We start from the raw sequence: 57,671 nt of genomic DNA on the forward strand, positions 1-57,671 counted from the left end.
GCGTTGGACTGACGCCGAACCTTGCCGCGCTGCTCGCGCTGGCTACGACCGCCCTTATCACCGGCGCGCTGCATGAAGACGGTCTCGCCGACACCGCCGACGGGCTCGGCGGCGGCCGCACGCGCGAGCGCAAGCTCGAGATCATGCGCGATAGTCGGGTCGGGACATACGGTGCCTGCGCGCTGATCCTGTCGTTCGGCCTGCGTTGGGGCGCCCTTGCGACCATCGCTAATCCCGTCGCCGTCGCGCTCGCACTGTGCGCTGCGCACGCGGCTGCCCGCGCCGGCGTGCCGGCCTTCATGGCCCTGGTCCCGCCAGCACGGCCGGACGGGCTTTCGGCGAGTGCCGGAGCACCACCGGGCCGCAGCATCGCCGTCGCGTTCGCACTGGGAACGCTCGTGCTCGCCCTGGCGTTGGGGCCGGGCAGGGCGCTGGTCGGCCTGATCCTGCTGTCGCTCGCAGGCCTGGTGCTGGCGCGGCTCGCCATCCGCCAGATCGGCGGACAGACCGGCGACATCCTCGGGGCGTTCGAGCAGCTCGGTGAGATTCTCATCCTGCTCGTTGCGGCCGCCTTCCAGATGGAAGGCTAGTTCATGGTCGCGTTCGACGACACGTTCCGCCGGCAATTGCACGAGCTGTTCGTGTGGCGCCGCGACGTGCGCCGCTTCCGCAGCGACCCGCTGCCGGAACGCGCCATCGACAGACTGATCGAAACCGCCTGCCTCTCTCCCTCGGTCGGCCTCAGCCAACCCTGGCGCTTCGTCATTGTCGACGATGCTGCGCGACGCCGCGCGGTGATCGACGATTTCAGAGCGTGCAATGCCGATGCCTTGAGCTGCTATTCCGGCGAGCGCGCCGCGCGCTATGCCACGCTGAAACTGTCGGGCCTCGAACAGGCGCCCGGCCACCTCGCCGTGTTCGCCGACAAGGCCAGCGACATCGGCCACGGCCTCGGCCGCGCCACCATGCCGGAGACGACGGAATATTCGGTTGTCGCCGCCATCACCGCGATGTGGCTCGCCGCGCGCGCGGAAGGCATCGGCCTCGGCTGGGTGTCGATCCTGAGCCCGGATCGCATGCACGCCATTCTCGACGTGCCCGAGACCTGGAAGTTCATTGCCTATCTCTGCATCGGCTACCCGGAAGTCGAGTGCGCCCAGCCGGAGCTGCAGCAGGCGAAATGGGAACACCGGCGTGGGACGGATGAGTTCACGCTGCGGCGTTAGAACACCGCACCATCCTCCGTCATTGCGAGAAGCCCTTGCGACGAAGCAATCCAGAACCCCTCCGCGGAAAGATTCTGGATTGCTTCGCTGCGCTCGCAATGACGGGGAGAGAGCGTCAGGTCGCCGCTACGACCTGTTCCTGCCCGCAACCGGCGCGGCGCTTTCCTGCTTCTGGAACATCAGGAGCGGCCGGAAGATGACGCGGCCGTAGGCCTCGTAATGGTTCTGGGTGGACACCGCCATCTTCACCGGCGTCGCGTAATTCGCCTCGAAGGTCATGAACTGCGCATAGGTCCAGGAGAAGCCGACGCCGACAGAGGCCATTTCGGTGACACCAGGGAAGGTCGAATACACCGCGCCCCAGTCGGTGAAGACGTAGGTGTCGAAACCTTTCAGCCATTGCGACCAGTTGTAGTGCAGCTCGGCGTTGAAATAATAGCCGCTGTCGCCGGAGGCGGCGTTGGAGGGATAGCCGCGCACGGTGGTGGGGCCGCCGATCGAGAAGATCTGGTCGCCAGGTAGCAGCTTCTCCTGCGTGTACTGCCAGCTCGCCAGCACATTGGCGCTGAAATTCGCGGGCCCTGCGGCGCTGGTCGCAAGCATGGAGCCGGTATAGGTGGTGAACGCACGGTTGTTGCCGAGCACGTGGTCGTGCCAGGCAACGTAGTTGACCGCCGGCGAGACCGTGATCGAATAGGTGTTGCCGGACTTGGTGACCGAGACGCCCGCCGTGGACTTGTCGTAGTGATCGTCGGTGACCGCGACGGTGGCGAAGCGGCTGACGGTCTTGCCCTCGGTCAGGGCGGCGTTGAGCAGCACCAGCCAGTCCTGCGTCACCCAGACCGGCTGGCTGAAATTGACCGCAGCCTGGCTCGATCGGCCGGTGACGTCGAGCGCGACGAACGGGCCCTGGACGATCTTGATCTTGCCTTCGGTATAGCTGACGCCGGCGCGGCCGCCCCAGGGATTGACCGGGATGTTGTAGGCGACATTGCCGTTGAGGTTGCCGTCGGAGCGAACGCCGTAGAAAGTCAGGCGGTCGTCGACGCCGAACAGGCCGTGGCGCTTGTAGAAGGCCCCGCCCTCCCAGCGTCCGGTGTTCTCCGAGCCCTGGTTGTCGGTGAAGAGCTGCAACGTGTCGACCGGCGGCTCGATCACGGCGAATTGGAGATCGGTCAGGCCGAAGCTCGTGCCGGGCTGCAGCAGCGCCTTGATCTGCACGTCGTTGGTCCGGTTGAACCAGATCACGTCGCGGTTGAGCTTGGGAACGTCGAGGACCTCGCCTTCGGGCTCCTTCACGCGATCGAGGATGTAATCGGTGCGGGTCTGCTTGTTGCCCTCGACGGACGTCTTCTGGAGCCGGCCTTCGGTGAGCTTAACGCGAACAATGCCGCCCTTGGCGTCCTGCTCGGGTAGCGTCGCGATGCCCGTGACGATGCCGCGCGCGGCATAGACGGCATTGATGTCGGCGACGAGCTGCAGGAGCGCTGCGATGTCGACGTCCTTGCCGACATACTTCTTCGCGATCTCGTCCAGCTCCGCCGGTGTGATGAATTTGGACTCGTCGAACGTGACCTTGCGCAAGCGGAATTTCGGCCCGCCCGGCTTCAAAAGCTGGGACTTTTCCCGCTCGCCGCCGATCACCGCAGGCCCCGTTATCTTGGGCGGCGCGCTCTGCTGTTCGAGCTGGCGCCTCTGCCGGTCGACGTCGTTCTGGATCACGCCGGGATTGATCGACTGCGCACGTGCGGAGGCAATGCAGGACGCTGCCAGCCCGATCGCCAATGCTGCCCCCAGAATCCGCATCCCGAATCCAATTACCATGCCTCGGCGAGACGACCAATCGCCGGCTTCGCCGTTTCAACCGCCGCGTCCTTCCAGCCCGGACGTCCCGCACGCTGCCCCTTCTGGCGCAGCTTGCGCATGTCGCTGAGCCCTTCGATGTTGACGGCGGGGCCGGAGCCGACGGCCTCGACCGGCCGCGGCGCGAGCAGCGCGTCGAGCCGCGCCTGGCCGGAAAGGCCGAGCAGGTAGAACGTCCCCCCGTCCTTCTTCGCGAGCCAGCTCTCGATGTTCTCCTTGCCCTCGCCGTCGACCGCAATGTTGCGCATCATGCTGGCACCGGTGAAGTCGTTGCAGCAGGTGTGGTTCGGCCCGTAATTGGTGACGGTCGCGGAGACGCCGCCGGTATAGAACACCACATAGGCGTTGCTGACGTTCGCGTTGCCGGCCTGGCTCATCGTGAACACGCCGCCGGGCTGGTAGAGCTGAAGCGTCGGCCAGTTGGACGGCGCCGGCGTGCGGTTGTTGAGCAGCACCTGCTGGGTCGCCGTGGTGAGCATCAGTTGGCCCGGCACGTAGCCGTTCAGGATCGAGACGGTGTGCGCGTCGGTCCAGAAATTCGCATCCACCGCCCTGAACTGATTGACGATGATGCTGTCAGGGTCGATCGACACGTTGGCATATTTGGCGACGCCGCCATTATAGCCGGTGATGTTCATGACCAGCGGGATTGCCGGATTCGACCGGACCTGCTCACCCCTGACGTTGATCGTGTCGGCCGCGAGATCGAGTTCGCTCACGACGCTGACCCAGTTGATCGTCAGATCACCCGACGACCGCATCTTGACGACATTGCCGCTGATCCGGTCGAACGAGACCGATCCGGCGACCTCGAAATGGGTGTCGCCGTGGGCGGAGATCGACCCGCCGCGCAGCGAGCCGGTGTCAGAGGTGGCGTTGAGGTCGCCGGCGTCGCCGGGGATGCCCGTCGTGGTGAGCTGGCTGAAAACGATGTCGTTCACGGCGTGCAGGGTCTGCGTGCCGCCGCTGATGGCGGTGCCGACGGTGATCCCTCCCGTCGTCGCGGTGACGTCGAGCGTGCCGCCGGCGTTGAGATTATCCCAATGAACGACCGTGCCGCTGAGGACCGCGTTGCCGGTCGAGGCCGTGAGGTTATGGCCGGTGTTGGTGACCGCAGCGATCAGCCTCGCCGAGCCGTTGGCCGAGACCGAGCCGAGCGTGGTCGCGCCGCCTGACGTGACCGTCTGCGCCAGGATGAAGCCGGTATCCGCGGTGACGTTGACGCTGCCGGCATCGCCATTAAGGCCCGTCGTGGTCAGCGCGTTGAAGGTGACGTTGTCGCGGGCGTGGATGGTCTGCGTGCCCCCGCTCTGCGCGGTCTGGAACGTGATGCTGCCTTGCCCCGCGGTCGCGCCCAGCGTCGTCCCGGCATTGAGGACGTTCCAGTTGATCGGGCCGCCGTTGGCCGTCAGCAATCCGGAACCGGTCGTGGCGGCGAAAATGTTGCCGGTGATGGTCGTCGCAGCCAGCAGGCTCGCCGAGCCATGGGCCGAGACCGAGCCCAGCGTCGTCGTCCCGCCCGAGGTCACCGTCTGCGCCAGGATGAAGCCGCTGTCGGCGGTGACACTGATGTTGCCGGCATCGCCGCCATTGCCGCTGGTCGCGAGCGACTTGAACGTCACGTTCTGGCTGGCATGGACCGTCTGCGAGCCGCTGCTATCTGCCGTGCCGATGACGATGCTGCCGTTGTTGGCGACGGCACGGAAGGAGCCGCTCGCGCCGGTCGCGGTACCCGCCAGCACCTGGGCAAGCGTCAGCCCGCCCGTGCCGATGATGTCCACGCTGCCATTCACTGCGGACAGCAGGCTGACCTCGGTGTCGGTCAGCGCCTTCAGGTAGATGTCGCCACCACTCGCACTGGCCGACAGCCGCGTGGCGTTGGTGGTGAACCGGCTCGTCGCGCCACCGATGCCGTTCGATGCACTCAGCGACACTTCGGCGCCGGCGCCGGATACGACGAACTTGGTCTGTCCGTCGCCATTGTCGATGATCGCACCGAGCGAGGCGACGCCTCCGGCGGTGACGATGATCGACGGCGCGTTGGAGGCGGCCGCATAGGACAGCGACGAATTCAGCTGACCGATGGTCGCATCGCCGGTCGTCGTCACGGAGATCAATCCGGGCGCGTTGATGGCGGAATAGGCGCCCATCGACAGTGTCGCGGCAACCAGCGTCACGCCGCTCGTGCTGCTGCTCGCGACCACCGGCGCCGCGCTGGTGCTGCCTGCGAAGGTCATGCCGCGGTTGGCGAGCAGCTGCATCAGGCCGGCGCTGGTGATGCCGGTGTTGAGCGTGAGTGCGCCGCGCGCCACGTTGAGCGTCAGGGCGCCGCCGGCGGTCAGCGTCCCATAGGGGCCGCTGGTGCCGACCGCGAGATCGCCGGTCACCGCGAGAAGGCTGAGATCGCCGACCGACGAGCCGGTCACGGCGCCCGAGATGTTCACCTGCAGCGGCTGGAAGGCCCCGCCGTTGAAGCCGATGCTGCCGCCGGCGCGCAGGTCGAGATCGGTGCCCAGGATGTGGATCGCGCTGCGATCCGTGAAGTCGGCTTCGGCATAGATGCTGCCGGTCGCCGAGAGCTGGATCGCATTGCCGGCGGAGATGTTGCCGAGGATGAGATCGCCGGTGGTCTGCTTCACGTAGATGCCCTGCGCCGATGAGACGTGATCGAGCTGGTCGTTGGCGGGATCGGCAAAGGCGATCTGGATCGCGTTCGCATTGGTCGCGGGATTGCTCCCGGTGGTTCCCGAGGGGGCACCGACATTGCCGCGCTCGGCGATCAGGGTCAGGTTGGCGATGTCGCCCGAGATCACGGCACCGCCGACATTGGCGGAGATGCTGCTGACGGCGTCGAGCTTGACGTCGCCGCGGCCGGTCACCTGGATGCCATTGGCTTGCGCAGCCGTGATCGGGCCGTAATTCGCGGTGACGCCGCCAAGCGAGAGGCTGTTCTTGCTGCCGAGATAGATGTTGGTCAGCGCCTTCGCGGAGATCGCGATCGGGTTGTCGACGACGACGAGATTCTGCTGCGACAGGCTGACCGTGTAGGTCGTGACATGGCTCGTCGGGTCCGTGACTGCGCCGACGGTGAGCTGGCCCGGACCGGCGGTGGCCAGCAATCCCCGCTGCTCCGGCGTCAGCGAGGAGGCATCGACGCTGGTGAAGGTGAAGGTCTGGGGCGCCGCCGAATTGCCGACCGAGCCGCGCGGCGCGTAGAGCATGATCTGGTTGGCGCTGACATTGGCGATGACGTTGTCGTCGATCGGCGGCGGCGCCGCGCCGACGGCCGAGGACGACACGGTGTAGGCAAGCTGGCTTTGCGTCCACTGCGAACCCGCGGTGATGATGCCGTAGACCCGCTCGGTCGAGGCCAGCGTATAGCTGTATCTCGCATCATAGGTGTTCAGCGCCGCTTGCAGCGCCGTGTTGGTGGGCATGCGCTGATTGGCCGTCGAGACGCCGTCGAACAGCTTGGTGAACAGGGTCGACGACAGCGAGCTGCCGAACAGCGTTCCGAGCGGATCCGAAGGCGCGCTGCCGAGCAGGCTGGTCAGCGAAGTCTTGAGCTCGTCGGTGGTGATCTTGCCGAGCAGGAACTGATCCCGCAGGAACCGCGTGGTGGCCTCGACCTTCATGTCCGTCGTCGAGACGTTCGCGGGATCGATGCCGAGCTTGGCAGCCACCTGCGCCCGCAGCACCGTCAGGCCGACCGAAGTCGGCGCATAGGTGCTGCCGTTCGGGAAGGCGATGTTACTGAGCTGGAAGTAGTCGTTATAGGCCGACGTCACCATCGACTGGTAGCTGTTGACGGCGTTGGTGGCGGCGTTGCCGCTGAGCAGGTCGAGGCTGGTCCAGACGTCCTGCAGATGCTGGCTCTGCGCCTGGGTGAGGCCGACCGCCGCCCGGCCGTTCAGGATGCTGGCCTGGTTGCCGTCGGAGCCGGCAGCCTCCAGGAACACCGGACCGCCGGTGGACTGGATCGTGCCGAGGCGAAGGTCGCCCTTGGACTGGATGATGTAGGTGCCCGTGGCCGAGGCACTGTCGAGCACGCCGCCATCGACGGCGCCGCTCGCCTGAACCGTCCCCGTCGCCTGGATCACCAGCGGATTGATATTGGTCAGGGTCGAGGCGTTGTTGACGACGGCGCTCGTCGCGCCGATCGCACCGGACGTCGAGTTGATCTCGATGTTCTTGCCGATCACGACCGGGCTCGCGACGTTGTAGGCGGAAGCCGAGTTGATGTCGCCGGTCGCCGACAGGAAGACGTTGCCCTGCGGCGTGGCGCCCGCGGAGTTCACCTTCACCTGGTTGATCGAGAGCGCGCCGATGGCCGAGATCGCGATGTCGCGGTCGATCGAGCTCGCGGTCAGGCTGCCGCCATAGAGCTGCACCTGGACGGGCGCCTTGGTGGTGCCGAGCGTGCCGATGCCGCCGTCACCCCGAAGCGTCACGCTCGTCCCTGATATCACCGGGTTGTTGGCGTTGGCGCCGACGGTGATCGACGAGTTGGTGCCGGTGGCGGCAAGCGTCGTCGTGCCCTGCTGGTTGTTGATCGACCCGTTGATGACGATGCCGGAAGTCGAATTGACCACGACGTCGCTGCTGCTGCCGCCGGTGAACTTGATGTTGATCGGGTTCGACGCCTTGACCGTGTTGGTCAGCGTGAGCGTCAGGTGATCGTAGATCTGCTGGTACCAGTTGAATTGAGCGTCCGCACCGCAGCACTTGTCGGGGTGCGTGCCGAGCGGATTGGGGTTGCCTTGCGCGTCCACGCCGTCCGCCCAGTGATAGCTGCCGGTGGCGGTGGTGACCTTCTGGTAGTTGCTCGTCTGCGTTCCCGAAACCAGGCTGATCGAGCGGGTCCAGTTCTCCCCGGTGGTCTGATTGGGCGTGAAGTGCCAGCCGTAGTCGAACTGCGTGCTGTTCGTCGGTCGATCCACCGTGGCGGTGTCGACCCACTGGTAGAGCATGTTCGCCTGGGTCGCGTACTGGATACCTGCCGTGCCAGTCCGGGCTGTAATCATCGACGGGTCGACCGCGGCCGCAGTGACGCTGTTGGTCTCGTATTTCGTTACCTGCTGGTTGCTCGCGGCCTTGGGATCGTAGACGTACCACGTCGTCTTCCCCTGGAGCTGGTCGACGATCTCGACCACGCTTTGGGCGGTGGCGGTGGTATTGATGGCGTTGGTGACGAGCGCAAGCCCGCTCGTGTTGTTGACCGTCACCGTGCCGGCGCCGCCTTTGATCTCGATGTTGCCCTGGGTCTGGGTATTGTCGGTCGAGGTCGAGATGATCTTGCCGTTCAGATAGACGTAGCCGCCGGCGCCCTGCGCCACGCCGTTCAAGATGAGCTGGTCGGTGAGAGCGTTGTACCTCACCCCGATCTTGGCGTCGCCGCTCGCCGACGCCGTCACGGAGCCCGAGATGTCGTAATAGACGCCGTTCCGCGCATTGGCCTGGGCCGCGGCAAAGTCCGCGCCGCCGTTGCGGTTCTTGAGGCCGTTGCTGCCATAGATGGCATCGTACGCAGCGGCGCCGATGTTGACCGAGTAATTGCTGCTCGAGCCGGCCTGGATGGTGCCGTTGATGTTGATCACCGACGCCGAGATGATGACCGCCTGGCCGCTGATCGTCCGAGTGGCTGTCGCGGTGGCCGGCGCATCCGCGGTCTTGGGCGTGATCGCATCCGGCTGGATGTTGATGACCTGGAAGAAGGCCGAGCAGCCCGCGCAGTTGAACGGCGTCTTGTACGGACCGCTATCGGCATAGACATTCCGCCCGTCATAGGTCGTTTTCTCCCACGGTGCAGTCGAGATGACCTGACTGGTCGGCCCCTCGATCTGCTGGAGCGTGCTGACGCTCGGCACGCTGCCGGCGTTCGGATTTCCGTTGCCGGGCGTACCCTGTCCCATCGGCAGGAAGATCGCCGAATAGAGTGAGGTGCCGTCGTAGAACGTCATCAGCATGCGCGCGGTGAAGATCGTGCTGGCGTCGGCGTTGCCGACCGGTTGATAGATGCCGTGGCTGCCGTCGGCGCAGCAATAATAGAAATAGGGGTGATCGGCTCCCGAAGCGATATGCGGAGCGGTATAGTAGTCGCCGTAGGCGCCGAGATAGGTCGCCGCCGTCATCACCGCCGTCAGCGCGTCTTCCGGCCTGTTTTCGGTGCTGGCCCATTGCGAGGTCACGGCGCTGCTGCTGTCGTAGAAGCTCCCGATGCCGCCGAGGAAGGTGAAGGTGCCCTTGGGCACCACGATCTGGACGGTCGCGGCGCTGAGTGACTGCGATGCGACGACGCTGCCGAGATTGTTGATGATCTTGAGCAAGCCGTTGGCGTTGTTGACGGCGCCATTGAAATAGATGTCGGGCGTGCGGGTCAGCACGTTGCCGTTCTGGTCGATGCCTTGACCTGAGTCGGGATCCAGGCGGTTGTAGGTGGCCGAAACGTCGATGACCGGCGTCGCGCTCGGCATCGCGGTGAAGGTCACGTTGGAATGCGAATCCGGGTCGACATGGTCGGTCTGGCGATAAGTGATGTTGCCTCCGGTCACATCGGTGACCGTGAGGTTGCCGAGGCTCATGAAGTCGAGGCCCTTGTTCTCGATCTTGATCAAGGGCGAGCTGCGCGCGATGACCGTCGGCGCGGCCGGGTTCGTGCCGCTGTTGCCGGTCAGCTTCTGCGCAAGAATGGAGACGTTGCCGGCGGATACCAGGATGTCGCCGAATGCGAAGGCGTTGCCGGGCGCGTCGGAGGTGAACGGCGCCTGCTTGATCAGCGTGTCGATCTGGCGCTGGATGTCGCCGGTCGGATCGGTGCCGGACGGCGACATCGTGGCCGGCGCTGTCGGCGTCGCCGCCGCAAGTTGCGCCCGGACCTGCGCCGCGGTCAGGCCGGTCAGCGTCGCCAGCTGGCTGACGACCAGATCGTAAGGATTGAAGTTGCCGACGATGGTGTACTGGACCGTCTGGTGGTTCCAGCTCATCACCGGACTGAAGTGGTTGACGTCGGAAACCTGCTCGAGGACCGACGAGGAGCCGTTGGTCAGCGTCGAGTCCGGACTGGTCGTGCTCAATGTCGGCGTGGATGCGCCCAGATTGATCGTGATCGTCAAATCGTTGTTGACGCCCGCAACCACCCGGCCGTTGAGCGCGACATCGCCGGTTCCGCTGGTGTGGCTGTGGTTGTCGCTGTTCTTGGCGCTGAAGATGTCCAGATACGGGTTGTAATTGCTGCCGTTGCCGGTCGCAGTGACCTGCCCCTGCGTTGCGCCGAGATAGATGTCGCGCGCGCCGAGCACGCTCGAGGTGGGCGCCAGCGTCAGGTTCGTGGTGTCGTCGGCATTGGCCGTGCCGCGATAGAGCGTCGAGATCGGAATGGCGGTGTTGTTGTAGACCACCGTCGTCGCCGTCGCCTGGACGCTGCTGAAGACGAGGCCATCGCCGGACAGGCCTGCATACATGGTGATGTCACGCCAGGCCACGATCTTCGCGTTGTCGCCGACATTGACGGACTGGTTGGCGTGGACCCAGCTGTTGGTGCTGGCGCCGACGCCCGCGATCGCGCCGTAGAGACTGGCATTGGCGTTGTTGGCCGCCGCCATCTTCGCGGCGGTGCCGACATAGATCTTGCCGGCGCTGAACAGCTCGCGGGCGTTGATGTTGACCGCGAGCGTGGCATTCGCCGTCATGTTGGATTCGGCGCCGCCGCCGGCGAAGAAGCTGGCGGTGGCGAGGCTCGCGGTATCGTTGGTGTTCAGCGTGTTGTAGGCCTCGATGTTGATCACCGCGGTCGAGGTCCTGGGATCGTCGTTGAGGCTCAGCACCGTGCCGGCGCCGATATTGGTGGTGACGTTCTGCGTCACATAGGATTCGCTGAGTGCGGCAGCTCCCGAGAACGAGCCGCCGGAGCCCGATCGCGCGCCGCCGCCGGCCTGGTTGACGATGTCGTTGGCGATGACGACCATGTCGCCGGCCGCCGAATTGATGATCAGGTGCGTCCCGACGTCCGCCGTGGTGGTGGAATCGACGTCATTCCTTGTCTTTCCGGCGGACACGCCGGCCGTAGACGCCTGATAGGCGTCGCCGCTCGCCATGTAATTCGTGGTGTGCTTGGCGTCGATGCGGAAGCCGCCGAAATAGAGCGTGTCGTCCGTCGAGCCGCCGTCGAACCGCGCATTGGTGACAGCGGTCGAGCTGGTGGTGGCGACCGCCGCCGCGCCGGCATAAGTGCCGCCCGCGCCGACCAACGCGCTGGAGAAATTGGTATCCGTGCCGGTGGCCTTGATCCAGAGGGTGCCCGTGTAATTGCCGTGGTTGGCGGCATCCATATCCGCGGGCGCGCCGAGATAGGCATAGGTGTGCGCGCTGGACGAGGTCTGCGCGACCGTGGCGCCGAGCGCCAGGAAGCCGCTCGAAAGGCCGGTGGCCTCCGCGTATTGAGCGCTGTCGTTCTCGGCCTCGATGGTGACGTTGGCGTTGGGCAGCCTGATCCCCGTTCCGCCATAGGCGTTGACGGTCGTATTCTGCGACGCCTTGGCGTAGCTGCCCTGCGCGCCAATCAGCGAGCCGCCGCCGCCGGCGAGCGCCTTGGCCCAGGTCGTCGTGCCGACCGTCGGAACCAGCGCCTTGGCGCTGACGTCGAGCGCGCCGCCCGAGAAGCTGACGTTGTCGCCGACATCGGCGGTCACCGTGGCCCCGACCGTCGACTGGGCGATCGCGACGCCGACGGCACCGCCGCCGACCGAAACGCCGATCGCCTCGCTCGACAAATTGGGCGCAATCGCCGCCGCCACCAGCGTGCCGATCCCGCTCGCGGACGTCGTGATCGAGGCGCTGGCACCGATCTCGGCCAGCACCGAGGAGTTCTCGGTGGCCTCCGCATCCGCACCGCTCCCGGAGACGATGCCGCCACCGAGCGCAGTTGCCGTCGTGCTCAGGGTGCCTGCACCCGCCGCGCCGATCAGCAATTGCGAGGTGTTGATGGTGGCGCCGTTCAGGACTCGCGCAGCGACCGAGCTGTGCCGGCTTGCCGTCGCGACCGAAGCGCCGACGGCCACAGCACCGGCCGAGACGCCACCGGTGAAAACCACCTGGGTCGTCGAGTCCTGCGCCATGACGGCAGCGCCGGTCCCGCCCGTGCCGGTGATATTGCCGCCGAGCAGCGCCGTCACGGTGTTGGTGACATTGCCGACCGCCACGGCAGCCTGGGCGCCGAAGTAAAGCGCCGCACCACCGGCGATTGCCTCGGTGTCGATGGTCTTGCCGCCATAGGGGCCGGTGCTGGCGTCCTGGACGACCGCAGCAACGGAGATTGACGGCGCCGTGACGGCCAAAGGCGTATCCGCGGCCACCAGCACGCCGGAACCATCGCGTCCGTAGTCGCTCAAATTGGCGACCACGGTGCTGTTGACGCTGGTGTAGCCGATGCCGGCACCGATCCCGACATTCTTGGCGAAGCCCGCGCCGAGCAGGTACATCTTGGCCGCGTTGGCGCTGGTGGCGGCGACGTTGACTTGCGTGCCCACGACGTTGCCGCCCGCGATCTGCGCGACCACGACGTCGTTGCCGCCGCTCAACACGTTGCTGACGTCGTAGGTCGAGCTGACATTGGCACTGTTCGGATTGCCGGCCGTGCCGTTCGCGACGGCGCCACTGCCATGCGTGGTGCTGGTGCCGCTGTTGACGGATGCGATGGTGCCGCTGCCGCCCTGGTTGAGCTGGCCGGTCTGCTGGCCCTGGGTGTCGGCATCCGCAGTATTGGTGCCGATAATGATGACGCCGACGGTCGCGCCGATGCCGACGCTGCCGCCGATGCCGGCGGTGACCGCGTAGGAGAGCACCTCCTTGGTGCTGAGCGCCGTGACGTTGATCGCGCCGGACGAATTCAGATTGCTGTTCCAGCTCTCGGCGACGGTCTGGCTCTTGAACACGATGACGTTGGCCGCAGCGCCGACGCCGACCCCTCCTCCGCTGGCGCCGACCGCGAGCGCGCCCGCGATCTCCTTGATCGCCACGTCCTCGTTGGCGTTGATCGTGACCGCGCCGGCCGTGCCGCCCGTCACCCCCTGCAGCGTGGTGTCGTAGACGCCGGCGATGGTGGTGTTGTTGGCGATCTCGATGTTGGCCATGCCGGCGATCGCAGCGGTGCCGGTCGAGAGCGCGCCGCCGATCGCGTAGGCTTCGAAGCGGTTCTTGGTCTTGGCCTCGACGTCGAGCGCGCCGCTCAAATTGAGCGCGGTGGTGTGCGCCGCGCCATTTCCTTGATAGCGGAACTCATCGCCGACATAGGCCAGCGTCCGGTTCGAGGAGACCTGGACCAGGAAGGCCGCGCCGATCGCGGCCTGGCTGCCATAGGCGCCGGAGCCGTTCGCGGAGAAGATGCCGGTGTTGTTGTTGGCGTTGACCGTCAGCGACGAAGCCGTCAATGCGCCGCCGTCGACATAGGCTTCCGTGGTCGCCTGGAAGACGTTCAGGCCGACCGAACCCGTGTTGAAGCCGATTGCGATCGAGGACGCATCCTGCTCCGCATTGGCCTTCACGGTCACGGCGCCGACCGTTTCGCTCGACGACCGGACGCCGCCGACCGTGGCATTGGTGATATAGGCGAAGGTCTCGCGCGACATCGTCGTCGAGACGATGGTCGCGCCACCGCCGCCGCTGCTGCCATAGGCGATGCCCGCACCGAACGCGCCGGAATAGGAGAAGCTCGACGCGGCCACCTCGATCTGCGGCTTGAGCGTCGACGAGGTCAGGCGCGTGTCGATCGCCGCGCTGTCGATATAGGCCTGCGTCGCCCCGCTCATTACATTGGTGATCGGGTTGATCATGATCGAGATGCCGCCGCTTGCGGCAACCGAAGCGACGTTGGTCACGACCGCCTGGTGCGAGCTTGCGACCACGGCAAGGCCGCGCACGCTGTCCTGGTTCTCGGAGAGATCGGGCGTGGTGTCGGTCGGCGCATGGGCCGTGCCGAGATCGAAGGCATGCACCAGCGTGCCGTTGTTCACCGACAGCGTATCGGTGGAGCTGGTCCCGAGCGCGTCGACCTTGGTGTTCGCGCCCGTGATATAGGCCGCGGTGGTTCCGGTGATCTGGTTGGTCACCAGCGAGCCCGCGCCACCGGCCGCGCCCTTGCTGATCGAGAGGGCACCCGCGGACACCGCCGCCTTGTCGTTGTTGCCGGCGATCACGCCGACATTGTTGGTGGCCGTGACATCGGCCCCGTTGATGCCGTTGGTGCCGGCCGCGGTGATGCCGGCGGTGACGTTGGTCCCCATCAGATTGGTGGCGACCGAACCGGCGAGGCCAACCTGCGAGGACATCGCAATGCCGACGGCGACCGTCGAGATGTTCGCATTCGAGTTCGCGTTGACCCCGACATTGCCCGAGGCGGTCAGCTTGGAGCCGGTGACGCCGGCGCTGACATTGTTGGCGATGCTGCTGTAGACGAGCGCGAGGCCCGCGGCGCTGCCTTGCGTCGAGGCGCCCGCGATCGCGGCGGTCCCGGTGATGCTGGAATTGTCGGTCGCATTGACCGTGATATTGCGGCCCGTGACGGAGGATTGCGACGCGCTCGACGAATTGTTGCCGATGGCGGCCGAGACGGTGTTGGCGATCGAGCTGATCGTCGTGCCGCCGACGCCGGCGAACTGCCCGGTCGCAAGGCCGAAGCCGATCGTGACCGCCTGGATCTTCGAGGAATCGACCGCACTGACGCGGACATTGCCCGGGGCCGACATCAGCACATTGGCGATGTAGGCCGAATGCGTCGTCGCAACGGTGTTGTAGACGATCGAGGCGCCGACATTGTTCTTGCCGGCCTGGATCAGGCCCGCGACGGAAACGATGCTGGCGCCGGGACCGTTGCCCGTGCCGTCGTTGAGCGCGGCCGCGCTGAAGTCGATGCAGTTCTGCCCGCCCGTGCCGCCGGCGACCGTGCAGGTGTCGGTGGCGAGATGATTGTTGTTCGACTTCTTGACGAGGTTGCCGAGCGCCGTGTCCAGCGCCGACACCGCGCCGCTGTCCGCCAGCACCGTCACGCCGCCGACATTGATGTTCACCGTCGAGCCGCTGTTGATATAGGCCGTCGTGGTCGGCGTGATCTCGCTGACGACGACCGCGCCGGCAAGGCTGTTGGCGCTGGCCCCTCCCCCGCCCGAGGCCGCACCAGCCGCAATCACGCTGGCGTTGTCGGCCATCACCAGCAGGGTGTCGTAGTTCGAGATTCCGGTGCTACGGATATGCGCGTCGGTGGCGTTGCCGCCCGAGGGATCGGCGATCGACGCATAGGTCAGGCCGATGCCGACGCCGACCTGGCCACCCGATAGATAGAGCGAGCCGCCGCCGATCGCGATGTTCGTGGTCTGGTAGGCATCGACCTCGAGCGCGCGATTGACGCCGGTCGCCTGGCCCGTGATCGTCGAGCTCTCGATATAGGCGTTGGCGCTGTCGCTGATGATGCCGACCGAGGCCGACAGCGACGCCGAATTGGATCTCGATCCCGCCACGCCGAGAGCGACGACGGTTTCCGAGCCGCCATTCAGCGCTTGCACCGTCACCGAACTCTGGTCGTTCATGGTGGTGCCGTAGATATAGGCGAGCGTCGCGTTGTTCGACATCGCCGACGCAATCGCACCGCCGATCGCAGCCCCGGTGGCCGACGCTCCGGCCAGATTGAGCGCCGCGGAGCCGGACCCGTTGTTGAGCATGGTGTCGTTGAGCGCCTGAACGATCGTATTGGTCGTGACGGCGCTGGCCGTGGTGTATTTGTTGACCGTCGTGTTCTTGATGTAGGCGCTGGTACCGAGCGAGACGTCGCTCACCGACGAGCTGCCGGCGAGATCGAGGCTGAAGCCGCTGGTGCTAGATCCCGAAGTCGAGCTGATCTTGCTGGCGGCCGTTGCCACGCCGGAAGCCCCTCCGGTCGCGGCGGCGCCGGCAGCGTCGGCCTTGTCGGAGAAGCTCGACGACGCCGGATCGGAGACGGCTGCAGCGACCGCAGCCGCGGTGATGCGCCCCGACGTGGTCGCGCTAAGCGTGAGATTGTCGACGTTCACCGCCCCGCTTCCGCCGCTGGTGCCGGCGAACGGATCGTTGGCGCTGAACACGCCGGGCCGGATGTCGGAATGGTTGTCGCCGATATAGGCGGAAGTGTCGGTATTCGCGCCGAGATAGGCGACCGACAGGCCGACCGCCGAACCGCCGCTGCCATTGTAGCTCATCGCGCCGGACAGGGTCACGACCGACAGGTCCTGCTGCGCCAGGATGCCGACGGTCGGGGCATAGACGGTGGCCTGGCTCGAGATCGACGCATGGGTCGTGTTGTTCAGGAAACCGAGCGAGGTGATGCCGTTCAGCGCCAGCGCGCCGGCGGCCTTGCCGGACGACGGCGCGACGGCGACGAACTGGTCCGAGGTGATTGCGTTGACGGCGATGTCGTCCGCCGCGCGCAGCGTTGCGCGGTCCGAAACGCCGGCGATGGTGTTGGTGTTGAACTGGACGAGATTGAGCGCACCGCCCACGGACGATCCGCCCGAGGTGTTACCGAACGGGAAGCCGAGCGTACCGACATTGCCGGCCGCGTCGATCGACGCCATGGTCGTGGTCGCCGCGATCTGGATGCTGGTGTCGTAGGTGTGGACGTCACCGTTGTTGACCGTCGCGGACCAGCTGCTGCCGCAGGCCGCGGTGGTGCAAGTCGCGGTCAGACTCGCGCTGCCGGCCACCCACGCCGTCGTGTTGTTGTTGACGACGAAATGGTTGAGCGAACCGGCGATGCCGATCGTGTCACCGGCATCCGCCGTGGCATTGGCGTAGCTGGTCAGGATGTTGCCGCCGACGCCGAGATTGCCGTTGAGATGGCCGAGGACCTCGGTCAGTCCGTCCCACTTCAGCCAGGTATTGGTGATCGGCATCGAGGTGGTGGCGTCAACGGCGATGTTGGCCGCGTTGACGGTGGTGCCGCTGCCGATATAGGCGTTGGAATTGTGGTTGAAATTGCCCCAGGCGACCGCCGCGCTGATCGCCACGCCCTCGCCGCTGGTCACGTCCTTGGTGATCGCGGAAGCCGTCGCATTGCTGCGCACGCCCCGATCGATGAGAGTGCTGACGACCGCGACGTTGCCGCTGACATAAAGGCTCGGCGCGCCGCCGCTCGGATTTTGGCCGATCGATGCCGTCGCGTTTTCAGTGCTGTTGGCCAGCGACAGCGCACCGGCGGCCTTGAAATTGAAGTTCACCGGCATCAGCGAGACCATCTGCTGAGCCATCATCCCCGACAGGCTGGGGCTGGAGACCAGGAACCCCTGGATCGCGCCGACCAGGGCCGGCGTCCCGACAATGGTCGACGCCATGGTCGAGTTGCTCGTCGTGTTCGAGGTCGCCTCGACCAGAACGGAGCCGTTCATTCGCGACGACGCGCTGGTGCCCAGCGACGAGCCGAGCTTCGCGGTTGCGGATGTGGTGACGTCGCTGATCGCGAGCGCCCCGCCAACACCACCGCTGGCGGTCGGCGTGCTCAGCGCAACCGACGTGGCGCCGGTTGAGAACGAGTTGTTGTTGATCGCCCGCACTGTCAGCGAGTTGCCGGATGCATTCACGGTGCCGACGGAAAGGTTCGCGCCGGTCCCGACATTGGCCGTGGTCGAGACCGAGCCGGTGGAATAGGCCACCGTCTCGACGAATTGCGCGCTGGAGGTCGCTGCGACCGCGGTGACGGCCATCGTTGCATCGTTGATGGCGTGGATGCCGAGGTTGCCGCCTGCGCTGATCGTGGCGCCGGAGGCAACATTGGTGCTGACATTGCCGTCGATCTTGCCGACGACAGCGGCGGCGCCGATCGGCGAGCCGCCGATCAAGGTGCTCGCAATCGCCGGATCCTGCGCCGTCTCCGAACCATGCGAGGCGATGGAGACGTTGCCGGTGCCGTTGATGTTGGCGTTGCCGTTGATATTGACCGTCGCGGTTGCGCTCGCGGCCACGTAGCCGCCGTTGATGCCGAGCATCGAGGCCGCGAGCGTGGTGCCCACCAGCGTAAAGAGGCCAGGGACCGAGCTCGTAAAGCTGGACGATGCCGTCGAGACCGATGCGATCGTGATGTCACCGCCGGTGATCCGGCCGTCGACCGTAATTCCCGAGGTCGCAGTGGCTTGGCCCGACAGTTTGCTGTCGCTCGCCGTCGCCGCGAGCGTCACATTGCCGCTGGTGTAATGCGTGCTGGCGGAGTTGACGGCCTGCGCGAGAATTTGCGCGCCGGCCTGGATATCGATGATCCGCGCCTCTATCCGGATGTCGTTGGCATTGCCCGTCGAATAACCATTGGTATCGAGACGACGGGTATCGACCACCGCGTGGGCCGCCAGCGTGACCGAGTTGTCTGCCTGGATGAGGTAGGTGGCACCGGCGCTGAGCCCGTTGATCGCAGCCGCGACCGAGCTGTTCGACAGCGTCACGCCAGTATCGCCCTGAGCGGCATCGCCAAGGACGAGATCCGTCGGGTCGATCAGCAGCGTGCCGGCCTTGCCGTTGTCCGCGCTGAGGTTGACCTTGATACCCTGCCCGACGTCGATGACCCCGTTTGCGCTGAAGTCGACGAGGCCGGCATTGCCGGTCTTCGCACTGGCGTTGAACTTCGCCCCGCCCGACACGGTGAGGTTCTGCGCCGCCTTCAGCCGGATCTCGCCGGCATCGCCGGTCTTGCTGGCAATGCTCAGCCTGGCGTTCTTGCCGATCTCGATGTTGTTGCCGGCCTGCACCGTGATGTTGCTGGGCGTCGAGGTCTTGCTGCGCGCGGTCAGCCGGCCATTGACGCGGGCGTTGTTGACGGCGCCGATATGGATCGAGCCGTTGCTGACAGTGATCGAGCTGGCACTGCGCAGGCCCTTGGAATTGACGGAGGCCGCGAACTTGGCCGCATGATCGAGATTGGCGATGTCGCGCTGGGTGGCGCCGCCGACGAAGACGTTCTGCCCGGTCAGCCGTACCCCGTCCTGCGCGTTGACCCGGCCGTAGATGCGGATGTTGCCGTCGGGCGAGACCGGGAACGATCCCGCCATGAGGTTGCCGACGGCCGACTGGTTGATCTGCCCGCCCGCGCCGATCAGGCTGTCGGTGAACTCGCGCGTCGGTGTCGAGACGTTGAGGCTGCCGACATTGACCACGCCGCTGCGGCCGACCACGAAGCCCTTGGGATCGGCGAAATAGACGTTACCGCCGATCGCGCCGTTCATGTAGGAGTTCAGCGTGCCGTTGACGTAGACCGGCGCGTCGCGAACGATGTTGACGAGATTTTGCGTCCCCGTCGGCAGCTGCAGATTGACGGTGTTACCCTGCCCGACGCTGAACTGCGAGAACGAGTTGAAGGCGTTGTTGCCCGAGACCGTCGACGTCGTGACATTGGTGACGCTGCCGGAAGTCTGCAAGGACGTCCCGGTGCGTCCATCCGGAAGAATGACGTTCGCCGTCTGTGCCCGAACGCGGACGCTGTACACCGGCAGGAAAACCATCTGCATCGCGCAGAGCAGCGACATCGAACGGAAGCGCGAAAGCCTCCGGAATGTCGTCAGCTCGTCATCGTCTCGCGCCGCAGACGGTCCGCGCATGTCAGATCCTCTTCATCGGCATTGGCGCCGATCCACAACCGGGTGGGAGAATGTCGTGCGATCCGGGCATCAGAACTGGCCGGGCGGCAGCTTGAAGATGTCGGGGCTCTTGGCGTCGGCCACGTAGAACAGCAGGAGGCTGGTCGGGGTCAGCACACGCTGGTTGTTGTCCTTGTTCTCGAACGTGCCCTGCAGCAGCAGGATCACCGAGCGATCTTTGGCGTCGCTGCCGCGGAACATCACGATGCCGCCGGCGACGGGCATGTTGACCGCGATGGAATCGGGCTTGAAGCCCTCGCCCATGAAATGGGCGCGCAGGATGTTGGCGTTGGAGAACAGCTTCTCCGGCGTGATCGCGGCGTCAGTCCCCTTCGACCAGACCGCGCCGACCTGGATCAGCGATTTGGACTTGTAGCCGAACACATAGGACAGCTCGGCAGTCCCGCCGTTCGGCAGCAACTCCGGAACGGACAGCAGAATGCTGTGCGTCAGCTCGGCGGCATTGTCCTGCGCCTTGATGGCGTCGGGCTTGACGTTGAAGTCCTTCGCCATCGCCGCGCGCACGTCGGCCTCGTTCATGCCGAACTTGGCGGAGCGGAAGCCATCGATCGCCTTGGTCTTGTCCTCCGCGCCCGGCGCCTCGGCCGACGGCGCCCCGGCGGCGACAGGGGTGCCGGCTGCAGCGGGGGTACCGGCCGCAGCGGCCCTGGGGGCGGGCGCGGCCTTCTGCTTCGGCACGGCGCCCTGAGCCGCAAGCGGCCCGGCAGCAACGGAGGTGAGCAGGCCGACGACGGCCGGAATGAGATAGATCTTGCGCATCGAAAACCTTCGAAACAACTTGAAACAACGCTTCAAAAATCGGCAGCTGCGAAATCGGCTCCCCCGAACCGCCACCGCAAGCGAGACGGAAAATGTTGCAACGCCACAAGGCGTTACAAGGCGCCACCGAGGAGACAAGGTTCGAAACAGCGACTCTTTGGCTGCGTAGGAATACGGTATCGGGCTGCCAAACGCTGCGAATGAACATTCACAAGCGCATTTTTTGATCAATTGTGGACACCGGCCGTTCGCGCTAAGCAACAAACTGGGGCAAGCCATATGCAAAGAATTCCATGACCGAACGGCGTTCCGCTTTCGCGGTCGATCGCCGCGGCTTCATTCGCCTTGCGGGAGCAACCGCCGCAGCATGGATCACGCTCGGCGCAACGTCGGATCGCGTGCGGATCGTGGCATCGTTGACCGCATTGCGGCTCGACGACGAACTGACAAGGCGGAGCATGATCGACAGTCCGACCTCGCGCCTTGGCGGCCTCATCGCCGGCCTGAGACAGCGCGGCTGGGTCGAAGGCGTCAATTTCCGCCTCGAGCTCCGTTCGAGCTTCGGCCCACCAGACCGGATGAAGGCGGCGATCCAGGAGTTGCTGGCGCTCAATCCGGATGTGATCCTGACGGGATCGACGATTGAGACTGCAGCTGTCCTTGCCGCAACGAAGACCATTCCCATCGTGTTCGCGACCGCCAACGATCCCGTGGGCAACGGCTTCGTCGAAAGCCTTGCGCATCCCGGCGGCAACGTCACCGGCTTCACCAGCAGCACGGCCGAGATGGGCGGCAAATGGCTGCAGCTGATCCGGGAAGCCGTGCCTGACATCGCCCGCGTCGGCATCCTCTTCAACCCCGCGACCACCCCTCGCGGCGGGCGCTTCTTCCTCGACTCGATCGAGCAGGAGGCGATGGAGTCCGGAGTGTCCGCAGTCCCCGCCCCGGTCAACGCGCCGGCGGAGATCGACGACGCCGTCAGGCGCTTCTCCGAATCGCCGAAGGCGGCGATGATCGCGCTGGTCGACAGCTTCCTCGTCGTCAACCGGCAGGCGGTCGTTGCGGCGGCGGACAAATATCGCGTGCCCACGATCTATCCGTTCCATTATTTCATGGATGCCGGCGGATTGATGAGCTACGGGCCGACGCTGGAGGTGCGCTCGGCCGACTATGTCGATCTCATCCTGCGCGGCACCAAGGCCGGAGACCTCCCGGTGCAGTCACCGCGGAAATACGAGCTGCTGATCAACCGCACGGTCGCCCGTACGCTGGGATTGACGATTCCCTTCACGCTGCTCGCGCGGGCCGACGAGATCCGCGAGTGAACGAGACGGCCGACCAGGGACCGCTGCGCACGCCTCCCGGCCGGCTGTTCCGCAAATATCTCTACTCGATCGTCGCCCTCGTCTTTGCTGCGCTCGCCATCAACACGGGCTTCGACGTCTGGTTCTCCTATCGCGAACAGAAACAGCTGCTGGCGGCAACCCAGCGCGAGCAGGCAGCGTCCGCCGCGATTCAGATCGGCCAGTTCGTCGGCCAGATCGAGAGCCAGATCAGATGGCTCGCGCGCCTGCCGCCGGAGCTGTCGACCAACGAAGACAAGCGCCTGAACGCCATCCGTCTGTTGCGCCTCTCGCCGGCCATTGCGGAAATCGCCGAGTTGGACTCGCAAGGTCTGGAGCTGCTGCGCGTGTCCCGCCGGGTCGCAGACAAGGTCGGCAGCAAGACCGACCTTTCCGCCTCGCCCGCCTTTCGCGGAGCCAATGACAGCCGCGCATTTTACGGACCGGTGTACTTCTTCGCCGATACCGAGCCGTTCATGACGCTCGCCACGCGCGGCGTCGGCCGCAATCCGAACGTGATCGTCGCCGAGGTCAATCTGCGTTTCATCTGGGACCTCGTTGCCGGCATCAGGGTCGGCAACACCGGCAAGGCCTACGTCGTCGATCGCATGGGAGTCTTGATCGCACATCCCGATTTGTGGCGCGCCTTGCAGCGCAGCGATCTCTCCAGCCATCCGGACGTCCGCTCCGCGCTCGATGGCGTGGGGCCGCCCTCAGGGGGGCTGGTCAAGGAGGATCTGACCGGTCAACGCGTGCTCTCGACCTATGCGACGGTGCCCTCGCTCGGCTGGCTGGTGTTCGTCGAGCTGCCGCTCAGCGAAGCCTATGCGCCGATCTATGCATCGATCGGCCGTTCGACCTTCCTGCTCGTCGTCCTGCTGATCGGCGCGGTGCTGGTCTCTCTCTTTCTCAGCCGGCGCATGACGGGGCCGATCCAGCTGCTGACCCAGGGCGCACGGCGGATCGGCAGCGGCGATCTCGGCCTGCGGCTCGCGATCAGGACCGGCGACGAGCTGGAAGCGCTTGGCGACCAGTTCAACCGCATGGCCGCTCACCTGCGCGACTCCTACGCGACGCTCGAGCGCAAGGTGATCGAGCGCACCTCCGAGCTGGAGAAGGCGCGCGACCACGCGCTTGCCGAGCACGATGCCGCCGAGCGGGCGCGCAGCGCGGCGGTGGCGGCCAATGAGACCAAATCGCGCTTCCTCGCCGTCATCAGCCACGAGCTGCGCACGCCGCTGAACGGCGTCATGGGCATGCTGCAACTGCTCGACGACGGTAGCCTCAGTGATGCGCAGCGGCGCCACCACGCCACCGCTGCGGCGTCAGGCGAAACGCTGATCGCGCTGGTCGATGCCGTGCTGGAATATGCCCGCCTCGAAGCCAGCACCGAAACGCTGGAGCCGCGCAATTTCCGGCTCGACCAGCTGATCGAGACGGCCGCCGACCTGATGCGTCCGCAGGCCTTCGGCAAGGGACTGACCTTCGACCTCGCCTGCGACGCCTCGGTGGGCACCATCGTGCATGGCGATCCCGTCAGGCTCAACCGCATCCTGCTCAATCTGATCGGCAACGCCATCAAGTTCACGCCATCGGGCGGGATCGCCGTGAACGCGGCGGCCGAGCCGCACGACGATCATATCTTGCTGCGCATCACCGTTCGCGACACCGGCATCGGGATCGCCCCCGACATGCACGAGCGGATCTTCGAGGACTTCGTCCAGGCGGACGACAGCATTGCACGACGGTTCGGCGGCACCGGTCTCGGCCTCGCCATCGCACGCCGCCTCAGCCGCCTGATGCGCGGCGAGCTGACGGTCGAGAGCACGCCGGGCGCGGGCAGCACCTTCGCCCTCGAAGTGCCGTTAAGCCGGGCCGCGAGCGGCATCGCGCAAGGCACGGTGCCGCCGCCGTCGCGGCAGCTTCGCGTGCTTCTGGTCGACGACGATCCCGTCAATTGCGAGGTCGGCGAGGCGATTTTGAAACGGCTCGGCCATCTCCCCACCGTCGCAAGAAACGGCGCGTCGGCCATAGAGCTTGCCCGCGGCCAGTCGTTCGACATCATCCTGATGGATCTGCACATGCCGGACATGGACGGCGTGGAGGCGGCATCGCGGATCGGCAAGCTCGGCCTGTCAAGCATGCCGCGCATCATTGCCGTGACCGCCGATGTGTCGCGCAGCGCGCGCGAGCGGCTCGCCGGAGCCGGCATCGCCAAGGTCGTCAGCAAGCCAATCCTGATCAACGCCCTCCGCGAGGCGATCGAGGACACCCCGGACGCGCCGGCCACAGCCCGACTCGCCGCGGGCGCCTTGATCGACCGGCATTTCCTCGACGACCAGAAGGAGTTGCTGGGTCCGACACAGATCGCAAAGCTGCATCATCTGCTGCAGGAAACCAGCGACAAGCTGATCGCGGACATCACCAGGGCCGCGGCGACCGGCGATCGCAAGCAGCTCGCGCGGTTCACGCATCAGCTTGGTAGCGCCGCCGCCACGCTCGGCCTCGTCCGCCTGTTCGAGCGCTGCCGCGAGGTCGAGGAGACTGCACTCGCGCTGTCGGCCTCCGAATGCCAGAGTGCCGCGCACGAGCTCTCCGCGCTTCAGAAGGCCTCGATGGGCTCGCTGGATAAGTTGCTTGGGCCGACCGAGGAGCGCTCGGTCAGCTAGCGGCCACCGGTTTGCGCAAGCCCTCCTCCTCCCGCCCGAACCGCTCCACCAGGAAATCGATCAACAGCCGCACCTTCACGGACAGATGCCGCGTCGGCGGATAGACCGCGTACAGTGCGAGCGGCGGCGCGGCATAGTCGTCCAGCACCGTTCGCAGGTCGCCCTTCTTCAACGCCTCACCGGCAATGAACTCCGGCAGCAGCGCGAGCCCCCTGCCCTTGATCGCGACGTCGCGCAGCACCTCGGCATTGTTGACGCAGAGCGACCACGCCGGCTGGATCCAATGGTCGCCGTCCGCGCCCGTCAGCTTCCACTGATTGCCTGTCAGCAGGAATCCATAAGTCAGCGCGGCATGCTCGCGCAGATCCTGCGGGTGCTCTGGCGTGCCGCGACGCGCGAGGTAATCCGGCGAGGCGCAGATCATGCGCGCCACCGGCATGATCTTTCGCGCGATCAGGCTCGACGATTCCAATTCCGCAATCCGCAGCGTCACATCAAAGCCGTCCTGCACGGGATCGAGCAGATCGTCGCTGAGCACGATCTGGAGCTGGAGCTCCGGATATCGCGCCATGAAGTCGGCGAGCATCGGCCCGAGCCGCATCGTGCCGAACGACATTGGCGCGTTGACGCGGAGCAGGCCCCGCGGCGCCGACTGCGCTTGCGTTACCGCCTGGTCGGCGGCCTCGACCTCCGAAAGAATGACGAGCGCGCGTTCGAAATAGCGCTGGCCGTTCTCGGTGGGGCTGGCATGCCGCGTGGTCCGGTTCAGCAACTGGACGCCGAGGCTCTGCTCGAGGTCGGCGATGTATTTGCTGATCGCCGAGCGCGAGAGCCTGAGCTGCCGGCCCGCTTCGGCAAAGCTGCCGCTTTCGACCACCTTCACGAAGGCGCGGAGGCTGCCGAGCTTATCCAATGGCGGCTTCCGGCGATTGTTTCCAAATCGTAGACATAGCCGTCATATTTACATGGATTGTCTCCAATCCAAAGCGGAACAATATTTCCGGCCAGAGCAAGAGGCTCCCCGAGTTTGGAGGACGACAATGTCTGGACTGCACCACGTGACCGCGATCGCCGGCGACCCCATCCGTAATTTCGGCTTCTACACCCGGGATCTCGGCCTGCGCTTCGTCAAGAAGACGGTCAATTTCGACGATCCCGGCACCTACCACTTCTACTATGGCGACGAGACCGGCCGCCCCGGCACCATCCTGACCTTCTTCCCCTGGGCCGGCGTGTCGGCCGGGCGCCGCGGCGTCGGCGAAACCCATCAGACCGCCTTCCGCGTGCCGCAGCGCTCGCTCGGCTACTGGACCCAGCGCTTCATCGAGAAAGGCATTGCCTACGAGGCGCTCGAGAAACGTTTTGGCGAGTCCGTGCTGCCGTTCACCGATCCTGACGGCATGGCGCTCGCGCTGGTCGGCATTCCCGGCGCCGAGAACGAGCCCGGCTGGAGCAATGGCGATGTCCCGGCCGAGCACGCGATCCGCGGCTTCCACGGCGTGACGCTGCTGCTCGACAGTGCGGCGAAGACCGCCGCCGTCCTCACCGACGTGTTCGGCTTCAAGGAAACGGGGCGCGAAGGTTCTGTGATCCGCTTCAAGGCGCCCGGGGATGCCGAGGGCAGCGTCGTCGACATTTACGAGGCCAAGGGTTTTCTGCGCGGGCATCAGGGCGGCGGCTCTGTGCATCACATCGCCTTCCGCGCAGCCGATGACGCCGAGCAGGGCCGGATGGCACAGAAGCTGGTGAGCAATCACGGCCTGCATCCGACCGAGCAGCGGGACCGCAATTACTTCCGCTCGATCTATTTCCGCGAGCCCGGCGGCGTGCTGTTCGAGATCGCGACCGACATCCCCGGCTTCGCCGTCGACGAGCCCGTCGCGACCCTGGGACGCGACCTCAAGCTGCCTGGCTTCCTCGAGCAGCACCGCCAGCAGATCGAGGACGTTCTGCCGAAGCTGGAAGAGACCGCGTCATGACCGAGACTAGCTTCATCCATCGTTTCGAGCCCGCGACCAGCGCGGGCTCCCCTCCGCTGCTGCTGCTGCACGGCACCGGCGGCGACGAGAACGACCTGCTCGGGCTCGGCAAGATGATCTCGCCCGGCGCCGCCCTGCTCTCGCCGCGCGGCCGCGTGCTCGAGCACGGCATGCCGCGCTTCTTCCGTCGCCTCGCCGAAGGCGTGTTCGACGAGGACGACGTGCGCCGGCGCGCGCGCGAGCTCAGCGAGTTCGTGGTGGAGGCGCGAAAGCAGTACGGCCTCGCCGCGCCGGTTGCGGTCGGCTTCTCCAACGGCGCCAACATTGCCGCGGCGCTGTTGCTGCTGAAGCCGGATGTGCTTGCCGGTGCGATCCTGCTACGCGCCATGGTGCCGCTGTCGGATCCGCCAACGGCCGATCTTGCAGGCAAGCCGGTCCTGCTGCTGTCCGGACAGGCCGATCCGATCGTGCCGGCCGGCAATTCGGAGCGTCTCGCGGCGCGGCTGACGCAGGCCGGTGCAAGCGTGACCCACAGGGTGCTGCCCGCGGGCCATCAATTGTCGCAGGCCGATGTGACGCTCGCCCGCGGCTGGATCGCCAATGTCGAGGCCAGGGCAGCATGATCAAACGACGGCGCATCGTTTCCGAACGGCGCGCCGCCGCCTTCCTTGCCCTCCGAGCAGCGCGTTCAGATGAGGAAGTCGGTCGCGTGCAGGCTTGCCGTCTGGACGCCGTCGAGCGTGATGGAATCGTTCGCCGACAGATGAATCACGGCGTCGCCCGCGTCGTTGTCGCTGATCAGGCTCGACAGCGCCGCCCAGTCTGCAAACCCGTAATCGTGCACATTGATCAGATCGTGCTCGGTCACCGCGCTGCCGACCGCCTTGTTGCCCTGATCGAAGTCGGCGATGAGGTCATTGCCGGAGCCGGTGTTGAAGACGAAGATGTCGCTGTTTCCTCCACCGGAGAGCTGGTCATTACCGGTTCCGCCGTTAAGAACATCCCTGCCGCCGGTGATCGAGCCCGGCGTTGCGGGCTCATAGTTCGCGGCATCGCCATAGAGGTAATCGTTGGTTCCCCCGCCGGTGAGAATATCGTTACCACCCTGGGCATTGCCGGACATGGTCCGCGCATCGCCGTAGAGCTCCGGGTGCGCAAACTGGACGGTGTCGATACCATCGAATTCGAGCGTGAGAATGTCATCTCCTCCTTTGGCATTGTCGGTCAGCGAGGTCACCGAATCTCCGTAGCCAAATCCGCCGGTCATGACGACGTCGGTACCGAAGGTGAAGGTGATGTTGTCGTTACCGCCATGCGCATCGCCTCCGATGGAGCCGACGGCATCGCCGCTAGCTGTCGCAAAGCCCTGCAGGGTGTCCACAGTGATGGCGAGCGTGTCATTGCCGCCCTGCGCCGTGCCGCTCATGGAGCCGCCGGCGTCTCCGGCGAACACATCCTGGTAATCTCGCCAGCCCACCGCGCCGGTGATGATGTCGCTGCCGCCATGCGAATTGCCCGACATGTCACCGGCAACGTCGCCGAAGGCATGCACGTTGGTGTACATCGAGTCGGCCAAGACACTGATCGTGTCATTGCCGCCCCTGGCGTCGTCGGTCATCGCCTGGCTATCGCCAACGACGAGGGCATCGTTCCAGCCGTAATTGAAATTGACCGTGAGCGTGTCGTTGCCGCCGTGGGACTGGCCATGCAATGTCGTGTTGTCCTCGCCGAAGATCGTGACCTCTGCTTCGGGCTGAGTGATGGTCGCGGTCACGGTGTCGTTGCCGCCCCAGGCGTCCGTGCTGGTCGGAAAGTTCGGATCGCCGTTGAGGGTTTCGATTTGGCCAAACTGGTCGAGCAGGACGTCGATGGTGTCGTTCGGCAGATGCTGCATGGCGTAACTCCCATTTCATTGTCGGACGCGGGCCTGACGCCTGCAGAATTTCTTGCAAGACGCGTCGTTGACCACGCTTCACGGAGACGACTCTAGTTCTGGTCGATGGCAGGGGTTTGCTGGAATCCGGGACAGAGTTTGGTCGCGGTGGGGATTGGCAGCGCCGCGCGACGGGAACTCGTCGTCGTTTCACTGCCATCCCGACGTCGCCCCGCGTGCCACGGAGCGGCATCGCCGCTTTCGATTCAATGTCCTCAGATGATGAAGTCGGTCTGGTGGAGGTTCGCCGCGTGAACCCCGTCCAGCGTGATCGAATCGTTGGCTGAGAGGTGGATCACGGCATCGCCGGCGGTGTTGTCGCTGATCAGTTTCGACAGCGCCGTCCAGTCCGCAAAGCCGTAGTTCTGCACGTCGATCAGATCTTGTTCCGCCGTGGTGCTTCCCACCGCCTTGTTGCCCTGATCGAAGTCGACGATCGTGTCGTTACCGGAGCCGGCGTTGAAGACGAACAAGTCGCTGTTTCCTCCGCCCCACATCCGGTCGTCGCCGGCTCCGCCGTTCAGCGTATCGGCACCGCCGGTGATCGAGCCCGGTGAGGCCGGTTCATAGCTTCCCGCATCGCCATACATGAAATCGCGGCCCACGCCGCCATTGAGGACGTCGTTGCCACCATGGGAATTGCCCGTCATCGTCGGCGCATCGCCGTACATTTGCGCGACAGCATCCGTGTGCTGGCCGTCGAGCTTGGCGGTGAGAACATCGTCGCCGCCCCGGGCGAAATCCATCAGGGATGTCGCTGAATCCCCGAACAGGGTTCCCCCCGAGATGGCGCTGTCACCGTTCAAGGTTATGGTCAGGGTGTCGTTGCCGCCCTGCGCGAGCCCTCTCAGGGAACCGATAGCGTCTCCGCTGACGGTCGCCCCGCCGTCGATTGTGAGCACGCTGACATCAAGTGTATCGTTGCCGCCGTGCGAGGTGTCCATCATGGAACCGCCGGCATCGCCTGCGAACAGGTTGGCGCCGCCGCGCCACGCGATCGAGCCGGTCATGTCGTCATGGCCGCCCTGCGCATTGCCCGACATGTCGCCCGCGGCATCCCCGAAGGCCGAGATCGTCGTGTAGACGACGCGGCCTGCATCCGCGACGATGGTGTCGTTGCCGCCCTTGGCGTCATCGATCATCGATTGAGTATCGCCGATCAGAACAACCGTGTCCCAGCCACCGTCGACGTCGGCGATCAGCGTGTCGTTGCCGCCCTGGGAATGACCGAGCAACATCGTGTTGTCGTCGCCGAAGATCGTGAGTTTTGCGTTGAGCGCGGCGACGGTGGCCGTCACGGTGTCGTTGCCGCCAACGACATCGGTGGATGCCGGAAAGCCGGGGTCTCCGTAGACGGTCGCGATTTGGCCAAATTGGTCAAGCGTGACGTCGTAGCTGTCGTTCGGCAGATGCTGCATGGCGTAACTCCCATTTCATTGTCGGAAGCGGGCCTGACGCCTGCAGAATTCTCATTTTTTGCAAGACGCGTTGTTGACCACGCTTCACCGGGAGCAGGTCTACCTTTGGTAGATGGCGGAGATTTGCGGGAATTCAGGAAATAGTTTGCGCATGGAACTACGGGCTGCGCTTTTGCGCTCCACGCGCGCGAGTCGCCAAGGCCGCGATCGGGATGGATTGCCGGTGTTTTGCCCGACGGATCAAGGTGCCGGCGCAACGCTTCGACCATGAATAGCGCTACGCGCAAGCCATTGAAATGACTGCACCCGGCTACTGTGCATGGGGTTGTTTTTCAGTTTTTTGTTTTGGACCTGCCAAACGATTGGCCTCCCCCGATAGGGAGAGGCCAGGACTGAACCAACGCGCTCGACGTGATCGGGCGTTCCCTACTCCCAGGACCAGGTCGAGAAATCGTTCTCGAACTGCGGAACTTCCTTCCAGACGCCCTTCAGCTTCTTGTTGATGACGGTGGGCCATTGCGGCTGGAACAGATAGGCGGAGACGGCGTCCGTGGCCAGCATGCGCTGGGCGTCGCCGAGCAGTCTTGCGCGGGCGGCTTCGTCCGGCGTCGACACGATCTGCTTGTAGAGCGCGTTGAAGGCCTCGTTGTTGTAACCGAGATAGTAGTCCGGCTCGGTGATCTTGACGAGATCGAACGGCTCGACATGGCTGACGATGGTGAGGTCGAAATTATGCGGACCGTTGGGTGCGAACACCTGCGACAGCCACTGCGCCCATTCGACGTTCTCGATCTTGGCGGTGATGCCGACCTTGGCAAGTTGGGCCGCGACGATCTCGCCGCCCTGCCGCGCATAGGGCGGCGGCGGCAGCTTCAGCGACAGCTCCACCGGCGCGGTGACGCCGGCTTCAGCAAGCAGCTTCTTGGCCTTCTCGGGATCGAAAGGATTGACGCCGGTCGTGTCGACATAGCCGAGCGATCCCGGCGTGTAGAAACTGCCGATCGGCGTACCGAAGCCCTCGACGGCGCCGTCGATCAAGGCCTTGCGGTCGATCGCAGCGAGGATGGCGCGGCGAACGCGGACGTCGTTGAGCGGCTTCTTGCGGTGGTTGATCGCAACGATGGTCTTGGCCCTTGAGCCGCCAATCAGCACCGTGAAGCGCGGGTCAGCCTTGAATTGCGCAACGACACGGGTCGCGATGCGCGGAAACGCGTCGACGTCGTTCGAGAGCAGCGCCGCAGCCTGGGCGGCCGGATCGGAAATGAAGCGGATCGTCACCTTCGAGAGCTTGATCGCCGAGGCGTTGCGATAGTCGGCCCATTTGTTCAGGGTGATCGAAGAGCCCTTGGCCCAGGCGCCGAGCTGATAGGGCCCGGTCCCGACCGGTTGCGTCACGTTGGTCGCCGCGCTCTTGGGCTCGACGATCGAGCCGCTCGCCTGTCCGAGCAAGAACGGCAGGTTCGGCTCGGAATATTTCACGGAGATCACGACGGTGTCGGCGTCAGGCGTCTCGACCTTCTCGAAGGACTGGAACAGGCTCTTGTCCTTGTTGGTGCTGGTCGCCGCCGCGTTGCGCTCGAACGAGAACTTCACGGCCGCCGAGTTGAACGGCTCGCCATTGTGGAATTTGACGCCCTTGCGGAGCTTGAACGTGTAGGTCTTCAGATCGGACGACGCAGTCCAGCTCTCCGCCAGCAGCGGCGCGACCGAGCCGTCCTCGTTGATCTTGGTCAGCGTCTCGTAGATGTTGTAGAGCGTGACCTCGGCGATCGCGGCGGCGGCGGCATTGGTGGGATCAAGCCCCGGCGGCTCCAGCGTCATCCCCATGACGACGCTGTCCTTCTTGCTCTGCGCCAGCACCGGCAGCGGCGCCGCGACGAGGGCGGCGGCAAAGGCGACGATCGACAATTTCCTCAACATGCGTAACTCCCCGGCCTGTTCTGTTCTCGAGCTTAACGCCAATCCGGCTAGGACACTAACCTTCCATGGCGGCCTGCGGCAACGCCATCACGGCCTCCGCCCTGTGGCAGGCGGCAAGGTGCCCTTCGCCGACCCTGCGTAACGCAGGCAGGGCCTCGCGGCAATGCTGCTCGGCGAGCGGGCAGCGTGCCACATAGGGGCATCCGGCCGTGGCGGCCGATTGCGAGGCGATCGCCTGGCCCCCGCGCCGCCGCCGGCTGCCTCCGGCCCGCGCCCGGGGGACCGCCTCCAGCAAGGCCCGCGTGTAGGGATGCGCGCAACGCTCGAACAGGTCTTCGGGGCGCCCCTGCTCGACAATGCGGCCAAGATACATCACCGCGACCTCGTCGCAGAGATAGTCGACCACGGCGAGGTCGTGGCTGATCAGGATGTAGCTGAGGCCGAACTGCTCCTGAAGGTCCTGCATCAGGTTCAGCACCTGCGCCTGCACGGAGACGTCGAGCGCCGAGACCGGCTCGTCGGCAACGATCAGTTTTGGTTGCGTGATCAGCGCCCGCGCGATCGCGATGCGCTGGCGCTGACCGCCCGAAAATTCGTGCGGATACTTCTCCATATCCGCTTCGCGCAAGCCGACCTGGCGCAGCACCGCGGCGACGCGGTCGCGGAAGGTGGCGCGGTCGGCATCTTCCAGCACGGTCAGCGGCTCGGCGACAATGCGCGCAATGGTTTGGCGCGGATCGAGCGAGCCATAAGGATCCTGGAACACCATCTGGAAATCACGGCGGGCGCGCCGCAGCTCGTCGGCGGAGATGCGATTGAGATCGCGGCCGAGCAGCTGGACCTGCCCCGAGGTCGGCCGCTCCAGCGCCATCACGACCCGCGCGAAGGTCGACTTGCCCGAGCCGGACTCGCCGACGATGCCGAGGCTCTTGCCGGCCCGGACCTGCACGCTGACGCCGTTGAGCGCACGCACCTGACCGGGCGGACGGAACAGGCTTTCGCGCGGCAGCGCGTAACGTTGCTCGAGATCCCTGACGTCGAGAAGAGGCGCGGCGCTCATGCGGACAATGCTCCGACGTTCGCAGCCATGGAGACGTCGGTCCTGATGCAGCGCACGAAGTGCCCGGGTCCGACGTCGACCATCGGCGGAAGTGCGGCGCGGCACGCATCGATCGCAAGCGGGCAGCGCTCGGAGAAGGTGCAACCGGACGGCAGATCGGCCAGCTCCGGCACGGTGCCTGCGATCGTCTTCAGTCGCGTGCCCTTGCGCGCGCCGAGCTTCGGCCGGGCGCGGAACAGGCCTTGCGTGTAGGGATGGCCCATGCGGCGGAACACCTCGTCGGTCGGGCCGCTCTCGACGACAGTGCCGCCATACATCACCATCATGCGCTGCACGTTCTCGGCGATGACGCCGAGATCGTGCGAGATCAGGATCATCGACATGCCGCGTTCCTCGACGAGGTCGGCGATCAGGTCGAGGATCTGACCCTGGATGGTGACGTCGAGCGCGGTGGTCGGCTCGTCCGCGATCAGCAGATCCGGCTCGCAGGCCAGCGCCATCGCGATGGTGATGCGCTGGCGCTGGCCGCCGGAGAACTGATGCGGATAGGCATCCACCCGTCGCGCCGGGTCCGGCAGCCCGACGCGGTCGAGCAAAGCGATTGCTTCTCTCCGCGCCTGCGCCGCCGAATGCTTCTTGTGCCGCCGCAGCGGCTCGGCGACCTGGTCGCCGATCGTGTGCATCGGGTTGAGCGCGGTCATCGGCTCCTGGAAGATCATGCTGATGCGGTTGCCGCGCAGGCGGCAATAATCCGCATCGGGCAAGCGCGCGAGCTCGGTCCCGTCCAGCTTGATGCTGCCGGAGACGACGGCGCTGTCAGGCAGCAGCCCCATCAGCGACAGCGCGGTGACCGACTTGCCACAACCGGACTCGCCGACCAGCCCCAGCGTCTCGCCGCGCTTCAAGGCAAAGTTGACGCTGCGCACGGCCTGCGCAGGCCCGCGGCTGGTGTTGAGGCGGACCCCGAGATTGTCGACAGCGATCAGCGGCGTGTCGGAGCGCTCAGCCATCGTCATCGCTCCCGCGCCAGCCTGGGATCGAGCAGATCGCGCAGTCCGTCACCAAGCAGGTTGAGGCCGAGCACCGCGATCGCAATCGCGGCACCCGGATAAACCGCGAGCATCGGCGACTGGAACAGCAGCGTTTGCGCATCGTTCAGCATCCGTCCCCAGGATGGCTGCGGCGGCTGCGTGCCGAGGCCGAGATAGGATAAGGCCGCTTCGGCGAGGATGGCGAGCGCGAACTGGATCGTGACCTGCACGATCAGGATCGACAGGATATTTGGCAGCACGTGCTCGATGGTGATGCGGAAGGCGCCCTTGCCTGCCGCGCGCGCCGCCAGCACGAATTCGCGCGCCCAGATCGCATTGGCCGAGCCGCGCGTGAGGCGCGTCAGCGTCGGGATCTGGAAGATGCCGATCGCGACGATCGAGGTGACCATGCCGGGCCCGACGACAGCGGCGAGCATGATCGCCGAGAGCACGGCTGGAAAGGCGAAGGTGAAGTCGGAGAAGCGCATGATGATCTCTTCGGTCCAGCCGCGCCGGGCGGAGGCGATCAGGCCGAGCGTAACGCCGAAGGTGAGACCGATGCTGACGGCGATGACACCGACCATGATGGTGGAACGAGCGCCGGCGAGCAGCAGCGAGACGATGTCACGGCCGAAGGAATCGGTACCGAGCCAATGCGCCGCCGACGGCGGCCGCAGTTTTGAGGCGATATCGATCTCGTAAGGTGACCAGGGCGTCCAGACCAGCGACAGCAGGGCTGAAGCGAGCACCAGGAAGCTCAGCGTGCCGCCGAGCACGAAGCTGCGATGACGCAGCGCGCGCCCCCAGAACGTGCGGGCCGGCACACGGCGCGTTGCCAAAGCCAATTCAACCGGCGTGGTGAGGGGCGCGCTCACAGATCGTGGACCTTGATGCGAGGATCGATGAAGGCATAGAGCACGTCGACCACGAAGTTGACGATGACGACCATGGCCGCGAGCAGCATCACGCAATTGCGCACGACGATCAGGTCGCGATTGGCGATCGACTGGAAGATCAGCCGGCCGAGGCCCGGCAAATAGAACACGTTCTCGATCACGATGGTGCCGGCGAGCAGATTGGCGAATTGCAGCCCCATCACGGTCATCACGGGGATCATGGCATTGCGCAGCACATGGCTCCACAGCACCTCGCGCCTGCCGAGCCCCTTCGCGCGGGCGGTGCGGACGAAGTCTTCGCGCAAGACTTCCAGAACCGCCGAGCGCGTGACGCGCGCGAGGATCGCCGCCTGCACCACCGCGAGCGAGATGGCGGGGAGCAGCAGCGACTTCACGCCGAGCCAGACGCCGTCCTCCCAGCCGGCAAAGCCGCCCGCGGAGAGCCATTGCAGCCGCACCGCGAACAGCAGCACCAGCAGGATCGCGAACCAGAAGTTCGGCAGCGCGATGCCGATTTGCGTCAGCGACATCACGCCGACATCGCCAAGCTTGTTGTGGTTGGCGGCGGTGTAGATACCGGCCGAGAGCGCCAGCGTCACCGTAACAGTCATGGCCATGATCGCGAGCGGAACGGTCAGTGCCAGCCGCTCGGCAATGAGGCCGACGACGGGCGTGCCGTAGACGTAGGAGTTGCCGAGATCGCCGATGAGCAGGCCCTTGATCCATTGCAGGTAACGAACCGCCAGCGGCTGGTCGAGCCCGAGCTTGACGGTGAGCGCGCGCACCGCGTCCGGCGAGGCATCGGCGCCCATCAGCATCTGCGCAGCATTGCCCGGAAGAGCGTCCAGCACCAGGAAAATGATCAGCGATGCGCCGACCAGCGTCGCCAGCAAGGTCACCAATCGTCGGAGAACAAATACGCTCATGCGCGCCCGGGCTCAAAGCTCATCCGCGGCACGATCAACATGTCCCGACGACCGATGCAAGCTCTTTGCTGCGGGGGCATGTCGTCATTCCGGCCAGCGGGACAGAAGGTCCGCGGAGGCCTCGAACAGCGCGCTGACGCGCAGCAATTCCGCGTCAGCGCGGAAGCGGCCGACCAACTGAAGCCCGATCGGCAGGCCGTCGCGGGCAAAGCCCGAGGGAAGGCTGATTGCGGGATGGCCGGTCATGTTGAACGGCATGGTCCAGGGGAACCAGTGCGGCCGGACGCTGTCGAAATGCTGTCCGTCGATCTCGATACTGCCGAACAGGTCCTGGCTGATCGGCAACGCGGTGCGTGTCAGCGTCGGCATCGCCAGGACGTGCCCGCGCGCAAGCAAAGATTGCACCCGGCGAAACAGCGCCGTGCGCGCGAACATCGCTTCCTGGTAATCGACGCCACTCACTTCGGTCGCGAGCGCGAGCTGCCTGAGGAAGGCCTCGCTCAGCTCGTCCTTGTGCTCGGCCGCGAGCTTCGCAAAGCGGGTGCGCCAGACGGTATGATTGATGGCACGCCAGATCGGCTCGATGTCGAACCCCTCGCCGGAGAATTCCTCGAGCTCGGCGCCGAGCCCGGCCAAACGGTCGAGGCTCGCCCTAAAACTGGCGGCGACCTCCGCTGACACCGGGCGGCCCGGCGGTGTCAGGCAATACAGGATCCTCAGCCCGCGCAGGTCGCCGCACGGGGTTGCAATGAAATCAGGCGCGGGCACGCCGATCGACCAGGGATCGCAGGCATCCTCCCCCGACATCGCCTGCATCATCAGCGCGGTGTCGACGACAGTGCGGGTCGTCGGCGTGACATAGGTCTGGTTGCCGAACACATCCAGCGCCTGGCTGTGCGGGATCACGCCGTTGCTCTGCTTGAGGCCGACCACGCCGTTGCAGGCGGCGGGAATCCGCGTCGAGCCGCCGCCGTCGGTTGCGATCGCCAGGGGCGCGATGCCGCTTGCCACCGCCACGGCCGCGCCGCCGCTGGAGCCGCCGGAGGAGCGGCAGGCGTCCCAGGCATTGCGGGTGCGGCCGAACAGCGGCGAATCCGTCAGGCACTTGCTGCCGAATTCCGGCGTGGTGGTCTTGCCGATCAGGATCGCGCCCGCAGCTCGCAGCCGCGCCACCGCAACGGCGTCCTCGTTCGGGACATTGTCCTTGTAAGGAACGGCACCGAACGTGGTCCTGACGCCCTTGGTGTTGACGATGTCCTTGACGGTGACGGGGATGCCGTGGAGCAGGCCGAGTTCCTCGCCCGCCATCATCTTGCGCTCGGCGGCACGGGCCTGTGCCATTGCTTCCTCGCCGCAGAGCGTGATGAAACAGTTCAGCTTGCTTTGGAGAGCCTCGGCGCGGCCGAGCACGGCGCGGACGATCTCGACGGGCGAAATGCGCTTTGCCGCAATGAGGCCACGCAGCTCAGCTGCAGACAACAGACAGGGATCGCCGTTCATCGTCACATCACGCTCCGAAGCGGGCCGCCGTTGGCCCGAAGACATTGACAGCGAGAATGACAGTTTTGTTAACTCGCCGTCCAATACGATTTTGGTCGCCAACCCATACGTTTTCGGTATGCCAATGGATCTTCGCCGGCTCCGCTATTTCGTCGCCGTGGCCGAAGCGCGCAGCCTCGGCAAGGCCGCCGAGCGGCTGCGGATGGCTCAGCCTCCGCTCTCCGTTCAGATCCGCAAGCTCGAGGCCGAGATCGGCGCGCCGCTGTTCCACCGGGGCACCCGCGGCATGGACCTGACCGAGGCGGGCCAGGCTCTGCTGGCGCGCGCGAGCGAGGCGATGGCTCTGGCCGCCGACGGCGTCGAAGCCGCGCGCGCGGTCGCCGCCGGCAAGCGCGGGCGGCTCTCGGTCGGCTACATGTTCGTGCTGGCAAACGCGATGCTGCCGCGGCTCATTCCCGAGCTGCGCCGCTCGGTGCCCGGCGTCGACCTGGAGTTCGCCGAGCTCAGCGCCTCGACGCGCGAGGCCCGGTTGCTCGACCGCAGCGTCACGGTTGCACTGTGCATGCCGGCCATCAACCATCCCGAGATCCAGGTGGCGCGGATCGGCGCGCAGCCGTTCATGCTGGCGATGCCGATCCGCTCGCCGCTCGCGCGCCTCGCCGCCGTGCCGATGGCGCGGTTGCAGGGCCGCCCGCTGATCGCGTTGCCGCCGCCGGAGCAGGATCCCGCCTCCTCCGCAGTCGCGGCTCTGCTGCGCCGGCATCAGGTCGTGATGCCGATCATGAGCCGCGTGGAGACCGTGCATTCGGCCATGAGCCTGGTGCTGGCGGGCGAAGGCCTCGCCATCCTGCCAGCCTGCGCGCGGCTCGGGGCGCCGCGCGGCATCGTGTTCAGGCCGCTGCGCGACGCCACCGACTCCCTCGACATCGCGGTTTGCTGGCGACGGGATTCCCACAGCCCGCTGATCGGGACTTTCCTCAAATGCGCCGAAAAGGCCGTAGCGCGGATGTGAGGTGGCGCCGGGCTACCAACCCCAATTGATTTCGTGGCTCCACGGCGGATCGGCGCCCGGGCGTGTGCAGGTCAGACCGGCGCAATTGGCGGCAAAGGACAGTGCGCGGCGGAGCTCGTCGGCACCGATGCCCTTGAGCCGCTCGCGCGCAAGACGCTGCTGCTTGTGCAGGACAAACAGCAGCGCCGCCTGAAAGCTGTCGCCTGCGCCGATGGTGTCAGCGACCTCGACTTTGGGCGCGGCGACCTCGACCTGCCCGGCCCCCGCGTGCCACGCCACGGCACCATTGCTGCCGCGGGTGATGACGACGAGACTGGTGCCCTGCCCCAGCAGCTTGCTGGCGCGCTGCGGATACGGCTCGTCGCCGAAGAGATAGGCAAAGTCGACATCCGACATCTTGATGAGGTCGGCGCAGCCTGCGAACTCGGTCATGCGCGCCAGGTAAGCCGGCTTGTCCTTGACGAGGTTGGGGCGGCAATTCGGATCGAAGGAGATCGTCGAGGCCGCGCGCGCGTCCCCGATCAGCGCCTTCGTCTCGGTCGCGCCCTGATCGTTGACCAGCGTGGTCGAGCCAACATGAACCGCCTCGATGTCGGCGAACGGAATCGTCCCGCGCCGATAGGTCCAGTTCCGCGTCGCGGTCTCGGCATCGTAGAACGCGTAGTGCGACTCGCCCGCGACGATGCGGACGAAGGCGAGCGTGGTCTGATAGTCGCTGCGGGTAGCGAGATCGAGGTTGACGTTGGAATCTGCGGCATGATCGACGATCATCCGTCCGAACAGATCGGTCGAGATGCCGCCGACGAAGCCGGTCGGCGCGCCGAGCCGCGCCATGCCGATCGCAACATTGAGGCAGGAGCCGCCGACCGCGGGCATCACGGCCTCGCGTCCGTCAGCGTTTCGCGTCGGAACGAAATCGATCAGCGCATCGCCGCAGGATATCAGCATTCGTTTTCAACCTCTCGCGGTGTCGCCCATCGCCGCACGGCTGCGGCCATCGACCTCGCGCAGCAGCTTGTAGACCTCACGCTTGCGCGTGTGAAACACGGCCATATCCGGCGCCGTCGGCTCGCTTTTCCGTCCCAGCACCGACATCTTGGCCATGGTCTCGCCGATCGAAGCATAGGCGCCGCCGGCCACCGCCCCGAGCATGGCGGCGCCCAGCAGCACCGGTTCTTTCGTCTGTGGCAGCGCGACGGTGAGGCCCGTCGTATCCGCCATGATCTGCCGGACCAGCGGGCTGCGGCTCGCTCCGCCTCCCATGATCATGAGGCTGGAGCGCACGCCATGCGCGGCAAAGGCCTCGATCACCTCGGCAAGCCCATAGGCGAGCCCGCACAGGCCGGCAAGAAACAGCCGCTCCATCGAGGCGATATCGGTGTCGAGATCGAGACCCGCGATCACCGCGCGGGTATCCGGATCGGCGTAAGGCGAGCGATTGCCGATGAACTCCGGCAGGACATGGACGTCGCGGGCGAGCAGTGCGGCACGGCTGGCGCTGCCTGCGCGCGCGATGATGCGGCGCTCGAGGAACTCGATGAGATCGACGCTCTCGATCCGCGCCGCCGCGTTCGCCTCGGCAAAGCCCGGATGCGACTTCAGGAGATGGTCGATCGCTGCACCTGCCGCGGATTGGCCACCCTCGTTGAGCCAGAAGTCCGGGACCATGCCGGAGTAATAGGGCCCCCACACGCCCGGAACGAAGCACGGTTCCTTCGTCGTCGCCATGATGCAGGCCGACGTTCCCATGATGTAGGCGAGCCGGTCGCAGACATCGCTCGCCCCGCCCGCGCCGTCGCGCCCGCCGATCGCTCCGATGCCGCCGGCATGAGCGTCGATCAGCGAGGCGCCGACTGGGAGACCCGGCGACAGGCCGAGCTCAGCCGCGGCCGCGTGGGTGAGACCGGCGCCGAGCCGCGTACCCGGGGCGACGATCTCGGTGCCGATGCGGGCGTATGTCTCGTTGACGAAGTCAGACAGACCGATGCGCTTGAAGAATTGCGTGCTCCACCCGCCGCCGTCATGAGCGAGATAGTTCCATTTGCAGGTGACGGTGCAGGTCGAGCGCTGCAGCGATCCGGTCGCGCGCCAGGTCAGGTAATCCGCCAGATCGAAGAAGTGGCCGGCCGCGTCGAAGCTCGCGCGCAGGTGCCGCTTGAGCCATAGCAGCTTCGGCATCTCCATCTCGGGCGAGATCGAGCCGCCGACATAGCGCAGCACAGCGTCCTCGGTCTCGTTGATCAGCCGCGCCTCGGCGACAGCGCGGTGATCCATCCAGACGATGACATTGCGCTGGCTGTCGCCGGATGTACTGACCGTGAGCGGCTCGCCCTGCCGGTCGAGCACCACGAGGGAGCAGGTGGCATCGAACCCGATGCCGCCGACGCTGTCGGGCGCGATCGCGGCTTCCGCCACCGCTGCGCGTACCGATCTGACGCATGCGTCCCAGATGTCCTGCGAGGACTGCTCGACGATGTCACCGGGCTCGTGCCAGATCCGGATCGGATGCCGCGCGGTCGCAAGCAGGGTTCCGGCCTCATCAAACACCCCTGCCCGCGCGCTCGTGGTCCCCACGTCGACGCCGATATACGCTCGCGGCATTGTCACTCCCGGTCGCCTTCCGTCAGTTTTGACGGCGAGCCTACCAGCAAGTGTAGCCGCCATCCACCAGCACGATGCTGCCGGTCATCAGGCTCGCGGCCTCGGACGAAAGGAACAGCACGACGGACGCGATCTCTTCGACCTGCCCCATCCGCGCCATCGGAGTTCCACCGATCCAGGCGTCGTACATTTTGGGATTGCTCTTCACGAAGGCGTTGAGCGGCGTCTCGATATAGGTCGGCGCCACCGCGTTGACGCGGACGCCGCGCGCGCCCCATTCGGCGGCGAGCGACTTGGTGAGATGATGCACGCCGGCCTTGGAGGCGTTGTAGAAGCACTGCTCCTGCGGCTTGTTGACGATGAAGCCGGACATCGAGCCGACATTGACGATGGCGCCGCTTTTCGCTTTCAGCATGTGCTTGCCGAATTCGCGGCAGCACCAGAACGTGCCATTGAGGTTGACGTCGATGACGTTGAGCCAATGCTCGTCGGTAACCGTCTCGGCCGGCGTTTCGCTGCGCGCGATGCCGGCATTGTTGACGAGAATGTCGACCTTGCCATGGCGCGCGACGAGGTCGTTTGCGACCTCCGCCACGCGCCTGGTGTCGGTCACGTCCATGATCGCGGTCTCGATGTCAAAGCCCTTGGCTTTCAAGGTGGCCTTGGCGCTGTCGGCGACCTTGCTGTCGCGATCGCCGATGATGACCCTGGCGCCGGCTTCAGCCAACGCTTCGGCGCAGGCCAGCCCAATGCCCTGCCCGCCGCCGGTGATGAACGCGGTCTTGCCGCTCAGCTTGAATTTTTCCAGGTACATGATCGTAGTTCCGTTTCTTGTTAGTTTCGAAGCGCGGCGCCGCTCTGATCGAAGCGGTGGATACGCGCGGGGTCCGGCACCAGCGAGACGCGGTCGCCAGCATGCAGGCTCAATTCGCCGACGTAGCGCGCGGTCAGCATCCCGAGCGGACCGGCATCGACATAGAGGAAAGTGTCGCTGCCGAGATGCTCTGCGACGGCGATCGTGCCGACCCAGCCGCCGGCACCGTCGCGCTCGATCTTCAGATGCTCCGGCCGCACGCCGATGGTGGCCGCGCCCTGCTGCTGGGCAAGCTCGCCGGTGACGAAGTTCATCTTCGGCGAGCCGATGAAGCCCGCAACGAAGAGATTGGCCGGCCGCTCGTAGAGCTCCAGCGGCGAGCCGTATTGCTCGATCTTGCCGGCGTTGAGCACGACGATCTTGTCGGCCATGGTCATGGCTTCGACCTGATCGTGGGTGACGTAGATGGCGGTGGTGCCGAGCTGCTTCTGCAGCCGCGTCACCTCGATCCGCATCTGCACGCGCAGCGCGGCGTCGAGATTGGAGAGCGGCTCGTCGAACAGGAATCCCTTCGGTTCACGGACGATGGCGCGTCCGATCGCGACGCGCTGGCGTTGGCCGCCCGAAAGTTCGCGGGGCTTGCGGTCAAGATAAGGCGTCAGGTTCAGCGTTGCAGCGGCCGCCTCAACCTTGCGGTTGATCTCGTCTTTGGGCAATCCCGCCATCTTCAGGCCAAAGCCGATGTTGCCACGCACGCTCATATGCGGATAGAGCGCATAGGACTGGAACACCATGGACAGCCCCCGCTTCGCCGGCGGGGTGTCGACCACGTTCTTGCCGTCGATCAGGATGCTGCCGCCGGTGACGTCTTCGAGCCCGGCGATCAGCCGCAGCAAGGTGGTCTTGCCGCAGCCGGAAGGACCGACGAACACGACGAAAGAGCCGTCGGCGATGTCGAGATCGGCACCCTTGATGATGTGCACGGGGCCAAAGGATTTCTGCACGCCTTGAAGTGTGATCTGACCCATGATCCGGCAGCCCCTCTACTTCACCGCGCCGAAGGTGAGCCCGCGCACGAGCTGCTTCTGGCTGAACCAACCGAGGACGAGAATGGGCGCGATCGCCAGCGTCGAGGCCGCCGACAGCTTGGCCCAGAACAGCCCTTCCGGGCTGGAATAGGAGGCGATGAACGTGGTGAGCGGCGCAGCGTTCGAGGTCGACAGATTGAGCGTCCAGAACGCCTCGTTCCAGGCCAGGATCAGGTTCAGCAGCAGCGTCGAGGCCAGCCCCGGAATCGCCATCGGCGTCAGCACATAGACCAGCTCACGGCCGATGGTGGCGCCGTCCATGCGCGCGGCTTCCAGGATGTCGCGCGGGATCTCCTTGAAATAGGTGAACAGCATCCAGATCACGATCGGCAAATTGCCGAGGCACAGGATGAAGACGAGGCCGATGCGGGAATCGAGCAGACCGAACGTCTTGTAGATCAAATAGATCGGCACCAGCACGCCGACCGGCGGCATCATCTTGGTCGAGAGCATCCAGAGCAGGACGTCCTTGGTGCGCTTGGTCGGCGAGAACGCCATCGACCACGCCGCGGGGATCGCGATCAGGAGCGCAATGAGCGTCGAGCCGCCGGCAATGATGATCGAGTTCATCGCGTGCAGGAGATAGTCGCTGCGCTCCTGCACGGTGGCGTAATTTTCCGTGGTCCAGTGGAAGAACAGGAAGGACGGCGGAATGGCAAACGCCTCCAGCTCGGTCTTGAAGCTTGCCAGCACCATCCAGAGGATCGGAAAGAAGATCAGGAAGCCGAAGAACCAGGCTCCGATCGTCGAGACCACCACCCGCTGCCTCGTTGCCATCCGCGCCATGCCTCATGCCTCCAGATTGCGGCCGACGATGCGGACGAGGAAGAAGGCGACGATATTGGCGATCACGACGGCGACGAGGCCGCCCGCCGAGGCGCTGCCGACATCGAACTGGATCAGCGCCTGCGAATAGATCAGGAAGGCGATGTTGGTCGTTTGCAGGCCCGGGCCGCCGCCGGTGGTGACGAAGATCTCGGCGAACACGGTCAGCAGGAAGATGGTCTCGATCAGGATCACCACCGTGATGGGCCGCGCCAGATGCGGCAGCGTGATGTAGATGAAGGTCGAGATCGCGCTGGCGCCGTCCATCTCGGCCGCCTCCTTCTGCTCCTCGTCGAGCGATTGCAGCGCGGTGAGCAGGATCAGCGTCGCGAAAGGCAGCCATTGCCACGTCACGATCAGGATCACCGCAAACAGCGGCACATCATTGAACCAGTCGATCGGCGTCAGGCCGAACAGCGAGGCCAGCCAGGCGAACAGGCCGGACACCGGATGCATCAACAGGTTCTTCCAGACCAGCGCGCTCACCGTCGGCATCACGAAGAACGGGGCGATCACCATCAGCCGCACGAAATTGCGCCCGATCACCGGCTGGTCCATCAATAGCGCCAGGGGAATGCCGAGCAAAATCGTCAGCGCCAGCACGGAGCCGACCAGCAACAGCGTGTTCTGGAGCGAGGCAAGGAAGGCGGGATCGGTGAGGAAGTAGCGGAAGTTTTCCAGGCCGACGAAGGATTCCGAGCCGGGATCGAGCAGGCTGTAATGCAGCGTCGAGAAGTAGATCGTCAGCGCCAGCGGGACGATCATCCAGATGAACAGCAGCCCGACGGCCGGCGTCAGGAGCGCGCGCGCGAGGAACTGCGTCTGCCGGGTTGCCATCCCTGACTTCTCCTTCACAGCGTTTTCGAGCGAAGTGGCGACCGGTTCGCGGGAAGAAAACGCGTCAAAATGAAACCTCGGGAAGAAGGCGGCCGTCCATCCAGGATGGGCGGACGGCCGCAAGTCTGAGCTCAGGAAGGAGAGCCCGGGTTCACTTGATGTAGCCGGCGCGCTTCATCTCGCGCTCGGTCGCCGATTGCGCTGCGGTCAGTGCGGCATCGACCGTCATGGATCCCGCAAGCGCGGCGGAGAATTGCTGGCCGACCTGCGTGCCAATGCCCTGGAATTCGGGGATTGCGGCGTATTGCACGCCGACATAGGGCACCGGCTTCACCGTCGGCTTGTTCGGATCGGCCGCGTCGATCGAGGCCAGCGTCAGCTTCGCGAACGGCGCGACCTTAAGATAGTCCTCGTTCTTGTAGAGCGAGGTGCGTGTGCCCGGCGGCACGTTGGCCCAGCCCTCCTTCGACGCTACGAGCTTGGTGTAATCCTTGCTGGTTGCCCAGGCGATGAACTTCTCTGCCGCTTCCGCCTTCTTGGAGCCGGCGGGGATCGCGAGGTTCCAGGCCCACAGCCAGTTGGCGTTCTTGCCGAGCCCGGTGTTGGGCGCCAGCGCAAAGCCGACCTTGTCGGCGACCTTGGAGTCCTTTGGGTTGGTGACGAAGGACGCCGCCACCGTGGCGTCGATCCACATCGCGCATTTGCCGGCGTTGAACAGCGCGAGATTCTCGTTGAAGCCGTTGGAGCTCGCACCGGGCGGGCCGGCTTCCTTCATCAGGTTGACGTAGGTCGTGAGCGTCGTCTTCCATTCCGGCGTGTTGAACTGCGGCTCCCACTTCTCATCGAACCAGCGCGCGCCGTAGGAATTGGCCATGGCCGAGAGGAACGCCATGTTCTCGCCCCAACCGGCCTTGCCGCGCAGGCAGATGCCGTAGGTGCCGGCGCTCTTGTCGGTGAGCTTCTTGGCGGCGTCGATGACGAAGTCCCAGGTCGGCTTCTCCGGCATCTTGAGGCCGGCCTTGTCGAACAGGTCGGTGCGGTACATCACCATCGAGCTCTCGCCGTAGAACGGCGCGGCGTAGAGCTTGCCGTCGGCGGAGACCGCGTCCCTGATCCTCGGCAGAAGGTCGGCAACGTCGTAATCGGCGCCGAGATTGGCGAGCGGCACCAGCCAACCCTTCTTGGCCCAGATCGGCACCTCATAGGTGCCGATGGTCAGCACGTCGAACTGACCGCCCTTGGTGGCGATGTCGGTGGTGACGCGCTGGCGCAGCACGTTCTCCTCCAGCGTCACCCACTTTACGGAGATGTCCGGGTTCTTCTTGGTGAATTCGCTGGTCAGCCCCTGCATGCGGATCATGTCGCCATTGTTCACGGTGGCGATCGTCAGGGTCGTTTCGGCCATCGCGGGGACGGCCAGCAAAAGTGCAGACGCGCCGCAGACGGCGCCCAGGACATGTTTCACGGTGACCTCCCCTCAATTCGCGTTTTGGGCATATGCCCACGCGTTGAGCTTATGTTCAATGGAGGGGCCGGACTTGTCAAGCAGGCGCAGGGCCGTTCCAGCAACTTATGAGTGCTGCGATGCGGGAGGGTGGAAGGTCAGTGCCCACCCACGACTGTCATGCCCCGCCACCGGGCCTCGCCTTCGGCGAGCCCGATGACAGGCTCCGGCGGGGCATCCAGTACCCCGTGCCGCGAGTTGGTTTGCCCCAAGAGGGGCCGTGGCGCACTGGATCGTCCGCCTTCGCGGACGATGACAGGGGTGCGGGGGAAAGACCGCGCGCCTCGCGGGCGTGCTACTCGAGCGAGCCGCCCCCTACCGCTCCAGGATCGCCCTGGCCGTCGTCTCGTCGGTGATGAGCCCGTTGACGAGACCGCCGTTCAGGGCAGCCGCGATCGCCGGCACCTTGGCCGCACCGATCGCGGCGCCGATCGTCGTGGTCTTCGCCGGCACTTCCGGCGGAATGCTGGTGAGGCGCTTGTTGGTGCCGGCCTTGAGCAGCCGCCCCTTGGAATCATAGGCCCAGCCGGTGATCTCGCCGATGGCACCTAACCGCATCATCTCGAACAATTCGTCGCGCGTGACGAAGCCGTCGATGTGCACCTGCGCCTTCTGGTCCATCTGGCCGATGCCGACGAGGCGCAAATCCGCCTTCGCCGCCACCGCCTTCACCTTGGCGATCGGCTCGATGCGGACCATCTTGTTGCGTTCGTCCTCCGACGACATCAGGAACGGCAGCGGCATCGGATAGTGCCGCGCCCCGGTGCGGTCCGCGAGCCGTCCGACGGTGTCGTAAAAGCTCGCCGAACCGTCGGCGGAGATGGTGCCGACCAGTGAGACGATCTGGTGATTGGGCCGGTCGATCGGCGTGACGCGCTCGACGGCAGCGCGCACCGCCCGGCCCGTGCCGAGCGCGACGATCACGGGCGTTTCCGAGCGCAGCGTCGCGTCGAGCAGATTGGCGCAGCGCTCGGCGATGCCCGCCGTGGCCTGCGGCGCCGCAGGATCGGCCGGCACCACCTCGCAATGGGCGAGATCGAATCGCTCCTTCAAGCGCGCAGCAAGCTCCATGCAGGCGGCGATGGGATGTTCGAGCCGGAAGGTGATGAGGCGCTCGGCAAGGCACAGCGACACCAGCCGCTGGGCCGAGGCGCGCGAAACCTGAAGCATCTTCGCGATCTCGTCCTGGGTATGACCGGCGATGAAATAGAGCCAGCCGGCGCGCGCGGCGTCGTCGAGTCGCGACTTGTCGTTCTCGGCGGCCATGCGGGCCTCACGCCTCCCAGAAATCGCTCATGCGCGCGAAGACCCGGTCCGCGCCCGCGTTCGACAATATAGCCTCTCCATCGCGTCCGCGGTAATGGCTGCCGCCGACAAATCCCCAGACGGTCATGCCGGCCGCCTTGCCGGCCTTGACGCCACTGACGCTGTCCTCGATCACCAGCGTGCGCGCAGGTTGCACCCCCATCTTCTCCGCCGCGAGGAGAAAGAGGTCGGGCGCCGGCTTGCCATGCCTGACCATTTGCGCGGTATAGAGCCGCTCGCCGAAATGCGCCCGCAGGCCGGTGACGTCGAGAGAGAGCGCGACGCGGTCGAGGTCGCTGGACGATGCCACGCAAAACGGCACGGACAGGCCGGACACTATGCCGGAAATGCCGGGAATCGGCTCAAGCGAAGCTGCGAACGTCGCCAACACCTGCGACTTCAGGCGCGGCACAAAGCCGTCCGGCACGATCTGGCCCAAATCGCGAAAATGCTGCTCGATCGCCTTGGTGCTGCGGCCGAGAAAGAGTTCGAGCGCCTGCTCCAGGCTGAGCGCAATGCCGAACTCGGCCAGCACCTCGGACAGGCATCGGCAGCTCAACAGCTCGCTATCGACGAGCACGCCGTCGCAATCGAAGATGATCAGATCGGGTCTGGGTTGGTTTGGGTCCATCCCGACATACGATCATATACTCAGGGTATGAGCAATAGTTCAGCCGGGAACGAAACGGCGCGGGTTTGCCGCTAGCTATGCGCCACCTGCCGGTAGATCGCCGGCAGCGCGGCGGGCAGCCGCTTGATGTTGCCGACAATCGCGTAGCCGCCGCGGCCGAACAGGGTCGGGAAATAGGATTGCGCTGTCGCGTCCACCGTGACGCCGAAGGCAGCGATGCCGAGCCGGCGCGCCTCCTGCACCGACTTGCGGGTGTCCTCGACTGCGAAGCGGCCCTCGTAATGATCGACGTCGTTCGGCTTGCCGTCGGTCAGGACGATCAGCAGCTTCTTGCGCTGCGGCTGGCGGGCAAGCTCGGCCGCGGCATGGCGCACGGCCGCGCCGATCCGCGTGTAATAGCCGGGCTTCAGCGCGCCGATGCGACGCTCCACCGTCGCGCTCATCGGCTCACCGAAGGCCTTGACCGTTTCGAGCCGTACCCAGGAGCGCCGGCGCGAGGTGAAGGTCAGGATGCTGTGGTGGTCGCCGCAGGCCGAGAGCCCGTGGGCGAGCACCAGCAGCGCCTCCTTCTCGACGTCGAGCACGCGGTAGCCATCGACCCAGGCATCCGTCGACAGCGAGACGTCGACCAGCAGCGTGACGGCGAGATCGTGCCCTTGCGGGCGCATGGCGACGTGGATGCGATCGAGACCGCTGCCGCCGCTGCCGGCGCGAAGATCGCACTGCGCACGCACCAGCGCGTCGAGATCGAGGTCGTGTCCGTCGGCCTGGGCGCGCATCAGCTCGTGGCGCGGCCGCAGGACCTCGAAGCGGCGGCGCACCTGGCGGATATGCCGTCGCGTGGCGTCGTCAGGCGTCCAGCTCTCACCCTGCTCGGAGGCCCCCGCCGCAAGCACGCGGCAATGATTCGGCAGATAGGAGCCACTGCGATAGTCCCATTCGGGATAGGTGAGGTCCGCATTCAGCTTCGAGGTGTCGAGGGCTTCCGGCGGCAGGTCGAGATCGAACTTGAACCGGCTCGCCGGCTTACCGGTGCGGCGGCTGAGCGTGATCTCCTCGAGATCGTCGGCGGCCTTCTGGGCATCCTCGTCCTCGCTGTCGTCGGCGGGACGGTCGACATTGACCATCTCGGCCATCGCGAGAATTTTCTCGAAACGGTTGAGAACGAAAGGATCGCGGCGGTTGGCATTGTCCTCGCGCTCGCGCACGGCAAAGCGCTTGCGATTGTCATCGGTCGCAGTTTCCGCGCCCGGCGCGCACTCGTCCTCGCCGGCATGGGCAGAAGAAAGCTCGCGGGTCCAGCAATCTCCCCAAAGCGGGCACGGCAGGATCGAACGATAACCCGGCGGCGCCTTGTCGGGCAGCGGGCCCGTTCCCATCATCGCCGGCCACAACTTGCCCGCAGGCGCGTTGCCGGCTCCGAGCAAGGCCAGCACGATCTGCTCGATTTCCTGCTCGATGCGCGGCAAGGGACGACGGGGCCTCGCCCCGGCAGTCGCCGCGGCGAGCTGCGCGTAATCGGCGACAAGGCCGGGAAACTGCGTGAGCACCCAGACCGCTGTCTCGCTCGCCCGGCGCAACACCAGAAGATCCCGGCGCAGCGGATCGGCGTCCGTAATCGTCTCGATCGGCGCAGCTGCGAACCACGCTGCAAGCCAGCGATACAGCGCCGCGTTCAACGCGCGATCGGGGAAGATCGAGATGCGATCGGGAAGGAAAATGGTCGCGGCGTCGCGGCCCGGCTGCTCCAACCGTTCGTCGCCAAGACCGATGCGCTGCCGCCAGCCGAGACGATGTCCCGACTTTCGGGCGCTTGCGCTTGCGATCTGCACCCCGGTCTCGCCGCCGAGCGCGCGGAACATCACCGCGAGCCGGCCCCTCATGTCAGTCAGCGCGACGGCATGATCGTCGTAGACCGGATAGCTCGCGGTGCCGCCGACCATCCTGTGCCAGGCGCGGCCGACCGTCTCCTCCAGTTCGAGGAAGTCGAGCATGGGCGCGGCCTCACCCGATGACGGCGCGCGCGACGTCCAGCAGCGCCGCCTTCACGTCGGCATCGTCGGTGAGCGGCTCGATCATGCCGGCCAGCACCGCATCGGCGACCGGCGTGCCCGCGGCGATCAGCGTCGCGCAATAGACCACGAGCCGGGTCGAGACGCCCTCTTCCAGATCGTGGCCCTTGAGCGCGCGCAACCGCCCGGCCAGCCCCACCAGCGGCCGCACGCGCTCCGGCGACAGCCCGCTTTCGGCGGACACGACGCCGATCTCCTGCTCTGGCGGCAGGAAATCGAACTCGATGGCGACGAAGCGCTGGCGCGTCGAAGGCTTCAACGCCTTCAGCAGCGTCTGGTAGCCGGGATTGTAGGAGACGACGAGCATGAAGCTATCAGGCGCCACCAGCTCCTCGCCGGTGCGTTCCAGCGGCAGGATGCGACGATCGTCGGTGAGAGGATGCAGCACAACCGTGACGTCCTTGCGCGCCTCTACGACCTCGTCGAGATAGCAGATGCCGCCTTCGCGCACGGCGCGCGTCAGCGGACCATCGGTCCATACGGTGTCGCCGCCCCTGAGCAGATAGCGGCCGGTGAGATCGGCGGCGGTCAGATCGTCATGACAGGCGACGGTGTGAAGCGGCAGCCCCAGCCGCGCCGCCATATGGGCGACGAAGCGCGTCTTGCCGCAGCCGGTCGGTCCCTTGAGCAGGACCGGCAGCCGCCGCCGCCAGGCATGCTCGAAAAGCTCGCATTCGTTTCCGGATGGAACATAGGCCGGCAGCTCGGGCGCCGACGTCACCGTATGAAGGGCAGCTTTCATGATGTCTCTCCGGACTTTCCAGGAAGGAGGCGGCCGCAGCGATCCGCGGCCGCCTTTCTCGTTTACTCGGCCGGCTGCAGTGCGGCGGGAATGGTCGCCTGCTTCTCGCGGCCCGGCACCAGCACGGCCCAGACGAACATCAGCGCGGAGATCGCAACGAACACACCGGAGCCGAGACGGACCCAGTAGAACATCGCGAGCTGGTCCTGCACGTCCATGTAGCTCTGGCCGAGCACGCGCTGCAGATGGACCTGAACCACGCCGGCGAAGGTCAGCGCGAAGGTCATGGTCATCATCGCCGTGCACATGATCCAGAAGCTGGTCATGGAGAGCCACTGGTTATAGGGCGCACGTCCCTTGAGCTGCGGGATCGCGTAGGCCATCACCGACAGGTTCAGCATCACATAGGCGCCGAAGAAGGCGAGATGGCCGTGCGCCGCGGTGACCTGGGTGCCGTGGGTGTAGTAGTTCACCGAGGACAGCGTGTGCAGGAAGCCCCACACGCCGGCGCCGAGGAACGCCATCACGGAGCAGCCGACCGACCACAACAGCGCGGCGCGGTTCGGATGCTTGCGGCCGGCCTTCCAGGTCATCTGCACCGTGAAGATCACCATGGTGAAGAACGGCGCAACTTCGAGCGTGGAGAACAGCGAGCCGATCCACTGCCAGTAACCGGGCGCGCCGATCCAGTAGAAGTGGTGGCCGGTGCCGAGAATGCCCGAGAACAGGGCAAGGCCGATGATGACGTAGAGCCACTTCTCGACGACCTCACGATCGATGCCGTTGAGCTTGATCATGAGATAGGCGAGCACGGAGGCCATGATCAGCTCCCAGACGCCCTCGACCCAAAGATGGACGACGTACCACCAGTACATCTTGTCGACGGCAAGGTTCGCCGGGTTGTAGAAGGCGAACAGGAAGAAGATCGCAACGCCCCACAGACCGAACAACAGGATGTTGGTGATCGTGGTCTTGCGCCCCTTCAGCGCCGTCATCGTGACGTTGAACAGGAACATCAGGCAGACGACCACGATGCCGACCTTGATGATGAAGGGCTGTTCGAGGAACTCGCGGCCTTCGTGATAATGGAAGAGGTAGCCGACCACGGCGACGCCGGCTGCGCCGAAGAACATCCAGAACTGGATCTTCGCCAGCAGCGGGCTGTAGAGCTCGTTCTCGGTCTCTTCGGGGAGCAGATAGTACGTCGCCCCCATGAATCCGATCAGCGACCATACGATCAACGCGTTGGTGTGGATCATTCGGACGATGTTGAACGGCAGGATGACCGACAGGGTATTGGGCAGGACGTAGATGGTTCCGGCGAGCAGGCCGAACAGGACCTGGGCCAGGAACAAGGTCAGCGCGCCGTAGAAATACAGCATCGCGACTTTCTGGGTTTGATATTTCATCTCGGGTTCTCTCTGTCTTGAGAAGAAGAAAGCAGCGTGCTCAGCCGGCCTTGTTCGGCGGCCAGTTCTGACGCTTGATCGTGCTGGCCCATTGCAGGAAGTCAGCGAGGTCGTTGAGCTCCTGATCAGTCAGGTTGAACTGCGGCATCTGGCGCCGGCCCTCCGCGCCCGAAGGCTGCGACTGCATCCAGGCCTTCAGCGTCTCGCGAGCGGCGGCCGGATCCTCCTTGCCGCCCCAGCGATCCCAGACGTTGCCGACCTCGGGGGCGAAATAGGCGCCCTCGCCGAGCAGCGTGTGGCAGTTGATGCAGGAGTTCTTCTCCCAGACGTGCTTGCCGCGGGCGACCGACGACGTCAGCGTCGCGGCGTCCGTGGATGTCGTGGCCATGTAGTAATGGCTGTGCGCCGTCAGCCCTATGAAGATGGCGAAGAAAAAGGCCGAACCGCCGTAGAACACATTTCGGGCGGCCGACTTGGTCAGGCGTTCAGCCATTGCCAATCCTTTCCGGTTTGAGTCGAGAAAATCTGTGATGCGATTTATTGCCGATTGCCGGAAAGCGCTCTTTGACGAAGCGCAACGAGCGCGACGATGCTGAGCCGCAGATCAAATCAAGGCGACGACGGCCGACACGAGCCAGGCGAACAGCACCACGATGACGACCCAGGCGCTGACGACACCCCGCCAGAGCGCTGGGGCGGCGCGAAGATCGAGGAAATCGAGTACGATACGGCGCCCCTTGAGGGCGGCGAAGGTCAGCAGCAAGGCATTGGCAAGCAAGGGGCGCGACACCAGCGTCGGAACCAGAAGGGTCGCCAGCGCAAGGCCGATCAAGGTGAGCCAGGCCATCTCGAGACGATCCGGAATCACGGGTGCACCAGATAGATGATGGGAAACATGACGATCCAGAGCAGATCGACCATGTGCCAGAAAGCGGTTCCAGTCTCGACGCCTGTCGCGCGGGCACCCCGGAAAACTACGGCCAGGATGACGATGCCGAGGCCGACATGCAGCAGATGGAAGCCGGTGAGGAGGAAGTACAGAGTGAAGAACGGGCTGGTCTCCAGGCCATTTCCCAGTCCGATCTCGCCGGCATATTCGGTCAACTTGACCGCAATGAAGACGCAGCCGAGCGCCATGGCGCCGAACAACCAGCCGCGCGCACGTCCCCTCTCGCCCGCCCGCGCCGCAGCCGTCGCCCGCGCGGCGGCCCAGCCACTGGTGACGAGCACGATGGTGTTGATTCCAGCCAGATGCGCGTCAAGCGTGGCCTGACCGGCGGCAAAGAGCGCCGGCTGAAGCGCGCGCGCGACAACGAAGGCGCCGAGGAACAGGCCGAAGGCGGCGAGCTCGCTGAAGATGAGCACCCAGATCATGGGATCGCCGGGAAGATCTTCCAGGATTCCCCAGCCGGCGCCCTCTTGCTCGCAATCCGTCGCCGACATCTGAATTCCAATTCGAGTCGCCGAACAGATATCCCGCCTGCGCGGTTGCGACTTTGTCGCCGGACAAATAGTGCAACCGGCCGAGGGCGCGTTTGCGCTATCGCAACGTCCCGGCTGCCTCGCCGTCATACGGTGGACATATCCGGCGGTTCCGCAAACCAGTGAGCGATGAGATGAGCGATGCACAAATCGGGCTGCTGACCGCGACCCCCATCATCATCGTGTTCGCGATCGCGCTTCGGCGAATGGGGGTGCTGTCGACCGTGGCGACCGTATCGGCGGTGACACTCTCCGTCGCGATCGCGACGGTGCTGTTCACGACCCAGGCGCCGCTGCCATAGCGTGGGCAAAGCGACTTGTCCGCCGTAGCACAAAGAGCGAAGGCGGAAGCGTGCCCACCACCTTTGTCGATCGGGGAATAGATCGTGGGCACGGCGCGTTGCGCCTTTGCCCACCCTACGAGACCACCGGTGCGCCTACCTGCGCTGATTATACACGTCGATACACACCGCCCCCAGCAGCACCAGCCCTTTGATGACCTGCTGATAGTCGATGCCGATGCCAAGGATGGACATGCCGTTGTTCATCACGCCCATGATCATGGCGCCGACCACGGCCCCGCCGACTCGCCCGACGCCGCCATAGGCCGAAGCACCGCCGATGAAGCAGGCGGCGATGACGTCGAGCTCGAAGCCGAGGCCTGCCTTCGGCGTCGCCGTGTTGAGACGCGCGGCAAAGACGAGGCCAGCGAGCGCGGCGAGCACGCCCATGTTGACGAAGGTGAGGAACGTCAGCCGCTCGGTCTTGATGCCCGACAGCTTTGCCGCCTTGGCGTTGCCGCCGACCGCATAGACCTGCCGGCCGATCACCGTGCGGCGCGTGACGAAACCATAGAGCGCGATCAGCGCGGTCATGATCACCAGCACGTTGGGCAGGCCGCGATGCGAGGCGATCAGATAGGTGAAGTAGAGCACGGCGCAGGCGAGAAGGATGCTCTTGCCCAGGAAGAACGCATAAGGTTCGACCTCGATGCCGTGCGATTGCTCGCGCGAGCGGCCCTTGGCGCTGGCATAGACGAGGCCGAGCGCGAGCACGGCGCCGATCAGCATGGAGGTCGGATGCAGCGTGCCCGCCTCGGGCAGAAGCTCAGGAATGAAGCCGGAGGACAGCTTCTGGAACGTCGCCGGGAACGGGCCAAGTGACTGGCCCTGCAACACCGCGAGCGCGAGCCCCTTGAACACCAGCATGCCCGCCAACGTCACGATGAAGGACGGAATCCCGAAGAAGGCCACCCAATAGCCCTGCGCCGCACCGATCGCCGCCCCCAGCAACAGGCAGGCAATGAAGGCGAGCGTGTAGTCGACCTTGTAGGTCACCATCAGCACGGCAGCGACAGCGCCGACGAAGCCCGCGACCGAGCCGACCGACAGGTCGATATGACCTGTTACGATCACCAGCAGCATGCCCAGCGCCATGATGACGATGTAGCTGTTCTGAAGCACGAGGTTGGTCAGGTTCAGCGGCTGCAGCAACGTGCCGCCGGTCATGACCTGGAAGAACAACATGATCGCGATCAACGACATCAGCATGCCGTAGTTGCGCAAATTGTTCTTGATGAAGCTGCCGTGCCGGCGCTCTTCAGGCAGCGATACCGTTTTGTCGGTCATGGCTGCGATCCTCCCATCTCCGCGGCCGCTGGCGCGGCGTTCCCAATATTTCGTTCGTTGCGCATGATGGCGCGCATGATCTTCTCCTGCGTCGCCTCGGCCCCCATGAACTCCCCGACGAAGGCGCCGTCGTTCATGACGCAGATGCGGTCGCAGATGCCGAGCAGCTCGGGCATCTCCGAGGAGATCACCACGACGCCGCGGCCGGCCTCCGCCAGCTCGTTGATGATACAGTAAATCTCGTATTTGGCACCGACGTCGATGCCCCGCGTCGGCTCGTCCAGGATCAGGACCTTGGGGTCCGTCATCAGCCATTTCGACAGCACCACCTTCTGCTGGTTGCCGCCGGAGAGCTGGCCGGTCTCCTGGTAGACGTCGGAGCAGCGGATGCGCATCCGGGTGCGGTAATCGCTGGCGACCTTCAACTCGGCGATGTCGTCGATCACCCTCCCCGGCGCGACCTGGTCGAGGCTGGCGAGCGTAATGTTCTTGCGGACGTCGTCGGCCAGGATCAGCCCGAGCTGCTTGCGGTCCTCGGTGACATAGGCAAGGCCGGCGTCGATCGCCGCCGCGACGCTCGGCAGCACCATGTCCCGGCCTTCGAGGCGGAGGGTTCCGCTGATCGCAGTACCCCAGGAACGGCCGAACAGGCTCATGGCGAATTCGGTGCGCCCGGCGCCCATCAAGCCGGCAATGCCCACGACCTCGCCGCGCTTGACGCTGAAGCCGACATTCTTGATCACCTGACGCTCGGGATGAATGGGATGATAGACCGACCAGTTCTCGACGGTGAGCACGGGATCGGCGATCTCAGCGTTACGCTCCGGGAAGCGGTGAGCCATGTCGCGGTTGACCATGCTGCGGATGATGCGGTCTTCCTGGATCGGCTCGGCATGGCAATCGATGCTGTCAACGGTGCGGCCGTCGCGCAGCACGGTGATGTGGTCGGCAACCTTGGCGACTTCGTTGAGCTTGTGCGAGATCAGGATCGAGCCGATGCCCTGGTCGCGAAAAGCCATCAGACGCTCGAGCAGCGCGGCGCTGTCAGCCTCGTTGAGGCTCGCGGTCGGCTCGTCCAGGATCAGCATCCGCACGCGCTTGGAGAGTGCTTTGGCGATCTCGACGAGCTGCTGCTTGCCGACGCCGAGATCGGTGATCAGGGTGTCCGGGGATTCCTTCAAGCCGACCTGCGCCAGCAGCTGGCGCGTGCGCCGATAGACTTCGTCGCGATCGATCACGCCCAGTTTCGACGGCGGATGCGACAGGAAGATGTTCTCCGCGATCGACATCAGCGGGATCAGCGCCAGCTCCTGGTGGATGATGATGATGCCGAGCGCCTCGGAATCGTTGATGTCGCGAAAGCGGCGCTCCTCGCCCTCAAAGACGATGGTGCCCTCGTAGCTGCCGGCGGCGTAGACGCCGCTGAGCACCTTCATCAGCGTCGATTTGCCGGCGCCGTTCTCGCCGACGAGAGCGTGAATCTGCCCGGCCTGAACCGAGAAATTGACGTCGCGCAGCGCCTGGACGCCAGAAAAGCTCTTGCTGACGTTGCGCATTTCCAGCATGGCGGTCATCTCATCGTATCCTTGCTTTACTTCGCCTCTCCCCGCCTGCGGGGAGAGGCCGGAATTCGAGCGCAGCTTGAATTCCGGGTGAGGGGGAGCCTCCGCGAGGGCGGTGACAATCGTTTCGAGAACGCCAGCCAGATTGCTCGACACGTCGTTGTTCCAGAACCGCAGGATCCGATAGTTTCGATCGGCCAGCCATTTGTCGCGTACGGCGTCGCGCGGGCTGTCAGCATGTTGCCCTCCATCGACTTCAATGATCAGCCGAGCCTCGCGGCAGATGAAATCAACCGTGTACGCGCCGATCGGCTCTTGCCGAACGAATTTGTAGCCGCTCAGCCGACGAGCGCGCAGGCGATACCAGAGTTTTCCTTCCGCATCCGTCAACGTGGCCCGCAAGCTTCTTGCGCGATCGGTTTTGGATTCATCAGCACCTCGCATGCGGAGACTCCCCCTCACCCGCCGCGCTTTGCGCGTCGGCCTCTCCCCGCAAGCGGGGAGAGGCGAAAGGTCCATCATACATGAACACCGCCTTCCTCATCCAGCTCCTGGTCAACGGCCTCGTGGTCGGCACGCTCTATGGCGTGGTCGCGATGTCGTTCGTGCTGATCTACAAGGCGACGCAGGTCGTCAATTTCGCGCAAGGCGAGTTGCTGCTGGTCGGCGCCTGGGTGTGCTGGGCGCTGCTGGCGAAGTACCAGGTGCCGTTCTGGATCGGCATGCCGATGACGCTGGTGTTCATGTTCGTGTTCGGCATTGCGGTCCAGGTCCTCATCCTGCGGCCGATGATCGGCGAGCCTATCATCTCGGTGATCATGGTGACGATCGGACTCTCCACCGTCCTGCAGGCGACCCTGAAATGGATGTTCGGCGTCAATCCGCAGCCGTTCCCGCGCGTGTTCGAGAGCCAGTCGGTCAGCCTGCTAGGCCTGCAGATCCAGACCGTTTATGTCATGAGTCTCGTGGTCTCCGTCG

Annotated in this window: 38 protein-coding genes and 1 pseudogene (2 of these 39 running past the window's edge); 9 read left to right on the top strand and 30 right to left on the bottom strand. The window is 65.3% G+C overall.

What is annotated here, in order from left to right; all coding sequences use genetic code 11:
* A protein-coding gene (gene cobS / locus Q0743_RS12785; protein WP_298241879.1) for an adenosylcobinamide-GDP ribazoletransferase crosses the window boundary here: on the top strand, positions 1-590 show its 3' portion. 193 nt of this gene lie to the left of the window's left edge; the window shows 590 of its 783 coding nt (coding positions 194-783); the start codon falls outside the window, past its left edge; its stop codon occupies positions 588-590.
* Positions 591-593: 3 nt separating this feature from the next.
* Positions 594-1,226: a 5,6-dimethylbenzimidazole synthase gene (gene bluB, locus Q0743_RS12790; RefSeq protein ID WP_298241880.1), complete on the top strand. Its 633-nt coding sequence runs from the start codon at positions 594-596 to the stop codon at positions 1,224-1,226.
* A gap of 126 nt (positions 1,227-1,352) precedes the next feature.
* Here the strand turns inward: bluB and Q0743_RS12795 are convergent, their stop codons facing one another.
* From Q0743_RS12795 to Q0743_RS12805, 3 genes are all read right to left on the bottom strand, one after another.
* Positions 1,353-3,032, bottom strand: coding sequence for a ShlB/FhaC/HecB family hemolysin secretion/activation protein (locus tag Q0743_RS12795; protein ID WP_298241881.1), 1,680 nt, complete (start codon positions 3,030-3,032; stop codon positions 1,353-1,355).
* An 11-nt stretch (positions 3,033-3,043) separates the two neighbouring features.
* Positions 3,044-19,687 (bottom strand): leukotoxin LktA family filamentous adhesin, encoded by a 16,644-nt coding sequence (locus tag Q0743_RS12800; RefSeq protein WP_298241882.1) that lies wholly within the window; start codon positions 19,685-19,687, stop codon positions 3,044-3,046.
* A 69-nt stretch (positions 19,688-19,756) separates the two neighbouring features.
* Positions 19,757-20,506, bottom strand: a complete 750-nt coding sequence (locus Q0743_RS12805) for a hypothetical protein (protein WP_298241883.1) — start codon at positions 20,504-20,506, stop codon at positions 19,757-19,759.
* 293 nt (positions 20,507-20,799) lie between these two features.
* On the opposite strand from Q0743_RS12805, the gene Q0743_RS12810 reads away from it, so the two are divergent.
* Together Q0743_RS12810 and Q0743_RS12815 are read left to right on the top strand one after the other, a co-directional pair.
* Positions 20,800-21,831, top strand: a complete 1,032-nt coding sequence (locus tag Q0743_RS12810) for an ABC transporter substrate-binding protein (RefSeq protein ID WP_298241884.1) — start codon at positions 20,800-20,802, stop codon at positions 21,829-21,831.
* Entirely contained in the window at positions 21,828-24,518 is a 2,691-nt protein-coding gene (locus tag Q0743_RS12815; protein WP_298241885.1) for a hybrid sensor histidine kinase/response regulator, read from the top strand. The genes Q0743_RS12810 and Q0743_RS12815 overlap by 4 nt, the downstream gene beginning before the upstream one ends.
* Here Q0743_RS12815 and Q0743_RS12820 read toward each other — a convergent pair.
* Positions 24,511-25,431 (bottom strand): LysR family transcriptional regulator, encoded by a 921-nt coding sequence (locus Q0743_RS12820; protein WP_298241886.1) that lies wholly within the window; start codon positions 25,429-25,431, stop codon positions 24,511-24,513. The genes Q0743_RS12815 and Q0743_RS12820 overlap by 8 nt on opposite strands.
* Positions 25,432-25,558: 127 nt before the next feature.
* Between Q0743_RS12820 and Q0743_RS12825 the strand changes: the two genes are divergently transcribed.
* Positions 25,559-26,497 (top strand): ring-cleaving dioxygenase, encoded by a 939-nt coding sequence (locus Q0743_RS12825; protein WP_298241887.1) that lies wholly within the window; start codon positions 25,559-25,561, stop codon positions 26,495-26,497.
* A complete protein-coding gene (locus Q0743_RS12830; protein WP_298241888.1) occupies positions 26,494-27,120 on the top strand; it encodes an alpha/beta hydrolase in 627 nt (208 codons plus the stop codon). Before Q0743_RS12825 ends, Q0743_RS12830 begins: the two co-directional genes overlap by 4 nt.
* A gap of 65 nt (positions 27,121-27,185) precedes the next feature.
* Here the strand turns inward: Q0743_RS12830 and Q0743_RS12835 are convergent, their stop codons facing one another.
* From Q0743_RS12835 to Q0743_RS12870, 8 genes are all read right to left on the bottom strand, one after another.
* A complete protein-coding gene (locus tag Q0743_RS12835; RefSeq protein WP_298241889.1) occupies positions 27,186-28,391 on the bottom strand; it encodes a hypothetical protein in 1,206 nt (401 codons plus the stop codon).
* Positions 28,392-28,645: 254 nt separating this feature from the next.
* Positions 28,646-29,848, bottom strand: coding sequence for a hypothetical protein (locus tag Q0743_RS12840; RefSeq protein WP_298241890.1), 1,203 nt, complete (start codon positions 29,846-29,848; stop codon positions 28,646-28,648).
* 426 nt (positions 29,849-30,274) lie between these two features.
* Complete coding sequence (locus Q0743_RS12845) at positions 30,275-31,768, bottom strand: ABC transporter substrate-binding protein (protein ID WP_298241891.1); 1,494 nt, start codon at positions 31,766-31,768, stop codon at positions 30,275-30,277.
* A gap of 55 nt (positions 31,769-31,823) precedes the next feature.
* On the bottom strand, positions 31,824-32,828 hold the full coding sequence (locus Q0743_RS12850; RefSeq protein ID WP_298241892.1) for an ABC transporter ATP-binding protein: 1,005 nt from the start codon (positions 32,826-32,828) through the stop codon (positions 31,824-31,826).
* Positions 32,825-33,838 (bottom strand): ABC transporter ATP-binding protein, encoded by a 1,014-nt coding sequence (locus tag Q0743_RS12855; RefSeq protein ID WP_298241893.1) that lies wholly within the window; start codon positions 33,836-33,838, stop codon positions 32,825-32,827. The genes Q0743_RS12850 and Q0743_RS12855 overlap by 4 nt, the downstream gene beginning before the upstream one ends.
* A 2-nt stretch (positions 33,839-33,840) precedes the next feature.
* Positions 33,841-34,734 carry an ABC transporter permease gene (locus Q0743_RS12860; protein WP_298241894.1) on the bottom strand — a complete coding sequence of 298 codons (894 nt, stop codon included), beginning with the start codon at positions 34,732-34,734 and terminating at the stop codon, positions 33,841-33,843.
* The gene (locus tag Q0743_RS12865) at positions 34,731-35,681 is read right to left on the bottom strand and encodes an ABC transporter permease (protein WP_298241895.1); all 951 of its coding nucleotides are present in this window, start codon (positions 35,679-35,681) and stop codon (positions 34,731-34,733) included. The genes Q0743_RS12860 and Q0743_RS12865 overlap by 4 nt, the downstream gene beginning before the upstream one ends.
* An 84-nt stretch (positions 35,682-35,765) precedes the next feature.
* On the bottom strand, positions 35,766-37,181 hold the full coding sequence (locus tag Q0743_RS12870) for an amidase (RefSeq protein WP_298241896.1): 1,416 nt from the start codon (positions 37,179-37,181) through the stop codon (positions 35,766-35,768).
* A gap of 124 nt (positions 37,182-37,305) precedes the next feature.
* Between Q0743_RS12870 and Q0743_RS12875 the strand changes: the two genes are divergently transcribed.
* On the top strand, positions 37,306-38,193 hold the full coding sequence (locus Q0743_RS12875) for a LysR family transcriptional regulator (RefSeq protein WP_367184889.1): 888 nt from the start codon (positions 37,306-37,308) through the stop codon (positions 38,191-38,193).
* Positions 38,194-38,205: 12 nt separating this feature from the next.
* Here Q0743_RS12875 and Q0743_RS12880 read toward each other — a convergent pair whose 3' ends face one another.
* The 15 genes from Q0743_RS12880 to Q0743_RS12950 form a co-directional block, all read right to left on the bottom strand.
* Complete coding sequence (locus Q0743_RS12880; protein ID WP_298241897.1) at positions 38,206-39,141, bottom strand: carbohydrate kinase; 936 nt, start codon at positions 39,139-39,141, stop codon at positions 38,206-38,208.
* 6 nt (positions 39,142-39,147) lie between these two features.
* The gene (locus Q0743_RS12885) at positions 39,148-40,794 is read right to left on the bottom strand and encodes an FGGY-family carbohydrate kinase (RefSeq protein WP_298241898.1); all 1,647 of its coding nucleotides are present in this window, start codon (positions 40,792-40,794) and stop codon (positions 39,148-39,150) included.
* Between the two features lie 40 nt (positions 40,795-40,834).
* Positions 40,835-41,608, bottom strand: a complete 774-nt coding sequence (locus Q0743_RS12890; protein WP_298241899.1) for an SDR family oxidoreductase — start codon at positions 41,606-41,608, stop codon at positions 40,835-40,837.
* Positions 41,609-41,628: 20 nt separating this feature from the next.
* Positions 41,629-42,636: an ABC transporter ATP-binding protein gene (locus tag Q0743_RS12895; RefSeq protein WP_298241900.1), complete on the bottom strand. Its 1,008-nt coding sequence runs from the start codon at positions 42,634-42,636 to the stop codon at positions 41,629-41,631.
* Positions 42,637-42,651: 15 nt separating this feature from the next.
* On the bottom strand, positions 42,652-43,482 hold the full coding sequence (locus Q0743_RS12900; protein WP_298241901.1) for a carbohydrate ABC transporter permease: 831 nt from the start codon (positions 43,480-43,482) through the stop codon (positions 42,652-42,654).
* A 3-nt stretch (positions 43,483-43,485) separates the two neighbouring features.
* A complete protein-coding gene (locus tag Q0743_RS12905; RefSeq protein ID WP_298241902.1) occupies positions 43,486-44,358 on the bottom strand; it encodes a carbohydrate ABC transporter permease in 873 nt (290 codons plus the stop codon).
* A gap of 151 nt (positions 44,359-44,509) precedes the next feature.
* Positions 44,510-45,763, bottom strand: a complete 1,254-nt coding sequence (locus tag Q0743_RS12910) for a sugar ABC transporter substrate-binding protein (RefSeq protein WP_298242000.1) — start codon at positions 45,761-45,763, stop codon at positions 44,510-44,512.
* Between the two features lie 414 nt (positions 45,764-46,177).
* A complete protein-coding gene (locus Q0743_RS12915) occupies positions 46,178-47,128 on the bottom strand; it encodes a sugar-binding transcriptional regulator (RefSeq protein WP_298241903.1) in 951 nt (316 codons plus the stop codon).
* A 7-nt stretch (positions 47,129-47,135) separates the two neighbouring features.
* The gene (locus Q0743_RS12920) at positions 47,136-47,798 is read right to left on the bottom strand and encodes an HAD family hydrolase (protein ID WP_298241904.1); all 663 of its coding nucleotides are present in this window, start codon (positions 47,796-47,798) and stop codon (positions 47,136-47,138) included.
* 71 nt (positions 47,799-47,869) lie between these two features.
* Positions 47,870-49,792: a VWA domain-containing protein gene (locus Q0743_RS12925; RefSeq protein WP_298241905.1), complete on the bottom strand. Its 1,923-nt coding sequence runs from the start codon at positions 49,790-49,792 to the stop codon at positions 47,870-47,872.
* Between the two features lie 10 nt (positions 49,793-49,802).
* Positions 49,803-50,612 (bottom strand): CbbQ/NirQ/NorQ/GpvN family protein, encoded by an 810-nt coding sequence (locus Q0743_RS12930; protein WP_298241906.1) that lies wholly within the window; start codon positions 50,610-50,612, stop codon positions 49,803-49,805.
* Between the two features lie 62 nt (positions 50,613-50,674).
* Entirely contained in the window at positions 50,675-52,021 is a 1,347-nt protein-coding gene (locus tag Q0743_RS12935) for a cbb3-type cytochrome c oxidase subunit I (RefSeq protein WP_298241907.1), read from the bottom strand.
* A gap of 40 nt (positions 52,022-52,061) precedes the next feature.
* The gene (locus Q0743_RS12940) at positions 52,062-52,514 is read right to left on the bottom strand and encodes a cytochrome c (RefSeq protein WP_298241908.1); all 453 of its coding nucleotides are present in this window, start codon (positions 52,512-52,514) and stop codon (positions 52,062-52,064) included.
* Positions 52,515-52,625: 111 nt separating this feature from the next.
* Positions 52,626-52,868 carry a cytochrome C oxidase subunit IV family protein gene (locus Q0743_RS12945; RefSeq protein ID WP_298241909.1) on the bottom strand — a complete coding sequence of 81 codons (243 nt, stop codon included), beginning with the start codon at positions 52,866-52,868 and terminating at the stop codon, positions 52,626-52,628.
* Between the two features lie 17 nt (positions 52,869-52,885).
* The gene (locus Q0743_RS12950) at positions 52,886-53,464 is read right to left on the bottom strand and encodes a cytochrome c oxidase subunit 3 family protein (protein WP_298241910.1); all 579 of its coding nucleotides are present in this window, start codon (positions 53,462-53,464) and stop codon (positions 52,886-52,888) included.
* Positions 53,465-53,637: 173 nt separating this feature from the next.
* On the opposite strand from Q0743_RS12950, the gene Q0743_RS12955 reads away from it, so the two are divergent.
* The gene (locus tag Q0743_RS12955) at positions 53,638-53,805 is read left to right on the top strand and encodes a hypothetical protein (protein WP_298241911.1); all 168 of its coding nucleotides are present in this window, start codon (positions 53,638-53,640) and stop codon (positions 53,803-53,805) included.
* A 135-nt stretch (positions 53,806-53,940) separates the two neighbouring features.
* Here the strand turns inward: Q0743_RS12955 and mmsB are convergent, their stop codons facing one another.
* From mmsB to Q0743_RS34270, 3 genes and pseudogenes are all read right to left on the bottom strand, one after another.
* Positions 53,941-55,131 carry a multiple monosaccharide ABC transporter permease gene (gene mmsB / locus Q0743_RS12960; protein ID WP_128922639.1) on the bottom strand — a complete coding sequence of 397 codons (1,191 nt, stop codon included), beginning with the start codon at positions 55,129-55,131 and terminating at the stop codon, positions 53,941-53,943.
* Positions 55,128-56,705 carry a multiple monosaccharide ABC transporter ATP-binding protein gene (mmsA, locus tag Q0743_RS12965; protein ID WP_298241912.1) on the bottom strand — a complete coding sequence of 526 codons (1,578 nt, stop codon included), beginning with the start codon at positions 56,703-56,705 and terminating at the stop codon, positions 55,128-55,130. Before mmsA ends, mmsB begins: the two co-directional genes overlap by 4 nt.
* Before the next feature lie 108 nt (positions 56,706-56,813).
* Positions 56,814-57,215: pseudogene (locus tag Q0743_RS34270) on the bottom strand (endonuclease domain-containing protein); the annotation flags it as partial.
* A 2-nt stretch (positions 57,216-57,217) separates the two neighbouring features.
* Here Q0743_RS34270 and Q0743_RS12970 point away from each other — a divergent pair.
* Positions 57,218-57,671, top strand: partial view of a branched-chain amino acid ABC transporter permease gene (locus tag Q0743_RS12970; protein WP_018317428.1) — the 5' portion only. Its footprint extends 440 nt past the window's final position; only the first 454 of its 894 coding nucleotides appear in the window; its start codon is at positions 57,218-57,220; its stop codon lies beyond the right edge, outside the window.

The organism is uncultured Bradyrhizobium sp., from assembly GCF_936943645.1.
In the GTDB taxonomy this organism is placed as follows: Bacteria; Pseudomonadota; Alphaproteobacteria; order Rhizobiales; family Xanthobacteraceae; genus Bradyrhizobium.

What these genes read in the sequence shown, in the direction of transcription:
- mmsB (WP_128922639.1), bottom strand. Translation starts at nt 55,131, where the DNA reads ATGACCGACAAAACGGTATCGCTGCCTGAAGAGCGCCGGCACGGCAGC.
- Q0743_RS12875 (WP_367184889.1), top strand. Translation starts at nt 37,306, where the DNA reads ATGGATCTTCGCCGGCTCCGCTATTTCGTCGCCGTGGCCGAAGCGCGC.
- Q0743_RS12895 (WP_298241900.1), bottom strand. Translation starts at nt 42,636, where the DNA reads ATGGGTCAGATCACACTTCAAGGCGTGCAGAAATCCTTTGGCCCCGTG.
- Q0743_RS12925 (WP_298241905.1), bottom strand. Translation starts at nt 49,792, where the DNA reads ATGCTCGACTTCCTCGAACTGGAGGAGACGGTCGGCCGCGCCTGGCAC.
- Q0743_RS12840 (WP_298241890.1), bottom strand. Translation starts at nt 29,848, where the DNA reads ATGCAGCATCTGCCGAACGACAGCTACGACGTCACGCTTGACCAATTT.
- Q0743_RS12920 (WP_298241904.1), bottom strand. Translation starts at nt 47,798, where the DNA reads ATGGACCCAAACCAACCCAGACCCGATCTGATCATCTTCGATTGCGAC.
- Q0743_RS12870 (WP_298241896.1), bottom strand. Translation starts at nt 37,181, where the DNA reads ATGAACGGCGATCCCTGTCTGTTGTCTGCAGCTGAGCTGCGTGGCCTC.
- Q0743_RS12885 (WP_298241898.1), bottom strand. Translation starts at nt 40,794, where the DNA reads ATGCCGCGAGCGTATATCGGCGTCGACGTGGGGACCACGAGCGCGCGG.
- Q0743_RS12805 (WP_298241883.1), bottom strand. Translation starts at nt 20,506, where the DNA reads ATGCGCAAGATCTATCTCATTCCGGCCGTCGTCGGCCTGCTCACCTCC.
- Q0743_RS12915 (WP_298241903.1), bottom strand. Translation starts at nt 47,128, where the DNA reads ATGGCCGCCGAGAACGACAAGTCGCGACTCGACGACGCCGCGCGCGCC.
- Q0743_RS12935 (WP_298241907.1), bottom strand. Translation starts at nt 52,021, where the DNA reads ATGAAATATCAAACCCAGAAAGTCGCGATGCTGTATTTCTACGGCGCG.
- Q0743_RS12835 (WP_298241889.1), bottom strand. Translation starts at nt 28,391, where the DNA reads ATGCAGCATCTGCCGAACGACACCATCGACGTCCTGCTCGACCAGTTT.
- Q0743_RS12900 (WP_298241901.1), bottom strand. Translation starts at nt 43,482, where the DNA reads ATGGCGCGGATGGCAACGAGGCAGCGGGTGGTGGTCTCGACGATCGGA.
- Q0743_RS12945 (WP_298241909.1), bottom strand. Translation starts at nt 52,868, where the DNA reads ATGGCCTGGCTCACCTTGATCGGCCTTGCGCTGGCGACCCTTCTGGTT.
- Q0743_RS12905 (WP_298241902.1), bottom strand. Translation starts at nt 44,358, where the DNA reads ATGGCAACCCGGCAGACGCAGTTCCTCGCGCGCGCGCTCCTGACGCCG.
- Q0743_RS12880 (WP_298241897.1), bottom strand. Translation starts at nt 39,141, where the DNA reads ATGCTGATATCCTGCGGCGATGCGCTGATCGATTTCGTTCCGACGCGA.
- Q0743_RS12890 (WP_298241899.1), bottom strand. Translation starts at nt 41,608, where the DNA reads ATGTACCTGGAAAAATTCAAGCTGAGCGGCAAGACCGCGTTCATCACC.
- Q0743_RS12855 (WP_298241893.1), bottom strand. Translation starts at nt 33,838, where the DNA reads ATGGCTGAGCGCTCCGACACGCCGCTGATCGCTGTCGACAATCTCGGG.
- Q0743_RS12865 (WP_298241895.1), bottom strand. Translation starts at nt 35,681, where the DNA reads ATGAGCGTATTTGTTCTCCGACGATTGGTGACCTTGCTGGCGACGCTG.
- Q0743_RS12795 (WP_298241881.1), bottom strand. Translation starts at nt 3,032, where the DNA reads ATGCGGATTCTGGGGGCAGCATTGGCGATCGGGCTGGCAGCGTCCTGC.
- bluB (WP_298241880.1), top strand. Translation starts at nt 594, where the DNA reads ATGGTCGCGTTCGACGACACGTTCCGCCGGCAATTGCACGAGCTGTTC.
- Q0743_RS12825 (WP_298241887.1), top strand. Translation starts at nt 25,559, where the DNA reads ATGTCTGGACTGCACCACGTGACCGCGATCGCCGGCGACCCCATCCGT.
- Q0743_RS12950 (WP_298241910.1), bottom strand. Translation starts at nt 53,464, where the DNA reads ATGTCGGCGACGGATTGCGAGCAAGAGGGCGCCGGCTGGGGAATCCTG.
- Q0743_RS12845 (WP_298241891.1), bottom strand. Translation starts at nt 31,768, where the DNA reads ATGTTGAGGAAATTGTCGATCGTCGCCTTTGCCGCCGCCCTCGTCGCG.
- Q0743_RS12800 (WP_298241882.1), bottom strand. Translation starts at nt 19,687, where the DNA reads ATGCGCGGACCGTCTGCGGCGCGAGACGATGACGAGCTGACGACATTC.
- Q0743_RS12930 (WP_298241906.1), bottom strand. Translation starts at nt 50,612, where the DNA reads ATGAAAGCTGCCCTTCATACGGTGACGTCGGCGCCCGAGCTGCCGGCC.
- mmsA (WP_298241912.1), bottom strand. Translation starts at nt 56,705, where the DNA reads ATGACCGCCATGCTGGAAATGCGCAACGTCAGCAAGAGCTTTTCTGGC.
- Q0743_RS12910 (WP_298242000.1), bottom strand. Translation starts at nt 45,763, where the DNA reads ATGGCCGAAACGACCCTGACGATCGCCACCGTGAACAATGGCGACATG.
- Q0743_RS12850 (WP_298241892.1), bottom strand. Translation starts at nt 32,828, where the DNA reads ATGAGCGCCGCGCCTCTTCTCGACGTCAGGGATCTCGAGCAACGTTAC.
- Q0743_RS12955 (WP_298241911.1), top strand. Translation starts at nt 53,638, where the DNA reads ATGAGCGATGCACAAATCGGGCTGCTGACCGCGACCCCCATCATCATC.
- Q0743_RS12830 (WP_298241888.1), top strand. Translation starts at nt 26,494, where the DNA reads ATGACCGAGACTAGCTTCATCCATCGTTTCGAGCCCGCGACCAGCGCG.
- Q0743_RS12810 (WP_298241884.1), top strand. Translation starts at nt 20,800, where the DNA reads ATGACCGAACGGCGTTCCGCTTTCGCGGTCGATCGCCGCGGCTTCATT.
- Q0743_RS12940 (WP_298241908.1), bottom strand. Translation starts at nt 52,514, where the DNA reads ATGGCTGAACGCCTGACCAAGTCGGCCGCCCGAAATGTGTTCTACGGC.